The organism is Streptomyces sp. NPDC018000 (assembly GCF_044328025.1).
Taxonomy (GTDB): Bacteria; Actinomycetota; Actinomycetes; order Streptomycetales; family Streptomycetaceae; genus Streptomyces.
In genome coordinates this window covers 897,695-946,583 of record NZ_JBIRGM010000001.1, presented here as the reverse complement: position 1 = coordinate 946,583, position 48,889 = coordinate 897,695, and the positions used below count along the sequence as shown (strand labels likewise).

Here is a 48,889-nt window from a genome sequence, read left to right as displayed (position 1 = left end):
CCGCTGCGCTCTCCTCCCTCCGCCTTGCGATCGCACGCACCAGACACCCCCGGCCCCGCCCTGCGGGCGGACGACGCTACTTTCGAAACACGCCCTAGATGTGACCCACGCCCGCCCCCGCCTCGGCGTTCGCGCCGCGCTTGGTGAGCGTGGCGACCAGCGCGGCGCCCACGGCGACGATGCCGGCGACCATGAACGCCGTGCTCATGCCCGACACGAACGTGTCCTGGGCGACGCCTGCGATCTTCGCCGCGACCTCCGGCGGAGTGTTGGCGTCCATCGGCGCCACGCCGACCTCGACGGCCGAGGACGCGGCGTCCAGCTGCTCCGGCGAGAGCGGCGGAAGATTCGCGGCTGTCCAGTTGTCGGCCAGCTTCGAGTCGACCTGGGAGGCCATGACCGCGCCCAGCACCGCTGTGCCGAGGCTGCCGCCGACCTGCATGGCGGACTGCTGCAGACCGCCCGCGACGCCGGAGAGCTCCATCGGGGCGTTGCCGACGATGACCTCGGTGGCGCCGACCATCACCGGGGCGAGGCCGAGGCCGAGCAGACCGAACCAGATCGACATGGTCAGGGTGCTGGTACCGATCTCCAGCTGGGACATGCCGAACATGGCGGCCGCCGTGCACACCATGCCGCCGACCAGCGGGACCCGCGGGCCGAACTTGGTGATCGCGGCGCCCGCGAGCGGCGAGGCGACGATCATCATCCCGGTCAGCGGCAGCAGGTGCAGACCGCTGTCGACGGGGCTCAGGCCGTGCACGTTCTGGAGGTAGAAGGTGACGAAGAAGAGCCCGCCCATGAAGGCGAAGGCCATCAGCACCATCAGGACCACCCCCGCGGACAGCGGCACGGACCGGAACATCGCCAGCGGGATCAGCGGCTCCCTGACGTTCTTCTGGGAGAAGGCGAAGACCACGAACAGGGCCACGGCCGCGCCCAGGAAGCCGAGCGTCTTGTAGTCGCCCCAGCCCCACTCGGCGCCCTTGATGAGGGCCCAGATCAGGCAGAACATCGCCTGCGACAGCAGCACGATGCCGCCGATGTCAAAGGAGCGCGGCGTGTTCTCGGCGCGGTGGTCCTTGAGGATCACCAGGCCCAGCAGGAGCGCGATCACACCGACCGGCACATTGATGAAGAAGACCGACTGCCAGCTGACGTGCTCGACGAGCACACCGCCGAGGATCGGGCCGCCCGCGGTCGAGGCACCGATCACCATGCCCCAGATGCCGATCGCCATGTTCAGCTTCTCGGCCGGGAAGGTGGCGCGCAGCAGGCCGAGCGCCGCGGGCATCAGCAGGGCGCCGAAGAGGCCCTGGAGCACCCGGAACGCGATCACCAGTGCGACGCTGTCGGAAAGGCCGATGGCCCCCGATGCCGCGGCGAAGCCGACGACACCTATGAGGAAGGTCTGGCGGTGGCCGAACCGGTCACCGAGCTTGCCCGCGGTGATCAGGGAGACCGCGAGGGCGAGCATGTAGCCGTTGGTGATCCACTGGACGTCGGCAAGCGAGGCGCCCAGGTCCTGCTGGATGGCGGGGTTGGCGATGGCGACGATCGTGCCGTCGAGCGCGACCATCATCACGCCGATGGCCACGGAGAAGAGCGTCAGCCAGGGGTGGCCGCGCAGCCCCTTGGCAGGTGCGGGCCCGGCGGTGTCCTGCGGCTCTCGCGACGCCTTTTCGACGGTGGTCTGACTAGTCATGGCGCGAGATTAGTGTCAGTCGCTGACAGTTGACAAACCATTTCACAAGTCGGTAACTGTCACGTAACTCACAGGGATGCCGAGCTGGACAACGCAGGAGAAAGAGGACCACTTCAGTGATCGATGGGCAGCAGACCACGCATCCGACCGGACTGCGCGAACGGAAGAAGCGACGTACCCGGGACGCCCTGCTGCACGCCGCCCTCGATCTTTTCATCAACCAGGGGTACGAGGAGACCACCGTCGACGAGATCGTCGACACCGTCGAGGTCTCCCAGCGCACTTTCTTCCGCTACTTCGCCGGCAAGGAGGAGGCCGCCTTCGCCATCCAGGAGATGGTGGAGTCCCACTTCCTCTCGGAGCTGCGCCGACGCCCCGCCGCGGAAGCTCCGTTCGAGGCAATGCGCAGCGCGGTCCTCTGCGCCTGGAACAGCATCGGTGAGGCGATCGAGGCGATCGTCACGGTCGAACTCCATATGCGTACGTACCGGATGATCGAGTCGACGCCGTCACTGCTCGCCGCCCATCTGCGGCGCAGCATGGATCTGGAGAATCAGGTCGCGCTGCTGATCGCCGAGCGCGAGGGGCTCGATGTGGCGACCGACCCCCGGCCGAGGGTCGCCGTAGCCGCGTTCGGCGGGGTGATGCGGGCGGCCGGGCAGCTCTGGGGGCAGGGGCAGGACATCAGCGTGGATTCGCTGCGCGCACTGACCGAGGTGTACCTGGACCAGCTCGGACCGGCACTGGCCGGGAACTGGCGGGCGGGGGCCGGCACCGGGCTCGGGTAGCGACATGGAGACTCCGCCCGATATGCCGCACGCCTCACTGCCGCGGCGTGACCGACTTCACAACAGCCGCGCCCCGGTGCCCATATGCGACGCTCCGGGGGAATTCTGCGCGCCTGAGTGTGCGCGCCACGCCAACACAGCGTGAAATGAACCGTTCTGAGTTCCCGACAGCCGGGTGATGCGCACCATCCTCGTCACGGCTGCCGTCGCGCGTCTCCTAATGTGGGCCGAAGTGACTTCCTTCGACTCCTCCCCCACGCTCACCGCATGGCGCGCGCTGCTCGCCGTCGCGGTTGTGTTCGTGATGCTGGCGACCACGGGCTGGACCGCCGTACGTCACCAGCACTCCGACGAGCCACGCGCCGTCGCACTCGCCTCCTGGGCACGGGGCCGCATAGCGGGTCATGCGCTGCCGGACGCCGACGCACCGCCGCATCGCCTGGCGCAGTTCTTCGCCGCGCTCACGGCCGCCCAGCGCACTCGCCTTGCCGACAAGTACCCCTTGGTCGTGGGCAATCTGAACGGCGCCCCGGTCACCCTGCGCTACCGCGCCAACCGGCGGGCCCTGGTGCAGGCGGGGGCGGTCGAGCGGCAGCGCATGCACGACGCCAGGCTCTCTCCCGACGGCCGCACCGAGGCGCTCCGCCGGATGGAGCGCTTCCAGTCGATGCTCGCCCGGGGACGGCATGTCCTCGCCTTCGATCCGTCAGGAAAGGGCCGCGCCGCGGAGGTGTTCGGTGATCTCGACCGGGCCGAGCGGGTCTCCGTGATCGTCCCCGGCGTCGACACCAACCTGCTGACGCTGGAGCGGCCCGCCCCCAAGGTGAACGCCGCCCCGGTCGGTATGGCGAGGTCGCTGTACGCGGCGGAGCGCGCCGCGCGCCCCGGTATCCGTACCGCCGTCATCGCCTGGGCCGACTACACCACGCCCGCCGGAATCGGTATGGACGCGGCCCTGGGGAACCTCGCCCAGCGCGGGGCGGTGCGGCTCAACGCGCTGCTGGGCGCGCTGCCCGGCAACGCCCAGGTCGCGCTGTTCTGCCACAGCTACGGCTCGGTGCTGTGCGGTGTCGCCGCACATGAACTGCCCTCCAGGGTCGCCGACATCGTGGTCGCGGGCAGCCCCGGCATGCGGGTGGAGAACGCGGGGCAGCTGCGCACCGGGGCCAGGGTGTGGGCGATGCGTGATCACGACGACTGGATCGAGGACGTACCGAACCTGGAGCTCGGCGGACTCGGGCACGGTGCCGATCCGGTCGACCCGAGCTTCGGCGCACGCATCGTCTCGGCGAGCGGTGCGGTCGGGCACAGCGGCTATTTCGAGCCGGGCACCGAGAGCCTCAGCAACTTCGCCGCGATCGGTGTAGGGGCCTACGGCTCGGTGAGCTGTGCGAGCTCCGGCAGCGCCTGCCACGACGGAGTCACCGGCAGCCGGACGATCTGACGGGGGCGGCGGGCCGATGCCGGTCGGTCTTACGCCAAGGGAAGACGTGCGGACAAGTGCCGCATACCATAAGGCACATGGGTGATGTGCTGGCCGGAATTCATGCCACCTGGGAGTTCGACACCGACTCCGTGCTCATCCGCTTCGAACGGGGAATACGCGCGCCGAAGCTCTTCCAAAGTCTGCGTGAGCGCCGCGTCCCGCACGCGGCGCTGTCGTCGGTGACGCTGGCCCCGGGCAAGCGGGGCACGGTGGTCCTGCATGCGGTGCCGAGACCCGGCGCCGACCCGTTGCTGGAGGCTGCGGCCGGGCAGCTGAAGGACAGCTGCGATCCGTACCGGCTGGTGCTCCCCGCCGAGCGCGAGACGCTCGCCGAGTACTACGCGGACGAACTGCGTGCCCTGCTCGGTCCCGACGCCGCGGAGCCCGCCGACCGGTTCCTGGTCGCGGCCCCCGAGGCGCCGATGCAGTTCAAGGCGTACGACGCCCGGGCCAGCTTCGACGGGGACCGGATCTGCTTCCGCTGGTTCTGGACGGGCGCCTCCACAGCGAAGTGGAAGGCCGGCGACCAGACGTTCCCGGTGACGGAGCTGAGCGGTGTCGAGTGGCGCTCGCCGGAGACCTTCGACGGCTATCTGCGGCTGGTGCCAAGGGGCCTGGAGGGTGCGGTTCCGGGGCCGGGCACGGGTGCCGGACTCGGCATGAGCACCGATTCCGGCGTGGGCACGGGTACGGGTACGGGTCCGGAGCTGGGCACGCGGCTCGGCGCGGGCGCGGTGCAGAGCGCCCGGCCGATGGCTCCCCGCCCCGCCCGGGCCGATCAGGACCCGACCGCAGTGATCTGCGGCCTCGGCTATGGCCCCGTGCACGAGTCGCTGCCGTTCGCCGCGGCCGTACTGGAGTCCGTACGCAGGAGTCATTCCGCTCCTACCGCACCGGCGACCGTCCTGGCAGGCGCGGGGCGCCGCGATCCCGCGGACATCGCCGAGCGGATCCGGTACCTCGGGGAGCTGCACCAGGCGGGTCTGGTGACGGACGACGAGTTCAGCGCGAAGAAGGCCCAACTGCTCGCCGAACTGTAGAGACAGCCGAACTGCAGAAACAGGTGTGCGACGGCGGCTTGTAGTACTGCCGTACGAGAAGCACGGCAGCGGACCGAAACCCTGGTATGACGCCTGCGGGCCGGTCCGCTGCCTACGCTGATCGAGCCATGTCCACTTCCCCGCCGCACAGGCCGCCCCCTCCGCCCCCACAGCCCCAGGCGCCCCCGCATCCCCCGCCGCCGGTCGACGGCCTGGTGAGCGCCGCCCGGCGCAATCTGCGCCAGATCGCGCACGGGCTCTCCCACCCCTCCCACCCCGCCACCCCGCTCCTGGCGGACGCGTCGAAGCGGTGGCAGCGGCTGCTGCCGTACGCGGTCGTCCTTGCCCTGGCCACGGTCTTCGTCCCGGTCACGATCAATGTCCTGACCGACCAGTACGGCGTGAACGGAGGACTGTCGGGAGCCCTGGCCGTCGCGCAGGCGGCGCCGCTGCTGATGCTGGCGCACCGGCCGCTGCAGGCCTGGTGGATCGTCTTCACCGCCGACATCCTGAGCGCGGTCGTGCTGGCCGGGTATCCGGTTCACCGTTACGAGATCTGGCCGTGGCCCCCGCCCACCCTGATCGGCTATCTCTTCCTGCTGCTCGCGCTGGCCCTGCGCGAGACCCGGCGGACCCTGGTCTCCGTCTGGGTGGCGACGGGTGCGGCGAGCCTGATCCTGCACCTGATCTCGCCGGACCGCAGCAACGGCAGCGCACTGCTGCTGGTGATCCTCGGCGCGGTGGTCCTGGTGATCGGCGCGGCACTGCGGGAACGAGGCGACGCGCAGCGTCGGCTCGCCGAGCAGGAGACCATCAGCGAGGCCGAGCGGGCACGGCGGACGCTGCTGGAGGAGCGCACCAGGATCGCCCGGGAGCTGCACGACGTGGTCGCGCACCACATGTCCGTGATCACGGTCCAGGCCGACTCCGCGCCCTACCGGATCAGCGGGCTGCCCGAGGAGGCGTGCGAGGAGTTCGGTGCGATCGCGGCGAGCGCGCGGGAGTCCCTCGCGGAGATGCGGCGGCTGTTGACGGTGCTGCGCAGTGACGGCACGGAGGGCGAGCGGGCACCGCAGCCGGGTCTTGACCGGGTGCAGCAACTGGTGGAGGCGACGGTGCGGGCAGGGCTGCCGGCCGAGCTGTCGCTGGCCGCCGATGTGAGGGACGTACCGCAGGCGGTGGATCTGTCGGCGTACCGGATCGTGCAGGAGGCCCTGGCGAACGTGGTCCGGCACGCGCCGGGTGCACGGACCCGGGTGTCGGTCACGTCCGACGGTGAGCACCTGACCGTTCTGGTGGTCAACGCCCGGGCGGAGCAGCCCGGTTCGCCGCTGGAGGCGACCGGGACCGGGCACGGCCTGGTCGGTATGCGCGAACGCGTACGGTTGACGGGCGGCACGCTGGACACCGGACCGCTGCCCGACGGCGGCTTCCGGGTGGCCGCGCGGCTGCCCCTGGCCCTCGTTCCGCCCCCGACCTCGGAGGACTCTTGACCATCCGCGTGATCATCGTCGACGACCAGGGCATGGTGAGGGCGGGGTTCGCGGCACTGCTCGCGGCACAGAGCGACATCGACGTGGTCGGTGAGGCGCCGGACGGGCGGCAGGCCATCGACGTCAGCCGGAGGGTCCACCCGGACGTGGTCCTGATGGATGTCCGGATGCCCGAGATGGACGGCCTGGCGGCGGCCCGCGAGCTGCTGAACCCGCCGGTGGGGGTGGTGCACCGCCCCAAGGTGCTGATGCTCACCACGTTCGACGTGGACGACTACGTGTACGAGGCGCTACGGGCCGGGGCGTCCGGCTTCCTGCTGAAGGACGCGCCGCCGGCGGATCTGATCTCGGCGGTACGGGTGGTCGCGGCGGGCGAGGCGCTGCTGGCGCCGTCCGTGACCCGGCGCCTGATCGCGGACTTCGCCCGGCAGGGCCCGTCCGGAGCCACCCGGAGCGGGCAGTCGCTGAGGCTGAACGAGCTGACCCCGCGTGAGACGGAGGTGCTGGAGCTGATCGCGCGGGGCCTCTCCAACCAGGAGATCGCGGGGCAACTGGTGCTGGCCGAGCAGACGGTGAAGACGCATATAGGACGGGTGCTGGCGAAGCTGGATCTGCGGGACCGCGCTCAGGCGGTGATCTTCGCGTACGAGGCGGGAGTGGTGGTACCGGGAGAGCAGTAGTGCCGGTCGCGGCACCAGGGGGGCTCCCCCCGCCCCGCCCCTCCGGCAGTCCCCCCGTACACCCCCTACCCCGGTAGCACCCCGCACTTGGCCCCCTGGTGCGACGCCCACGCACCCACTCCCTTCCTACCTTCCTCTCCGTCGCGCCGAACGGCGTGCGGGAGCCGGGTCAGCCGGAGAGGGAGGGGCGGGATGCGCCGTTACGCGAGGACTCTGGTCGCGGTCGCGCTGGCGACCACAGTGATGGCCGGGACGGTCGGCTGGGCGTCCGGGAACGCGCAGCAGGCCCTGACCGGGCCGCCCCCCGGCACCGCGGCCTGGCGCGCGGATCAGGTACTGGGGCGCGAGCTGCCGGACCCGGAGCGGGCCACCCCCGCCGAAGTGAGCCGCTTCTTCCGGGGGTTGACGGCGGCACAGCAGCAGACCCTGGTCGTACGGCACCCGCTCGTCGTCGGCAATCTGGACGGCGTACCCGTCGCCCTGCGCTACCGGGCCAACGCCCGTTCCCTGCGTGCCGATCACAACCCCAGGTACGCGCATCTCGCCGGACCGGGAGACGGAGCCGGGCACCGGCAGATCCTCGCCTTCGACCCGCGCGGACGCGGCCAGGTCGCCGAGGTCTTCGGGGACTTGAGCACGGCACGCCATGTGGCGGTCGTGGTGCCGGGTTCGGACATCGACGCGGGGACCTTCGACCGGACGAGCGATGTGTACGGCACGCCGGCGGGCATGGCGAAGGCCCTGTACGCGGAGACCGGACGCGGCAGTGCCGTCGTCGCCTGGGCCGGGTACACCACCCCCGTGGGCGTCGGCATCGATGCCGCGACGGGCTCGCTCGCCGAGGCGGGGGCCGGCCGGCTGACCCGGTTCACGGACGGGCTTGCCACCGACGGCGTGCCCGCGCCCGCCGTGTTCTGCCACAGCTACGGCTCCGTCGTGTGCGGCCTCGCCGCATCCCGGCTGCGCGCCAGGGATCTGGTCGTCCTCGGCTCACCCGGGATGCGTGCCGACGACGTCGCGGATCTGCACACCACCGCCCGGGTCTGGGCCGTCAAGGGCGCCACGGACTGGATCGACGACGTGCCGAACGTCGAGGTGGCGGGCCTGGGCCACGGCCCCGATCCGACCGGCCCGGAGTTCGGCGCACGCCGTGTGACGGCCCATGACGCCCACGGGCACACCGGCTACTTCGCCCCCGGTACGGACTCGCTGCGGGCCTTCTCCTCGATCACGAAGGGGGAAGCCCGATGAGCCTCACCGTCCTTGCCGAGCGCATCGACGCGCGTACGCCCGCCCATCGGGACCGCGCCGTCGACGGCCTGCGCGCCCTCGCCCTGCTCGCCGTCCCGACCGGCCACTGGCTGCTCGGCGGCTTCCGCCTCGACAGCGGCGGGGCGCTGCACAACGCCAGCCCGCTGTCCACGTTCGGCGCTCTCGCCCCGCTGAGCTGGGTGCTTCAGATGCTGGGCATCTTCTTCCTGGTCGGCGGGTACGCCTCCGTGCTGTCGTACCACCGCAGGAAATCCACCACCGGCGCCTGGCTGCGCGGACGCGTCGCCCGCCTCGGCAGGCCGGTGCTCGGCGTCACGGCTGTCTGGGCGGCGACGATCCCGGTGCTGAGCGCGCTCGGCGTGCCCGGTGACACCCTGCGGACCGGGTCGACGCTGGTGATCCAGCCGTTGTGGTTCGTCGGGGTGTACACGGTGGTCACGGCGCTGACCCCGTACTGCGTCATGGCCGCGCGGAAGCTGGGCGGCTGGGCCGCCGTGCCGCTGCTCGGGTCGGTCGCCGTCGTCGACTTCCTGCGCTACGGGCCGTTCGCCGACGCCATGCCGTCCTGGCTGAGCGTGCTGAACATCCTTCCCGGCTGGCTCTTCGCGTACCAGCTCGGTGTCTCCTGGGGCGAGGGCCGCATCGGCAGGCGCGGCGCCCGTCTGTTGCTGATCGGTGGGACGGTGCTGTTCGCCGCACTGCTGCTGGTCCTCCACTACCCGGCGTCGATGGTCGGCGTACCGGGTGAGGCGCGGACGAACTCGCATCCGCCGTCGTTGCTGGTCCTGGCGCTGGCCGCCGCGCAGAGCGGTGCGGCGATCCTGCTGCGGGACCGGATCGGACGGTTCCTGCGCAGGCCGCTGGTGTGGGCGCCGGTCGTCATCATCAATCTGTCGGCGATGACGATCCTGTGCTGGCACCAGACGGCGATGCTGGCCGCGGCGGTCCCGGCGTCGTTCGCCGGAGCGGTGCCGGGGCTGACGACCGGGCCCGACACGATCGGCTGGATCCTGGCAAGGACGGCGTGGCTGCCGGTGTTCGCGGGGCTGCTGGTGCTGATCGCGCGATACACACGGCGGTTCGAGGCCCCGTGGAAGTCCGGTACGCGTGCGGCGAACGCCCGCCGGGCGGCGGCGGGCCTGCTGGCGACGGGCTTCGCGGTGTACGCGCTGGGGCTGGCGTAGGGCGGGCCGGGTTTTCGAGCGGGCAGCCCCGGCCCGCCGGAAACGACTACTCGCGCGCGGCGGACGTCGAGCTCATGTCCGGGTACCGGTCCCCCGCCACCTGCCCCGCGATCGGCTCCAGCAGTGCCAGCTCCTGCGCAGTCAGCGTGAGCCGGGTGGCGCCCACGTTCTCCAGCAGCCGGCTGCTCTTACGGGTGCCCGGGATCGGCACCACGGTCAGCCCGTGCACCTGGGCCCGCTGCTGCACCCAGGCGAGCGCCACCTGCGCGGCCGAAGCGCCGTGCGCCGCGGCGATCTTGTGGACGGGCTCCAGCAGGGCGGCGTTCGCCTTCGCGTTGTCACCCGTGAAGCGCGGCTGGAACTGGCGGAAGTCGCCCTTCGACAGGTCCTTGGCCGCGTCCGCGAACGCCCCGGTCAGAAAGCCCCGGCCGAGCGGCGAGTACGGCACGAAGGTCACCCCGAGCTCGACGGCGGCGGGCACGGCACTGCGCTCGACGTCCCGGCTGAAGAGCGACCACTCCGACTGGAGGGCGGCGATCGGGTGCACGGCGTACGCCTCGCGCAGCTCCGCGCCGGTGACCTCGCTCAGCCCGAGCTGCTTGACCTTGCCCTGCCGCACCAGCTCGGCCATCGCGCCGACGGACTCGGCCAGCGGGACGGCAGGGTCGCGGCGGTGCATGTAGTAGAGGTCGATGACGTCGGTGTTCAGCCGGCGCAGGCTGTCCTCGACCGCCTGCCGGATGTACGCCGGATCGTTGCGCACGCCCCGGTAGTGCGGGTCGTCGTCCTTGCGCTCGATGGCGAACTTCGTGGCGAGGATGATCTCGTCCCGGTGCGCCCCGACGAACGGGGCGAGGAACTCCTCGTTGGCGCCGAGACCGTAGACATCGGCGGTGTCGAAGAGGGTGACGCCCGCCGCCAGCGCCGTCTCCAGCGTCTCGCGGGCGGAGGACTCGTCGGTGTCCCCGTAGAACTCGCTGATGCCCATGCAGCCGAGTCCCTGCACACCGACCTGCGGGCCGCCGTTGCCGAGCTCCGCCGTGGCGATCTTGTTGTCAGTCATCAGGCACAGGGCCTTTCCGGTGCCCGTCGGGCACTCGCATAGAAGTCGATCTTGTGGTCGAGGACGGCGAGGGTGTCCTGGAGCTCCGCGATCCGCGTCTTCACGTCGCGGCGGGTCGCCTCCAGCAGCTCCTGCCGTTCCTCGAAGGTGTGCTCGCCCTCGCGCAGCAGCTCCGCGTACCGGACCATGTCGGCCACCGGCATCCCGGTGAGCCGCAGCTTCCCGACGAACGCCAGCCAGTCCAGGTCGCGGTTGGTGAAGCGGCGCTGTCCGGTGTGGGACCGGTCGACGTGCGGCATCAGCCCGATCCGCTCGTACCAGCGCAGGGTGTGCGCGGTGAGCCCGGTCAAGGCGGCGACCTCACCGATGGTGTAGCGGTCCTGCCCCTCAGGACGCGGATGCGCCCTGGGCGCTGCTGTGCATGCGTCCGTCCCCGCGGAAGTGCTCTCCATCGCCGTCATGACCTCCACGCTAGAACCTTGGAGTGCACTCGAAGCAAGCGCGAACGGGGAGCGGCTCCCGGCGGCCGGCCCGACCACGCTCCGAACCGTTCTCGATACCTTCCGATCCGGTGGCGGCACCGCTGGCGACGCGCGTCAGACATCAGCCCCCGGCCGGTCGACCCGGTACAGGTAGTGGATCCAGTCATCGACCGGGTTGTCCGGCTCCAGGTTTCCGACCCCAACCCGGCGCAGCCCGGCCTTCTCCAGCGCCCTCCACGAAGCACGGTTGGCTGCGACCACCGGGACGACAATGCACGACGAGACCGGGTGCTCGGTCCACGTTCGCTCAATGGCTGAGCGGATCATTGCTGTGCCGAGGCCCTGACCGATCTGCTGGGCGTCGCCGATCAGGTAGTCGATGGTCATCGCGCCGTCGGGTACAGAGACGACGGCCGCCAGTTCGGCCAGGTACTCGGGGTAGTCGCGCAGACGTGAGCGCTGTAGCAGACCAACCGGACAGCCATCGAGGAGTGCGAGGAGATCTTCTGATGGCTCCTCCCCTCGGGCGACGGGGCCGAAGTCGCGCGCCACCGCTTCGGCTGTCGTCTCGTGATTCCACCAACGCTTCACATGGGGCTGCTGCAGCCATTTCCGCAGCAGGGGGAAGTCCTGCTCCTCGACCCGACGCCACGAGATCACCACAAGGCCACTCCCGGAATACTCTGCCGCGCCTCCGCACGCTCCCCCAAAGGCTACGTCCGGCGCGGGCCGGCCCCAGTGGCTGCCCCGACCGAATCGGAGATGGCCGTGGTACGGCCTGCGGCATCGGTGAACCTCGCCGGCGGTGCCCGTTACGCTCGTACGCATGCAGAGCCTGGCGATGATCGACAACTGGCCCGTCCCCACCGCGGCGGCGGCCGTCGTACGAGCGGACGGCACCGTCGTCGGTACGCACGGCCCGACCGCGCACCGTTTCCCGCTCGCCTCCGTCACCAAGCCGGTCGCCGCCTACGCGGCGCTCGTGGCGTACGAGGAGGGCGCGGTCGAGCTCGACGAACCGGCCGGACCCGAGGGTTCCACCGTCCGGCATCTGCTCGCGCACACCAGCGGGCTCGCCTTCGACGAGCACCGGACGACGGCCGCGCCCGGCACCCGACGGCTCTACTCCAACGCGGGCTTCGAGGTACTCGGCGACCACATCGCCAAGGCCACCGACATCCCGTTCCCGGAGTATGTGCGCCAGGCGGTGCTGGAGCCGCTGGGCATGGTGTCGACCACGGTGGACGGCTCCCCCGCCAAGGACGGTGTCTCGACCGTCGACGACCTCATACGGTTCGCGGCGGAGGTGCAGTCTCCCCGGCTGCTCCACCCGCATACGGTGCTGGCCGCGCAGACCGTCGTACACCCCGGCCTGAAGGGCGTGCTGCCGGGCTACGGCCACCAGAACCCCAACGACTGGGGGCTCGGCTTCGAGATCCGTGACCGCAAGTCGCCGCACTGGACGGGCAGTTCCTCGTCGCCCGCGACCTTCGGACACTTCGGGCAGTCCGGTACCTTCCTGTGGATCGACCCTGTGGCAGGCGCGGCGTGCATCGCGCTCACCGACCGGGCCTTCGGCCCGTGGGCGGTCGAGGTGTGGCCGGCGCTCACGGACGCGGTGCTCGCGGAGCTCGGCTCGGCCCGCTGAGCCACGTCACCCGTCGGCCCCTTTCGTGGCCAGGCACTCGAACCACACCGTCTTGCCAGCGCCGTCGCGGCGCGGCTCCGCGCCCCAGCGGTCGGTGACGGCGTCGACCAGCATCAGCCCTCGCCCTCCTTCGTCGAGGGCATCGCCCGCGACCACGCGGGGCAGCTCCGGGCAGGTGTCCGCGACCTCGACGCGCACGCCCCCGGCCGGTAGCAGGAAGATGAGCGTCTGGCCGCGGCGGCCGGGGACGTGCCGTACGACATTGGCGATCAGCTCGGTGAGCGCCAGCTCCGCCGCGTCGGCCACATCGAGGAGATCCCAGCCGGTGAGGTAGAGCCGCAGGATGCGGCGCAGATGCCGGGCCGAGTGCTCACCGATCGCGAAGTCGGCGCGGTAGGTCGGCTCCAGCAGGTCGTCGGCCTGCGGATCAATTGCGTGATTCATGTCACCAGAGTGCAGCGGCGTGACTACGCTCGGCTACGTACGGAAACGAACGCCGTGAGGCGTTGAACGCCGGAGGTGCCCCGCCGTGGCCAACATCCAGACACTCGACCCGAGTGCTTCCCCATTGGACTATTACGGCTGGGAGTTGCGCCGCCAGAGAGAGGCCAACAACCTCAAGCAGGGGCAGCTCGGCGACATCATCTTCTGCACGGGTTCCCTGATCGGCCAGGTCGAGACGACGAAGAAGGTCCCCACGCGCGACTTCTCCGAGCGGCTGGACGCGGCGCTCGGCACGGACGGGGTGTTCTCGCGGCTGATCGGCCTGGTCCTGCGCAGCCAGCTGCCGACCTGGTTCCAGCCGTACGCCGAGATGGAGTCGTGCGCCGCGTACATCTCCACGTACCAGGCGCAGTTGGTGTACGGGCTGTTGCAGACGGAGGAGTACGCGCGGGCGGTGCTCGCCACCGGCATGCCGGACGATCTCGAAAATCTGGTGGCGGCCCGGATGGAGCGTCAGCGCATCCTGAAGCGGGAACGGCCGCCACTCGCCTGGGCGATCCTCGACGAGGCGGTGCTGCACCGGCCGATCGGCGGCCGCGAGGTGATGCGGAAGCAACTCCAGCGACTGTTGGACTTCGCCGATCACCGCTGGATGCAGATTCAGGTGCTTCCCTTCGCGGCCGGTGAACACGCCAGCCTGGCTGGGTCGTTCAACACGCTGCGCTTCGACGACGACCCCGAGATCGTCTACACGGAGGACATCATCTCCGGCCATATGACCGCCAACCCCGACACCGTCAGGGAAGCCTCGCTCCGTTACGCTCACTTGCAGGCCGCCGCCCTCTCTGTTGAGGCTTCGGCAGCACTGATCACCCGCGTGATGGAGGAACGTTATGGAGACCGGTCCCGACCTGAAGAACGCGCGGTGGCGTAAGTCCAGCTACAGCGGAAACACCGGCGGCGACTGCGTCGAGGTGGCCGACGGCCTCCCCTGCGCCGTACCCGTCCGTGACAGCAAGAACCCCGACGGCCCCGTCCTCACCATCGGGGCTGCTGCCTGGCGGCACTTCATCGACAGCCTCCGCTGACCACGTCGCAAGCGCACGACGGAAGGGGGCTCGGGTGATCAGTGGTCACCCGAGCCCCCTTTCTCGCAAGGGCAGCGACTGATCATTTCGGAACGAGGCTTGAAGCCGCCTCAAGCAGATGAGGTCGCAAGCGAGTTGGGGCAGGCCGAGGTGGAGGTCGGCGCGTATCTCGTAGCGGTTCCGCGGTCGTTTGAATCGGCCGAGTCGAACGAAGTCCGCTCGACGGCCCAGCGGTCTCTTCCAGGCCGGAGCCGTGAACGAAGCCCTTGCGGGCGATCTTGGGGCCCGCAGATGTATTCCGCCGCCTCCCCCACAGCCAAACTCTCACCGAAATCATTCTGAAATGATCAGCTATCGGCACGGCCTGGCGTGGGGAGCCGGACAGGATTCACACACGGCATCGATTCGAATAAATAGCACAAAAGAAGAAGGGGACGCCCCGCAGGGCGTCCCCCATTCAGCAGACTTCACCCTCGGCGAACTCAGTGAATCCGGATCGAAACGACGTTGTGGACGTGGCCAGGGTTCCATACCTGCCACTTTTGGAGGGTGACGGTGTCGAGCCTCGGGTTGTTCATATCCTTCTGGTACTGGAGGGTCACGACGTTGTTCCCCGATTCGACCCAGTTGACGCCGTAAATGGCGACGGGCATGGATCCGGCGTTGGCGAAACAGAGCGTGTCACGGCCGTTGTTATTGTGGATCGCCAGGTAGCCACGCTCGTTACAGGCCGTACGGTTGATCGCGGCGCCGACGCTCGAGGGAGATGCGGCCGCGACGGGAACGGCAGTGGCGACCAGTGCAGCCACAGAGGCGACAGCGACACCGACGAAACGACGCACGGGCAGCTTCATTTCTTCCCTTTCTCCTACGGTTCAGGAGTCCCCACTCTCGCACGTGCAGCGGCCACCCCGGAGTATTTCTCTCAGCCAATTTCGGGAACCAACGTCCTCTTTTCAGCCTCCGGTCGAATCTTGCCAGTCGGTGGCACCTTAGCGAGTCCTCTGAAGAACGTAATTTCGACCAAGAGAAACGTTTCCACAGAGTTTTCGAGCATTTGTTCACCTGACTGGTATTGACGTTTCCAATTCCACCCTTCGCTCCCGCATCTCCCGCCTACGGCAGCACAGCCTGGAGATCGGTTCTCGCCCGTGGCACGGAAGCACCGGCGGCGACTGCGTCGAGGTGGCCGACGGCCTCCCCTGCGCCGTCCCCGTCCGCGACAGCAAAAACCCCGACGGCCCCGTCCTCACCATTGGGGCCGACGCCTGGCGGCACTTCGTCGACGCACTCCGCTGACCACACCGACAAGCACACACCGCGAAGGGGGCGGGGACGCCTCATACAGCCCCCGTTCTCTCGCGCATACACACGGGGGGGCAGGGCCGCTCAGGCCGACAGCTCCCAGATCAGCACCCCGGCCGGGCCCGCCGTCGCCGTCAGCTCCAGCCCCGTCTCGCCCGTGATCCGCGCCGCGTCGCCGGGGCTCAGCGCCTCGTCGCCGATCCGGACCGCGCCGGCCACCACGTGGACGTAGACCCGTGGCGCGTCCGGGACCGGTGTGCGCTTCCCGGGAGCCGGTCGGCGCACGTGCAGCACGGCACCCGCCGCCGGGAGGGCGTACGGGGTGTCGTCCGCGAGTTCCGGGACGATCGTGTACGCGGGTTCGCCGCCCGGTTCGAGGGGGGCCAGCCACATCTGAATGAACGTCAGCGGCCGGTCACCGTCGTTGCGCTCGACGTGGCGCACCCCGGCCGCCGCGCTGAGGTGCTGGAGGTCCCCGGCCCGTACGACCGTGGCATGACCGGTCGAATCGCGGTGGGTCAGCTCGCCCTCGACGACCCAGGTGACGATCTCCGTATGGCTGTGCGGGTGTTCGTCGAAGCCGGCGCCGGAGGCGAGCCGTTCCTCGTTGCAGGCCAGGATCGCGCCGAAGCGCAGATTGTCCGGGTCGTAGAAGCTGCCGAAGGAGAAGGCATGCCGGGACAGGATGCCGGCGGCCCGGTCCCCGCCCGTGAAGCGGTCTTCGGCACGGTGTACGGAAATCACCTGCCCACGGTAGCCCGGCGCGTCGCCCCTGCGATCGTCTTGCCGCTACCCGGCAGTACGACCCGCCATCGCCCCGCCCGTCCGATCACGTGGCCGGATAGGGCAGTCTTGTATCCGTGTCCCGACCCGATCCTGAGCAGCCTGCTGCGAACGACGCCCACCTGCATGCCGCGACCCTGAAGCGGCTGGAGCAGTCCTCCGGCCGCCTGGCCGCCAACGCGATCGCCCGCATGGACGAGTCGCTGCCGTGGTACCGGGCGATGCCACCGGAGAACCGGTCCTGGATCGGCCTGGTGGCCCAGGCCGGAATCGCGGCGTTCACCGAGTGGTTCCGGCATCCGGAGACGCCTCAGGCCATCTCCACCGATGTGTTCGGTACGGCTCCGCGTGAGCTGACCCGGGCGATCACACTGCGGCAGACCGTGGAGATGGTGCGTACGACGATCGAGGTCATGGAGGCCGCGATCGAGGAGGTCGCCGCGCCGGGCGACGAGTCGGTGCTGCGCGAGGCGCTGCTCGTCTACGCGCGGGAGATCGCCTTCGCGACCGCCCAGGTGTACGCGCAGGCCGCCGAGGCCCGCGGTGCCTGGGACGCCCGGCTGGAATCGCTCGTGGTGAACGCCGTGCTGTCCGGTGAGGCCGATGAGGGCGCCGTGTCCCGGGCCGCCGCGCTCGGCTGGAACTCCCCCGAACATGTCTGTGTGGTGCTCGGTACAGCCCCGGACGGCGACAGCGAACTGACCGTGGAGGCGATCCGGCGGGCCGCCCGGCACGCGAAGCTCCAGGTCCTGACCGGCGTGCTCGGCAACCGGCTGGTCGTCATCGCGGGCGGCAGCGACAACCCGCTGCATGTCGCCAAGGCGCTGATCGGCCCGTACGCGGCGGGTCCCGTCGTCGCCGGGCCCGTAGTGCCCGACCTGCTGGCGGCCACCCGGTCCGCACAGGCGGCGGCCGCCGGACTCAAGGCGTGCAGCGCCTGGCAGGACGCCCCGCGACCGGTGCTGGCCGACGATCTGCTGCCGGAGCGCGCGATGGCGGGCGACCCTGCCGCACGGGACCAATTGGTGGAGGAGATCTACAGACCGCTGGAAGAAGCGGGTTCTGCACTCCTGGAGACGCTGAGTGTGTATCTGGAGCAGGCGAGCAGCTTGGAAGGCGCGGCCAGGATGCTCTTCGTCCACCCCAACACCGTGCGCTACCGGCTCCGACGTGTGACTGACGTCACCGGGTGGTCGCCTTCCGATGTCCGCTCGGCGTTCACGCTCCGAATCGCCCTGATTCTGGGGCGCTTGGCTGCCAGAGATCCCCAGTCCTAGACTTTTGTCGGACATCAACAATTCCCCATACGGTTCTTCGTCCCTGTCCCCACGGGTGTTCCGGACCGTTCGCAAGAGAGAGTGTGAGGGTGCTCGTACTCGTCGCTCCCGGCCAAGGCGCTCAGACGCCTGGCTTCCTGACTCCCTGGCTCGACCTCCCCGGTGCCACCGACCGCATCGCGGCCTGGTCCGACGCCATCGGGCTCGACCTCGCCCACTACGGCACCAAGGCCGACGCGGAGGAGATCCGTGACACCGCGGTGGCACAGCCGCTGCTGGTCGCCGCCGGTCTGCTGTCCGCTGCCGCGCTCGACGCGTCGCCCGACATCGTCGCAGGTCACAGCGTTGGTGAGATCACTGCAGCCGCCCTCGCCGGAGTCATCGGCGACGAGGCGGCGCTGCGTCTCGTCCGTACGCGTGGGCTCGCCATGGCCGACGCCGCCGCGGTCACCGAGACCGGTATGGCGGCGCTGCTCGGCGGCGACCCCGAGGTGACGGTCCCTCACCTGGAGAAGCTCGGGCTGACCCCGGCGAACGTCAACGGGGGCGGCCAGGTCGTCGCCGCCGGGACCGCCGCGCAGATCGCCGCGCTGAGCGAGGACATGCCCGAGGGCGTGCGCCGCGTGGTGCCCCTCAAGGTCGCCGGTGCCTTCCACACGCACCACATGGCGCCCGCCGTCGACCGGCTGCGCGAGGCCGCCCTGGCCCTGAAGATCGCCGACCCGGCCATGACCTACGTCTCGAACGCCGACGGGAAGCCCGTTGCTATCGGCGACGAGGTCATCTCGCGGCTGGTCGGCCAGGTGGCCAACCCGGTCCGCTGGGACCTGTGCATGGAGACCTTTAAGGAGATGGGCGTCACGGCTCTCATCGAGGCATGCCCCGGTGGCACCCTCACGGGTCTCGCCAAGCGCGCGCTGCCCGGTGTGCAGACCCTCGCGCTCAAGACACCCGACGACCTCGACGCGGCCCGTGCGCTCATCACCGAGCACGCAGGCGCCTAAGGAGCCCGAGAGCATGTCGAAGATCAAGCCCAGTCAGGGCGCCCCGTACGCACGCATCAAGGGCGTCGGCGGCTACCGCCCGACCCGCGTCGTGCCGAACGAGGTGATCCTCGAGACGATCGACTCGTCCGACGAGTGGATCCGCTCGCGCTCCGGCATCGTCACCCGTCACTGGGCGAACGACGAGGAGACGGTCGCCGCGATGTCGATCGAGGCGGGCGGCAAGGCCATCGCCGACGCCGGAATCACCGCCGACCAGATCGGTGCCGTGGTCGTCTCCACCGTCTCGCACTTCGCGCAGACGCCCGCCATCGCCACCGAGATCGCCGACAAGCTGGGCACCGACAAGGCAGCCGCGTTCGACATCTCGGCCGGCTGCGCCGGTTTCGGCTACGGCCTGACCCTCGCCAAGGGCATGGTCGTCGAAGGCTCGGCGGAGTACGTCCTCGTGATCGGCGTGGAGCGGCTGAGCGACCTGACCGACCTGGAGGACCGGGCGACGGCCTTCCTGTTCGGTGACGGCGCGGGCGCCGTGGTCGTCGGCCCGTCCAAGGAGCCCGCGATCGGCCCCACCGTGTGGGGCTCCGAGGGCGACAAGGCCGGCACGATCAAGCAGACCGTGCCGTGGGACAAGTTCCACGCCGGCGACGTGTCGCAGCTCCCGCTGGACTCCCACGGCAACATCAAGTTCCCGGCCATCACGCAGGAGGGCCAGGCGGTCTTCCGCTGGGCCGTCTTCGAGATGGCGAAGGTCGCCCAGCAGGCGCTGGACGCGGCCGGGATCGCCCCGGAAGACCTGGACGTCTTCATTCCGCACCAGGCCAACATGCGGATCATCGACTCGATGGTGAAGACCCTGAAGCTGCCGGAGAGCGTCACGGTCGCCCGTGACGTGGAAACCACCGGCAACACCTCCGCCGCCTCGATTCCGCTCGCTATGGAGCGGCTTCTGGCGACCGGTCAGGCGAAGAGCGGCGACACCGCGCTCGTCATCGGCTTCGGGGCGGGTCTCGCCTACGCCGCGACGGTCGTTACCCTCCCCTAGGCACACCAGGCCTTTTCGGCCCGGACGTCCCAACCCTGTAGACACACATCGAAGGAGCGCCAACATGGCCGCCACGCAGGAAGAGATCGTCGAAGGTCTCGCCGAGATCGTCAACGAGATCGCCGGTATCCCGGTCGAGGACGTCCAGCTGGACAAGTCCTTCACCGACGACCTGGACGTCGACTCGCTGTCCATGGTCGAGGTCGTCGTCGCCGCCGAGGAGCGCTTCGACGTCAAGATCCCCGACGAGGACGTGAAGAACCTCAAGACGGTCGGCGACGCTGCCGAGTACATCCTCAAGCACCAGGCCTGATCAGGCCGGCTCTGTGTCGCCACCCGGCGGTGGCGCCGCTGATTCACGGCCCCCTACACGTGGAGAAGATTTTCCAGTGAACTCGACCAATCGCACCGTGGTCGTCACCGGTATCGGCGCAACCACTCCGCTGGGTGGCGACTCGGCGTCGACCTGGGAAGGTCTGATGGCCGGTCGTTCCGGCGTCAAGCCTCTCGAGGGCGACCGTTTCGCTGAACTGCCCGTCCGGATCGCCGCAGTCGCGGCCGTCGACCCGGGCGATGTTCTGCCCCGCCCGCTCGCCCGCAAGCTGGACCGCTCGGCGCAGTTCGCGCTGATCGCGGCCCGCGAGGCGTGGGCGGACGCCGGCTTCACCGGCAAGGCCGGTGAGGACGACACGATCCAGCCCGAGCGGCTGGGCTCGGTCATCGCCTCCGGTATCGGCGGCGTGATCACCCTGCTCGACCAGTACGACGTGCTCAAGGAGAAGGGCGTACGCCGCGTCTCCCCGCACACCGTGCCCATGCTCATGCCCAACGGCCCGGCCGCCAACGTCGGCCTGGAGGTCAACGCCCAGGCCGGTGTGCACACCCCGGTCTCCGCTTGTGCCTCGGGTGCCGAGGCGATCGGGTACGCCGTGGAGATGATCCGCACCGGCCGTGCCGATGTGGTCCTCGCCGGTGGCACCGAGGCGGCGATCCACCCGCTGCCGATCGCCGCGTTCGCCAACATGATGGCGATGTCCAAGAACAACGACGAGCCCCAGAAGGCGTCGCGTCCGTACGACACGGGCCGTGACGGCTTCGTGCTCGGCGAGGGTGCCGGGGTCGTCGTCCTGGAGTCCGCGGAGCACGCCGCCGCGCGTGGCGCCAAGGTCTACTGCGAGGTACTGGGCCAGGGGCTGTCCGCGGACGCCCACCACATCGCGCAGCCCGAGCCGACCGGTCGTGGCATCGCCGCCGCGATGCAGAACCTGCTGGACCAGACGGACCTCAAGCCGTCCGAGGTCGTGCACCTCAACGCGCACGCCACGTCGACGCCGCAGGGCGATATCGCGGAGCTGAAGGCTCTGCGCAAGACTCTGGGCGACGATCTCGACCATGTCGCGATCTCCGCGACGAAGTCGATGACCGGTCACCTCCTCGGTGGCGCGGGCGGCATCGAGACCGTCGCGACGGTCCTGGCGCTGCACCACCGGATGGCTCCGCCGACGATCAACGTGGAGCACCTCGACGAGGCGGTGGAGGCGGACATCGTGCGCGATGAGCCGCGGCCGCTGCCGGAGGGGCCGATCGCCGCGATCAACAACTCGTTCGGGTTCGGCGGTCACAACGTGGTTCTGGCGTTGCGCAGCGTCTGACCTGCGGTCCCGCGAACCGACACGGCGAAGCCCGCCTCTCTCGACCGGAGAGGCGGGCTTCGCCCGTTGCGTTTCGGGGGCTCTGCTCCGGGACCCCCGCTTCTCAATCGCCGGTGGGGCCGGATTCCGCGCCCCTCACACCACCTGGTGCAGCCACCGCACCGGCGCTCCCTCTCCCGCGTGGCGGAAGGACTCCAGTTCGTCGTCCCACGGCTTGCCGAGCAGCTTGGCGATCTCGGCCTCCAGATCGCTCTCGCCCCGCACGGACCGCGCCAGCGCCGCCCGCAACCGGTCCTCGGGCACCAGGATGTCGCCGTGCATGCCGGTGACGGCGTGGAAGATGCCCAGTTCGGGCGTGGAGCTGTAGCGCTCGCCCTCCGACGTGGGATTCGGCTCAGCCGTCACCTCGAAGCGCAGCAGATCCCAGCCGCGCAGCGCGGAGGCCAGCTTCGACGCCGTGCCGGGCCTGGCCTGCCAGGAGAACTCGGCCCGCCATGTACCGGGCGCGGCCGGCTGTCTGATCCAGTCCAGCTGGACCCGCACACCGAGGACACCCCCCACCGCCCATTCGACATGGGGGCAGAGCGCGCGCGGTGCGGAGTGAACGTACAGAACTCCACGTGTCGTCACCGGGACCTCCAGTGTGGGACGAAGTTCGCCTTCCCCAGCGGCCTCGCGCCCGTACCGTCTCTTCTCGGCCGGTTCCCGAGGTTGTCATCAGTAAACAGCATCGGGGTGAAACTCCTGAAAAGGGACAGTATGTGACGTGATGTGATTTACAGAATGCCACCCGAGTGGAGTCGGGTGAGGGGAAGCGCCGCTGGTTCGACGAGGAAAAGCTACCGCGCGGCGGCATCCGGGGTGTGCCGTACCGTCGGTCCTGGGCCCATCATTCGCTCGGCTTTCACCCTGCGGGGCGCCCGGGCCTTCCGACCGGTGCCACAAGGGGTTGCCGGGGGCATGACCGAGGGGAACCAAGGGATGCGGGATCGTTCCGTCCGCCACCGTTCGCGTACCGCGGCCGCTGTCCTGGCCGTCGTCTCGTTGCTCGGCACGGCCGCTCTGACCGGCTGCGACGCCGGACAGGACCGGACGACGAAGGGGTCGGCGGCCGAAAAGCGGCGGCCACCCGCGCAGCCGGTCTGGGACCGCAGCCCGGGGTCGGTGGCCGCCGTCGGTGACTCCATCACTCGCGGTTTCGACGCCTGTTCGGTGCTGGCGGACTGCCCGGAGGTGTCCTGGGCGACCGGCACGGACAGCGAGGTGCGCAGCCTCGCCGTGCGACTGCTCGGTGGGTCGAGGGCCGCCGAGCGCAGCTGGAACCATGCCGAGACGGGGGCCAGGATGGCGCAGCTGCCGGAGCAGATGGTGTTGGCCGCGAAGAAGAAGCCCGATCTGGTGACGGTGATGATCGGCGCCAATGACGCCTGCCGGGACTCGGCACGGCTCATGACGCCGGTGGCGGATTTCCGGGCGTCGTTCGAGGCGTCGATGCGTCAGTTGCGCGCCGGGGCGCCGAAGGCACAGGTGTATGTGTCGAGCGTGCCGGATCTCAAGCGGCTCTGGTCCACGGGGCGCGGCAATGCGCTGGGCAAGCAGATCTGGAAGCTGGGGATCTGTCAGTCGATGCTGGGTGACGCGGATGACATGAGTACGCGCGCTGTGGCCCGGCGCGCCTCGGTCCAGGAGCGGGTCGTGGCGTACAACGACGTACTGCGGGAGGTCTGTGCGAAGGACCGGCGCTGCCGTTACGACGGCGGGGCGGTCTTCGACTACCGGTTCACCGGCAAGCAGCTCAGCCAGTGGGACTGGTTCCATCCGGGGCGGGACGGGCAGGCGCGGCTGGCGGAGATCGCGTACCGCAATGTCACCTCGGCCCGGCCCCCGGCGTAAGACCGACCGGCAAATGGGGGGTGGGAGAAGGAGCGGGGCCGGGTGCGTGCAGCTGCAAGGCGGAGGATTGAGCCAACGCGGAGCGTTGGTGATTGACGACAACGCGGCAGATGTGCGTGCCCGGCCCCGCGACGCCGCCCCCCATTTGCCGGTTGGTCTAAGGTCCGTGATCATGAACACAGGTTCGAGCACGGCGGTGTGCGCGGAAGATTTCGGCACCCTCGCGGATGGCACTGTCGTGCACCGCTGGACGCTGGAACGGGACGGTACGCGGGTGCGTGTCCTGACGTACGGCGGCATCGTGCAGTCGGTCGAGGTGCCCGGCCGGGACGAGGTGCGGGCGGGTGTCGCGCTCGGGCTGCCGGATCTCGCCGGGTACGAGACGTATTCGGGTCCGTACTTCGGTGCGCTGGTCGGCCGGTACGCGAACCGGATCGGCGGTGCCTGTTTCGAACTGGACGGGCAGAGGCACCGGGTGACGCGCAATGAGGGGCGCAACCATGTGCACGGCGGGCTCCGGGGCTTCGACAAGCGCGTGTGGCAGGCGCGGGAGGTGGCGGACGGTGTCCGGCTGTCCCTGGTCTCCGAGGACGGCGAGGAGGGCTTCCCGGGGCGTCTGACGGTGTCGGCGACGTACAGCCTGGACGAGGGCGGGGCGCTGCGGATCGTGTACCGGGCGACGACGGACGCCCCGACGGTGCTGAACCTGACGAATCACACGTACTGGAACCTCGCGGGCGACGGCAGCGGCAGCGCGCTCGGGCAGGTGCTGCGGATCGCGGCCGGGCAGATCACTCCGGCGGATGCCGAGTCGCTGCCGACGGGTGAGTTCCTGCCGGTGGACGGGACCCGGTTCGACTTCCGTGAGCCGAAGCCGGTCGGCGCGGGCTACGACCACAACTTCGTGCTGGACGGTGCCGGGCCGGGCCCGGCGGCCGAGCTGTACGACGCGGCGTCGGGGCGCGTCCTGACCGTCACCACGACGGAACCCGGGATGCAGCTGTACACGGCGGACCACTTCGACGGGCGGCCGTTCGGGCCGTGCGCCGGGATCGCGTTGGAGGCCCAGCACTTCCCCGACTCCCCGAACCGGCCCGAGTTCCCGAGCACGGTACTGCGGCCGGGCGAGGAGTACGTCTCGACGACGGTGTACGGATTCGCGGTGCGCTGACGGCAGGCACTGCATGAGGGGAGCCCCGGAGCGGGGTCAGGCACCGCGCCGGGGCTCACCCGTACCAGGGGCCGTTACTCCTTGATGTCCACGGCCGTCGTCAGGCGTACGTCACCGAGCGAGCGGGCCGCCTGCACCTCGTACGTGCCCGGGACGAGGGTCCAGTCGTCCGCCGTCTCGTCCCAGATCTCGTACGCGCTCCGCTCCAGCGGAATCACTGCCTCGACACTCTCGCCGGGCGCCGCCTCGACGCGTGCGAAGCCGGCCAGCCAGCGAACCGGGCGTTCGACGGTGTCGTCCTGGGGCGCCAGATAGAGCTGGACGGTCTCGGCACCGGGCCGGGTGCCGGTGTTGCGGAGGCGGACGGTGGCGGTGTCGGGGCCGGCCGCCAGGCTCTCGTACTCCCAGGTGGTGTAGCCGAGCCCGTGGCCGAAGGGGTACGCGGGCGCGGTGCCGGCCTTCTCCCAGGCCCGGTAGCCGACGAAGACGCCCTCGTCGTAGTGGAGTTCGCCGCCGGTGGGGGTGGTGGAGGAGACCGGGACGTCGGCGAGGGCGACCGGCCAGGTGGTGGGGAGGCGGCCGCCCGGTTCCTCGGCGCCGAGCAGGACGTCGGCAAGGGCGTGGCCGGCCTCCTGGCCGGGGAACCAGCTGAGCAGGACCGCGGCGACCTCGTCGCGCCACGGAAGCTCCACCGGGGAGCCGGAGTTGACGATCACGACGGTGTTCGGGTTGGCGGCGGCGACGGCCCTGACGAGGTCGTCCTGGTGGCCGGGGAGCTTCAGGTCCGTGCGGTCGAAGCCTTCGGACTCGACGCGTTCGGTGGTGCCGACGACGACGATCGCGGTGTCCGCGGTACGGGCCGCCTCGACGGCCTCGGCGATCAGCTCCCGGGGGTCGAGGCGCGGGCCGAGGTGGCAGAAGGAGAACGAGACGCCGGGGATCGGCGCGTCGTCGCCCAGGGTGTCGGGGATCAGCCGCAGCAAGACCTCGACGGGTTCGCCCGCGGCGAGGACGATCCGGCCGCGCTCCACGGGGTTGCCGAAGAATGCCTCGCCCGGGTCGTCCGAGCCGGTGACCCGGTGGACCTCGTCGTACAGGGTCTCGCCGGCGACGGTGAGGGTGAGCCCTCCGGTGCCGCGGGTGCCGAAGACGTGCTCGCCGTCGTTGCGCGGGACGAAGGTGCCGGTGATCTCGACGCTGTGCAGCGTCGCGCGGGTCACGCCTTCTGGAAGGTCGTCGCCGATCCACTGGACGGCGCCGCTGTGCAGCGGGGCCGAGCCGATGACGGCGCCGGAGGCGTCGTAGCAGACGGCCCTGAGCTCGAAGCCCTTCTCGGCCGGGGTGAGTTCGTTGTTCGGGTCGGCGCCGACGCGGTAGTCGAGGACGCCCTCGGGGAGCGCGGCGGTGAAGCCGTCCAGCGGCGAGACGATGTGGTGCGGGAAGACCTGGGCCGAGCCGCCGCCGAGGACCCGGGCGTCCCGGGCGAGCGCCCCGCTGAGCGCGACCTTGCGGACGGCGGCCGGGTCGATGGGGAGCGCGGCGCCTTCATTGCGTACGAGGACGAAGGAGCGGCGGGCGATCTCGCGGGCCAGTGCGTCGCCGTCGGCGGCCCCGGGGTATCCGGCCTCGTCGACGACGGGCGGGGCACCGTCCAGGATGCCGACGCGGGCGGCCAGCCGCAGTACGTTGCGTACGGCCCCGTCGACGACGGACTCCTCGACCTCACCGGCCCGTACGGCGTCGGCGAGCGCCTTCCCGTACACGGTCCTGGGGCCCGGCATGGCGACGTCGAGACCGCCGTTGACGGCGGCGACGGTGGAACGGGCGGCCAGCCAGTCGGAGACGATGTAGCCGTCGAAGCCCCATTCGCCGCGCAGCACCGCGTTCTGCAGATAGCGGTGCTCGGTCATGGTGGAGCCGTTGACCTGGTTGTACGCGGCCATGATGCCCCACGGGTGGGCGTTCTTGACGATCCGTTCGAACGGGGCGAGGTAGATCTCGCGCAGGGGGCGCGGGGCGACGATGTTGTCGACGGTGAAGCGGTCGGTCTCGGCGTCGTTGGCGACGAAGTGCTTGACGGTCGTACCGACGCCTCCGTCCTGCACGCCCCGCACAAAGCCGGTGCCGATCTCGCCGGTGAGGTACGGGTCCTCGCTGTACGTCTCGAAGTGGCGCCCGCCGAGCGGGGAACGGTGGAGGTTCACGGTCGGGGCGAGGAGGACGTGCACCCCCTTGCGGCGGGCCTCCTGGGCCAGCAGCCGGCCGGCCCGGCGGGCCAGGGCCGGGTCCCAGGTCGCGGCGAGCGCGGTGGGCGAGGGCAGTGCGACGGAGGGGTCGTCGGCGGTCCAGGCGACCCCGCGGACGCCGATCGGACCGTCGGACATGACCAGGGAGCGCAGCCCGACGGCGGGGAGTTCGGGCAGCGACCACATGTCCTGGCCGGCCAGCAGCCGCGCCTTGTCGTCGAGCCCCAGTGCGGCCAGCGCCGCGTCGACCGCGGCCTCGCGGGCCGCATCGGGGTTGGTGGATGTGGACGCGCCTGCCACGGCCGTACCTCCTCGTCGATTCCTGCACTGAATGTCTCCATACTGACTCCATTACCAGTAGGCAAGTAGGTATCGTTATCATTCCGTAACTCTCAGGGATGGCGTACGGTCTCGGGGCGGGACCGTACGAAGCACGGAAAGGGGCCGGGAGATGGTGCGGGCCAGAAGCGCGGAACGGCGGGCGGAGATTCTCCGCGCCACTCTCGAAGTGATCGCCGAGCGCGGCTGTCGCGGCGCTTCTCTGAGCGCTGTCGCCGAGCGGGTCGGTCTCAGCCAGCAGGGGCTCCTGCACTACTTCCCGACCAAGGAGGCGCTGCTCGTCGCCGTGCTGGAGGAGCGCGACCAGTGGGACACGGGCGGCGGCACCCGGAGCGACGGCGCGTGGCGGATCGATCTGCTGACCTCGCTCGTCGAGTACAACGCGATGCGGCCGGGCATCGTCCAGACGTTCTCTGCGCTGCTCGGCGAGAGCGTGACGGAAGGTCATCCCGCGCGGGAGTTCTTCACCCGCCGCTACGCCCAGGTCCGAGCGAGCATGGCGGCGATGCTGCGCGCGGAGTACGGCGAGCGGATGCCGGGCGGCCTGACTCCGGAGCGCGCGGCGCCACTGCTGGTGGCGACCATGGACGGGCTCCAGTACCAGTGGCTGCTGGACCCGGATTCGGTGGACATGCCGGCGGCTTTCCAGGATTTCCTGGCGCTGTTGCGGTCGGCGGAACCGGGCGCCGCGGAGGATCCGTCGTCATGACATGACCCGGGGCGACGTCAGTACGGCTAGGGCGTGTTTCGATCGAACGGGCCCCACTTGCGGGTGATTTCCGAGCGGTCTACGCGCGTCCGGGCAAGGGGTACCCTTTCGGGCGGCCCAGGGTTGGGCGCATGACTTCCGAGCCCACCGGACCTTCCTCCGGCCTGCCTTCCCGCCGCACAGTGATCGCGGGTGCCGCCGCAGGCGCCGCCCTCGCCGCGACCGCCGCCGGCACCGCAAGTGCCGCAGTCCCCCGAGCCGTTGACACCGCCGCCGCATCCGGTACCTCGCTCGCACCTGCGGCCACCGGCTCGGACTGGGCCACCTGCCTGAACATCGCCCGCGCCATCCTCGTACGCGACGAACAGGACCAGCCGCTGGTCCCCCGCTACCGCGACATCCTGCTGTCCAAGGGTCTGCCGCGCAACCGCAAGGCCCCCAAGAAGGTGCTGGTCGTCGGCGCGGGACCGGCCGGGCTCACCGCCGCCCATCTGCTCCGCAGCGCCGGGCACACCGTCACCGTGATCGAGGCCAACGGCAATCGCGTCGGCGGCCGGATCAAGACCTTCCGCAAGGGCGGCCACGAGAACGCGAAGGCGCCGTTCGCCGATCCGAAGCAGTACGCCGAGGCCGGCGCCATGCGGATCCCCGACAGCCACCCGCTCGTCACCGGGCTCATGGACAGCTTCGACCTGAAGCGCCGCCGCTTCTACCTGGTCGACGTCGACACCGAGGGCCGGCCGGTGAACCGCACCTGGATCCATGTCAACGGCATCCGGATGCGCAAGGCCGACTACGCGAAGAAGCCGCAGACGATCAACCGCTCGTTCGGGGTCCCCGCGGAGTTCGAGAACAAGACCGCCGCGACGATCGTGCGGGAGGCCTTCGCACCCGTGCGCAAGGAGTTCGAGGGCAAGGAGGGCCGCGAGCTCGTCGAGGGCTGGGCGCGGGTCATCCAGCGGTACGGACACTGGTCGATGTTCCGCTTCCTGACCGAGGCGGCCAAGCTCGACGAGCGCACCATCGACCTCATCGGCACGGTCGAGAACCTCACCTCCCGGCTCCATCTCGCCTTTGTGCACAGCTTCATCGGGGCCTCCCTGATCAGCCCGGACACCGCGTTCTTCGAGTTGCCGGACGGCACCGCCACCCTGGCCGACGCGATGTACAAGCGGGTCAAGGACATCGTGCGGCTGGACCGCCGGGCCACCAGGATCAGCTACGGCGCGGACCGCGTCCGGGTCGAGACGATCTCCGAGGGCCGCGACGGCAAGCCGCTCGTGCGCGAGACGTTCACCGGCGACCGGGCGATCATCACCGTGCCGTTCTCGGGGCTGCGCCACATCCCCGTCGCTCCCGCCCTCTCGTACGGCAAGCGGCGCGCGATCACCGAGATCCACTACGACGCGGCGACCAAGGTGCTCCTCGAATTCAGCCGCCGCTGGTGGGAGTTCGAGGAGAAGGACTGGAAGACCGAGCTGGACAAGGTCCGGCCCGGTCTGTACGAGGCCTACCGCCTGGGCAAGGCGCCGGCCGACGGTTCGCTGCTGGGCGCCCACCCCTCCGTACCGCCCGGTCATCTCCCGCCCAACCAGCGCGTGCACTACGCCGCGTACCGGGCCACCGCCCGCAACCAGCCCGAGGCGGCGCATGTCATCGGCGGCGGATCGGTCACCGACAACCCCAACCGCTTCATGTTCCAGCCTTCCCACCCGGTCGAGGGCAGCGCGGGCGGCGTCGTCCTCGCCTCGTACAGCTGGGCCGACGACGCGCTGAAGTGGGACTCGCTGGACGACGACGAGCGCTATCCGCACGCCCTGGGCGGGGTGCAGGACGTGTACGGGCAGCGCATCGAGGTCTTCTACACGGGCGTCGGCGCCACCCAGTCGTGGATGCGTGATCCGTACGCGTACGGCGAGGCCTCGGTGCTGCTGCCGGGCCAGCACACCGAGTTGTTCGCCGATGTGCGCTCGGTCGAGGGGCCGCTGCACTTCGCGGGCTGCCACACCTCGATCAAGCCGGCCTGGATCGAGGGGGCCCTGGAGTCGGCGGTCAGATCCGCGCTGGAGGTGCACAGCAGCTGACCCGGTGCCCGGCGGGCGTCGCTCAGGGCCCGGGGTGACGCCCAGTCCGGCGAGCACCGATCCTGTGGCCGCGGAATCTCCTCAGCCCTTCTCGAGGGTGTACGGGGCAGGGGCCGCGTCCTCGTCGGGCGCCACCAGATCCCGTGCCAGCAGGGTGGCTCCGGCGACGGCGCCCGGCATCAGGAACACGGCGACGAACGGGACGAGGAAGGCGAGTCCCAGCGGTACGCCGAAGCCGAGGGCCAGCATGCGGCGCCCGCGCAGCAGGACGAGCCGGTCCTTCAGGACCATGCCGCGGCGCTGGAGCGCGACGGCGGTGAGCTCCTCGGAGAGGAAGTAGCCGGTGACGCAGAAACCGATCACGGGGACGACGGTCTGGCCGACGACCGGTATGAACCCGAGGGCGAAGAGCAGCACCGAGTACAGCCCCACCCGCACCAGGATGCGGATGCTGTCGCGGGCGGATATCCACAGATCCCGCCAGAGCGGCAGCCCGGACTCGGGAACCTCGCCGCCTTCCGTGCGGTCGACCTCCTCCGAGAGGGACTCGTAGAAGGGCTCGCCGACCAGCAGCGTCACGGCGGTGAACGTGATCACGGCGAGGAAGAGCCCGAGGGCGAAGACCAGCACCGTCAGGGTGTTACGGAACAGACCGAGCCAGGGCGATGACCAGTCGTCGGCGAAGGGGGTCGCCCAGCTCACGAGGTCGTCGGCGCCGTAGCCGAGGCCGACGAGCGCCGCCGCGTACAGGACAAGAGTGACGAGTCCGGGCAGCAGCCCGAGGCCGAACCAGCGTCCGTGCCTGCCGACCCATCGCTGTCCCTTTATCAAGTAGCCGAAGCCCGCCCCTAGATCACGCATGGCATCAGCGTACTGGTGGGGGCAGGAGCCGTTCCGGCCGCGGGTGCGCCCGCCGGGGGTCGTCAGGCGAGGGAAACGATCATCTTTCCGGTGTTCTCGCCGCGCAGCAGGCCCGTGAAGGCGTCGAACCCGTTCTCGATGCCTTCGACGAGAGTCTCGCGGTACTTCAGCCCGCCCGAGGCCAGCCAGCCGGCGACCTCCCGGACGAACTGCGGCTGGAGTGCGGCGTGGTCGCTGACGAGCATGCCCTGGATGCGCAGCCGCTTGCCGATGACCATGGCGAGGTTGCTCGGGCCGGGGGGCGGCTCGGTGGCGTTGTACTGGGCGATCATTCCGCAGGCGGTGACGCGGCCGTGCACGTTGAGCGAGGAGATCGCCGCTTCGAGGTGCTCGCCGCCGACATTGTCGAAGTAGACGTCGATGCCGTCGGGTGCGGCCTCGCGCAGCTGCTCGGCGACCGGGCCGTTCTTGTAGTTGAAGGCCGCGTCGAAGCCGTACTCCTCCACGAGAAGCCTGACCTTCTCGTCGGAGCCGGCCGAGCCGATGACCCGCGAGGCGCCCTTGAGCTTCGCCATCTGTCCGACCTGGCTGCCGACCGCACCGGCCGCGCCGGAGACGAAGACGGCGTCGCCCTCCTTGAAGGACGCGACCTCGAAGAGGCCCGCGTAGGCAGTGAGCCCGGTCATGCCGAGCACGCCGAGATAGGCGGAGAGCGGGGCGAGCGACGCATCGACCTTCACGGCGTGCTCGGCCGGGACGTCGGCGTACTCGCGCCAGCCGAGGCCGTGCAGGACGTGGTCGCCGACCGCGATCCCCTCGGCGTCGGAGGCGATGACCTCGCCGACCGCGCCGCCGTCCATCGGGTGGTCCAGCTTGAAGGGCGGGGCGTACGACTTCACGTCGTTCATCCGGCCCCGCATGTACGGATCGACCGAGAAGTACAGATTGCGGACGAGGACACGGCCCTCGCCGGGAGCGGTGACGGGGGCCTCGCGCAGGGCGAAGTCCTCGGCCTTCGGCCAGCCGTGGGGGCGGGCGACGAGGTGCCATTCACGGCTGGACGTGGGAAGTGCTGCAGACATGGGCTCGAGGTCTCCTCAGTGCCTTACGGGGTAGGGGAAGCTTCGCCCGGGCCGGTGGGGGCCGGCAGGCGCAACAAAATACTTCACGACGTGAAACAACAATGCCCCTGAATATTTCACCTTGTCAAGCAACCGACTATCCTGGGTGTCATGGCCACCACTCGTACAGATCCCCTGACCCTCGAAGTCGTCGAGCTCATCGGTACCGTCGTGGCGCGCTACTACGAGGAGTACGACGAGGCCGCGGCGGCCCACTCCCTCACCGGCGCCCAGGCGCGCGTGCTCGGGCTCCTCTCCCTGGAGCCGATGCCCATGCGCAAGATCGCGCAGAAGCTGAAGTGCGAGCCGTCGAATGTCACCGGCATCGTGGACCGGCTGGAGACGCGCGGCCTGGTGGAGCGCAAGCCGGATCCGGCCGACCGGCGGGTGAAGCTGGCCGCCCCGACGGAGAAGGGGGCGCGGACGGCACAGCAGCTGCGTGACTCGCTCACTTTCGCCCGGGAGCCACTGGCCGAGCTGTCGGACGCGGACCGGGCGATGCTGCGGGACCTGTTGCGGCGGATGCTGGGCGGCTGACTTCCCCGTACCGCACTTTTCTGTCGGTCCGTCAGCTCTGCACCCCTACGGCCCACCCCGGCGCGCGCAATGACTCCGAACGGCGCACGATGCGTAGAGAGCCGGCTGCCGCCGGTACCGCCGATCAGCGCTCTCGGGAGAACCTGCCGTGACCGTCAGTCTTGAGCAGTTGCGCCGTTGCCATGTCGCCGTCGACCTCGGGGCCGCCCGGACCCGCGTGTACATCAAGGGGCCCGGGCTTGTCGTGGACGAACCGAGTGTCGCCGCCATGAACACCCGTACCGGCTCGCTCATCGCCGTCGGCACGCTCGCCGAGCAGATGACAGGCCGCACCCCCGACTACATCCGGGTGGTCCGCCCGGTCACCGGCGGAACCGTCGTCGACATCGAGATGGCCCAGCGCATGCTCCGCCAGCTGCTCGGCGAGAAGCTCCGCCGCCAGCTGCGCCGCAAGCCTCGGCTGCGGGCCGCCGCCTGCACCCCGCACGACAGCGATCCGCTCGCCCAGCGGGCCACCGTCGAGACCCTGGTCGGGCTGGGCGCCCGGCGGGTCGAACTGGTCGACACCCTGATCGCTGCGGCCGTCGGCTGCGGGCTGCCCGTCGAGCAGCCGACCGCCTCCATGATCATGGTGTGCGGGGCGGCGACCACTCAGATCGCGGTGCTCTCGCTCGGTTCGATCGTGACCGCCGTGCGCATCCCGATCGGCGGCGACGCCATCGATCACGCGGTGATCCAGCATCTGCGCCATCACCACGAGTTGATACTGCCGAGCCAGTCCGTGCGCCCGCTCCAGCTGGCGCTCAGCGGCAGCGGTCCGGCCGCGCACGTTCCTATCACGACCGAGATCCACGGCCGTGATGTGGCGACCGGCCTGGCCCGCTCGGTGCACGTCGACACCGACGCCGTGCGGCAGGCCATCCACGCCCCGCTGACCGCGGTGTTCGACGGCCTCGGCAAGATCCTTCGGGACTGCCCGCCCGACCTGGTGGCCGACATCGCGGACTGCGGGATCGTGATGGTGGGCGGCAGCGCGCTGCTGCCCGGTCTCGATCAGATGCTGCGGAATGCGACGGGCGTGCCCGTGCACATCGCGGAGCGGCCCGACGTGTGCTCCGTACTGGGACTCGGCGCGATGCTGGACGGCGAGATCCAGCCGATGGTTCTGACCCCGCTCGCCTGCTGAGCGCGACGGGGGTGCGGCGTATGGTGCCGGACGGGCCGGGGTCCGGCCGGCGGTCGCCGACGACGGCCGCGACGAGGACGGCTCGCGCTCGTCGACCCTCATCTGGCAGGCGCCGCTCTGAGTGCGACGCGCGTGTTGGAGTGGGCGACGCCGGCCTCCCGCTTGAGTCTGCGCAGCAGTCCGTCCAGGGCTGTGGTGTCGGCGACGGTGGCCCGTACGAGATAGTCGTGGCCGCCGGTCACATGCACCACTTCGGTGATGCCGGGCAGAGCGAGCACCGCCCGCTCGAACACCTCGTTCGTCGTGTCCATCCGCAGCGACACATCGATGAAGACGACAAGACCCGTACGCGTGTCGGCGGCGGGGTCGATGATCACCGTGAAGCCGCGGATGACACCGTCGCGACGCAGCCGGCGCACCCGGTCGGCCGCGGCGTTGGCGCTGAGCCCGACCCGTACGCCCAGATCGCGGTACGAGATCCGGGCATCCTCCTGCAGGATGCCGAGGATTTCCCTGTCCAGACGGTCCATACCGCGATTGTCGCAGCTTTGTCCGAATGATGACTTCGGTCCAAGGCGCATCCGGACGGGCCCATGGCTTGTGCCCGCCGCAGACGCCGCTCCTTCTCCCACTGCCAATCGTGGGCGAGGTCGTTAAGGGCTGTCCCGTAATCCGTGGTGGATCAGCGCGCGGCGTCAGATGTGGTGCATCGCAAGGCGGAGGGACGCCCGAATACTGGATGTATTCGGGCGTTCCGACAACGCGGCGAGGATGGGGCCTCCCCTGCTCGAGCGCAGCCGAGAGCTTGGGGAAGCAGCTGTCGTCGCGCGCCCACCAGGGATTACGGGACAGCCCTTAGAGTGCGGTGGGTGACTCCTCTTCTGTTTGTGCCGGATGACGGTTCCGCCCGGGAAGCCACCCGGTTCGGCGAACACACCATGACGTACGACCGGTTGGCCACCGCATCCACCGTGCTCGCCGCGCGTCTCAGCGGTGCCGGACGAGTCGCCGTCTGGGCCACGCCCACGCCCGAGACCGTGGTCGCCGTCGTGGCCGCGCTGCGGGCCGGTGTGCCGGCGGTGCCGCTCAACCCGAAGACGGGGACGCGCGAACTCGCGCACATCGTGGCCGACAGCGAACCGACCGCGGTGCTGGCCGGGGCGGGCGACGTGCTCCCGCCGGTGCTGGACGCCCTGGACCGTATCGATGTCGACACCGCCCCGGACGACGAGGGCGACGGCGCCGCGCTCCCGGAGCCCTCCCCCGAGTCCCCCGCGCTGATCGTCTACACCTCCGGCACCACGGGCCCGCCCAAGGGCGCGATCCTGCCGCGGCGGGCGATCGCCTCGTCGCTGGACGCGCTGGAGGACGCCTGGCAGTGGACCGGCGACGACGTGCTCGTCCACGCCCTGCCGCTGTTCCATGTGCACGGTCTGATCCTGGGTGTGCTCGGTCCGCTGCGCCGGGGCGGATCGGTGCGGCATCTGGGCAGGTTCTCCGCCGACGGTGTGGCCCGGGAGCTGTCGTCCGGCGGCACGATGCTCTTCGGCGTACCGACGATGTACCACCGGCTGGCGGAGTCCCTCGACGGCTCCGCCCCCGGTGCGGACGGGCTGGCGAAGGCGCTGGCCGGGGCCCGGTTGCTGGTGTCCGGGTCTGCCGCGCTGCCGGTCCACGACCACGAGCGGATCGCGGCCGCGACCGGCCGCCGGGTCATCGAGCGGTACGGCATGACGGAAACCCTGATGAACACGGGCGTCCGGGCCGACGGCGAACCACGCCCCGGCACGGTCGGCGCACCCTTGCGCGGCGTCGAGCTGCGCCTGGTCGAGGAGGACGGCACCGTCCTCACCGAACCCGGCCCCGACGCCATCGGCGAGATCCAGGTGCGCGGCCCGAACCTGTTCACCGGCTATCTGAACCGCCCCGACGCCACGGCCGCCGCTCTCACCGAGGACGGCTGGTTCCGTACAGGAGACATGGCCACCCGTGACACGGACGGCTATGTACGGATCGTCGGCCGCAAGGCCACCGATCTGATCAAGAGCGGCGGGTACAAGATCGGCGCCGGTGAGATCGAGAACGCGCTCCTCGACCACCCCGGTGTCCGCGAGGCCGCCGTCACCGGTGAACCGGACCCGGATCTGGGCGAGCGGATCATCGCCTGGGTGGTGCCGGCCGACCCCGCCGCTCCCCCGACGAAGGACGAGCTCGCGGACCATGTGGCCGCCCAGCTGTCCCCGCACAAGCGCCCGCGCACGGTCCGCTACCTGGAAGCGCTGCCCCGCAACGACCTGGGCAAGATCATGAAGCGGTCGCTCCATGTCTGACCGGCTGACGGCGAGGGCGGCGATCGCGGCCCTCACCACCGAGTTCGAGGAGTTCACCGAAGCCGGTGCGCCCGGCCGCGACAGTGCCGGGGACGGGCCCCTCTCCTGGGCCGGGTACGCGGACTCCCGGGCCCGCGCCGCCGCCCGTACCGGCGAGGAGGAGTCCGTCGTCCACGGCCTCGCGTCCGTCGCCGACCGGCGCTGTGTCCTGGTCTCGTTCGAGTTCGGGTTCCTGGGCGGTTCGCTGGGCCGGCGTACCGGGGACCGGCTGGAGGCCGCGTACGAGGCCGCCCGGACCCGGGGGCTGCCGCTCGTCTCGCTCATCGCGACGGGCGGCAGCCGGATGCAGGAGGGCATGGTCGCCCTGACCCAGCTGCAGCGCGTGGCCCGCGCCTCGGCACGGCTGCGGGCGGCCGGCCCCGCGCAGCTCGCGGTGGTGCGCGACCCGACGACGGGCGGCGGCTGGGCCACGCTGGGGGCGGGCGCCGATGTGATCCTGGCGCTGCCGGGCGCCCAGGTGGGGTTCGCCGGCTCACGGGTGCGGCCCGCGGACGCGGACCCTCACGCGTACACCGCCGAGGGCCAGCTCGCCGCGGGCCAGATCGACGCAGTCGTCCCGCCGGACGAGCTCCCGGGGACGGTGGCCCGCTGGCTGGAGGCGCTCCGTACTCCTGGTTCTACGGCCCCCTCACCCGCCCCCGTGCCGGACGCCCTCTCCGCCACCGGCCTCCCGGTGACCGGCTGGGACGCGGTCCGGCAGGCCCGCTCCCCCTCCCGGCCGCACGCCGAGGCGTATCTGGACGCGTATTTCGACCACCGGCTCCCGCTCAGCGGCGACCGCTGCGGTGGTACGGATCCGGGGCTGCGCTGCGGTTTCGGTCGACGCGGCGACCGGACGGTCGCGTACGTCGCCCAGTGCGGCACCGCGACCCGCCCGGCCGGCTACCGCACGGCGGCCCGGGTGATCCGGCTGGCCGACCGGCTCGGTGTTCCCGTACTCACTCTGATCGACACCCCGGGCGCGGCGAACGACGCCGAGGCGGAACGGGCGGGCGCGGGCGCGGCGATAGCCGACGCCTTCGCGGCGATAGCCGAGGCCAGGGTTCCCGTCACGACGCTGGTGATCGGCGAGGGCGGCTCGGGCGGCGCACTGGCCCTGGCGGCACCGGGGAACACCTATGTCACCCAGGACAGCTATTTCTCGGTGATCGCCCCGGAACTGGCTGCGGCGATCCTGAAGCGCACCCCGGACGAGCTGCACGCCACGGCCGACCAGTTGCGGCTGCGCCCCCAGGACCTGGTGGAACTGGGCGTCGCCCGCGCCGTGGTGCGGCCGGCTCCGCCCGGGGACTGACGACCTGGGGGCCGTCAGGGCTGCGGGTCCCTCGCGTCGTACCGCGCGAACCCGCGCCACCGCAGCCCCAGCAGCGATACGGCCACGACACAGGCGATCCCGCCCCCGGTCACCGCCAGGCCGGGCGAGGTCAGATCGGCGACCGATCCGGCCAGGAAGTCGCCGAGCCTCGGTCCGCCCGCCACGACGACGATGAACACGCCCTGCAGCCGTCCTCGCATCTCGTCCGGCACGGCCGCCTGGAGCATGGTGTTCCGGAAGACCATCGACGTGGTGTCCGCGCACCCGGCGAGCGCCAGGAAGATCAGCCCGAGCCAGAGCTGACGGGTCAGCCCGAAGATCGCGATGGCGGTGCCCCAGGAGGCGACGGCGAGGAGCACGGCGAGGCCGTGGCGGCGCACGCGTCCCAGCCATCCGGAGAACACCCCGCCGAGCAGCGCCCCCAGCGCGGGAGCGGCGACCAGCAGCCCGGTGGTCTTCGCGTCACCGCCGTACCAGACCACGGCGACGACGGGGAACAGCGCCCGGGGATGGGCCAGCACCATGGCGCAGAGGTCGGTGAAGAAGGTCATCCGCAGATTGGGCCTGGTCCCCAGGAAGCGCAGCCCGTCCGCGACGGATGCCCGTTTGCCGCCCGCGCCCTCCTCCCGCTCAGGCAGCATCGAGGGCAGCCGCCACATCGCGTACAGCGAAGCGGTGAAGGTGACGGCGTCGACGGTGTACGCGGCCCGGTAACCCCACCAGCCGACGACGAGCCCGCCGAGCATCGGCCCGACCAGCGTGCCGGTGGTGCTGGTCATGGAGTTGAGTGCGTTGGCGGCGGGCAGTTGCTCGGCCGGAAGCAGCCGGGCGATCATCGAGCTGCGGGCCGGTGCGTTGACCGCGAAGCAGGCCGCCTGGAGGGCGACGACCGCGTACAGCAGCCCCACCTCTTCCACCCCGGCGACGGTGGCGGCGACCAGACCGACAGAGAGGACGAACGACCCCGCGGAGCTGGCCAGTCCCAGCTTGCGTCGGTCGATGGTGTCCGCGACGGCCCCGCCGTAAAGCCCGAAGACGACCAGCGGCAGGAACGAACAGAACCCGATGAGTCCGACCGAGAAGGCGGACCCGGTGATGTCGTAGACCTGGAGCGAGACAGCGAGCGCCGTCATTCCCTGCCCGATCCAGGAAACCGTGTTGCCGAACCAGAGCCGCCGGTAGTCCGGGGAGGTCCGCAGCGGCGTCAAGTCAGCGAGTATTCGTGTGCGGTGCGCGGGCTCTTCGGCTGTTTCGGTCACAGCGGATGGTAACGACCTCGCCCACGATTGTCAGTCGGCGCGATCGGCCGGGCAGTTCGGCGCCCGCTCACGCCCTAACGCCAGTGGATTCCCGACGGGCGGGCGGGCGAGTACGCAGTGCCGTTGTGCGCTTGGGTACGGCGCTCGAACAAAGTGGCGTACAAACCTCTCCGGCCCAGGAGTTGGGTATGCGTGCCCGACTCCACGAGACGCCCCTCGTCCAGAACCAGGATGCGGTCGGCGTCCGCGGCAAAGGCCAGGTCGTGCGTGATCACGATGGTGGTGCGTCCTTCGGCAAGGCGTCGCAGCGGCGCGAGGATGCGCTGTGCGGCCAGTCGGTCCAGTCCGGTGGTGGGCTCGTCGAGGAGGAGGACGGGCGCGTCGCGCAGCATGGCGCGGGCGATCGCGATGCGCTGCAGCTGACCTCCGGAGAGCCGGGACGTGCCGGTGGATATGACTGTGTCATATCCCTCCGGCAATGCGCCGATGAAGGCGTCGGCGTCGGCCGCCCGTGCGGCTTCCACTACGTCACGGTGGGTCACATCCGTGCGTCCGCAAGCGATGTTCTGCTCGATGGTGTCGTGCAGGACGAGCGTGTCCTGGGGCAGCAGCGTGATGTTCCGGCGGAGATAGGTCAGCGGCAACTGGTCCACGGACAGGCCGTCCAGCCGGATACTGCCGGAATCCGGGTCGTAGAACCTCAGCAGCAGAGCCGCCAGGGTCGACTTGCCCGCGCCACTGGGGCCGGTGATGACCAGCAGTTCCCCCGGGCTCGCGGTGAACGAGAGATCCCGGAGAACCGGCTCGCTGCTGCCGGGGTAGTGGAAGAAGACCTGACGCGCCTCCACCTCGCCGAGCGCACGGCTCCGGGGCGGGGCGGGCACGGAGGCGGCCGGGTCGGTGACAGCGGGCTCGGCGTCGAGAATCTCCAGCAGCCGTGCGGCTCCCGCTGTCGCGGCGGTGGCCGTCAGGCCGAGCTGGCCCAGGGAGCGGATCGGCGGGTAGAGGTAGCCGATGAAGGCGGCGAAGGCCAGGAGCTGGCCGAGCGTCATCCGCCCCGCGGAGATCTCCCACGCCCCCAGGCCGATGATCGCCAGAACGCACAACGTTTCGAGGACCTCGACGAGTTGCTCGTAGAACTCGGTGAGGCGGACGGCCTTCACCGCTGCCTTCAGCCGGATACGTGCCTTGCTGAGGAGCCGCGCCTCCTCGTCGTGCTGCCTGTTGTACACCTGGGTCATGACGACGTTGACCAATGTCTCCTCGACCACTGCCGTGATGGCACCGTCCGCCGCGCGGCCGCGCCGGGACACCGCGCGCAGCGGCCCGGCGAAACGGGTGGTCGTGAACCAGAAGAACGGCACCATGACCAGTGTGGCGAGGGCCAGGTCCCAGCGCAGCCACAGGGCGGCGGCGGCGTAGAAGAGCGCGCTGAACAGGGCCGAGGCCGCCCCGACGATGCCGGAGACCACGAGCGCTTCGATGGCTTCCACATCACCCGTCAGCCGCTCCACCAGGTCACCGCGGCGATTGCGTTGATAGAAGTGCGGCGGCAGCGTCTGGAGATGGCTGAAGGCACGGGCCCGCAGCCGCATCACGAAGCGTTCGGCGATCCAGGCAGCGATCGAGTTGCCCAGGTACCCCACCACCGCACCGGCGACGGCCACCGCAAGCCACTGGCCGGCAGGTTTCCAGAAGGCGCTGACGGAACCGGTCTGCAGAGCGGTGTCGGTGAGTTCGGCGAAGAGCAGGACCGTGATGGTCTCGGCGATGGCGGCCAGGATGGCACACAGGAAGATGAGAAGAAGCCAGCGCCGGTCGCCTTGGGTCAGTGGCCAGAAGCGCCGGAACGCCACGGCGATGCTGATGGGGGCCGTGCGGATCGGGACATCCGTCACCGAGTCCTGAGAAGTCTCTTCCGGGGGCGCTGGGCGCCGGGGTGAGCTGCGGAGGCGCATGGGCGTCACGTCACAGAGGTGCTCGGACTATGGACCATCTCCATAGGCGCGGACCCACATGCGAAGCCGACCCGCGCCGGAGCGCGGGCCTGCCTCGCATTGGGGATGGTGTCGGGGCTTCAGGGGTCAGTATCGCCCCCGGCCGCCGCGTCCGCCGCGTCCGCCGTATCCACCGCGTCCGCCGCGTCCGCCGTATCCACCGCGTCCGCCGCGTCCGCCGTATCCACCGCGTCCGCCGCGTCCGCCGTGACCGCCGTGACCGCCGTGACCGCCGTAGTCGAAGATGCTGCGTACCTTCATCTTCGCCTCCTTCGGAGGGTGAAGCTGCGCCGCTCCTTGCTTTTGCTGCGGCACTACCGACACTACGACGCCCCCCTGGGACCAACAACTCGTACAGGCATCAATTCGCACAAAACTCGCGAAGTACCACAAGCTTTCAGAGCGTTGCCATAAGCGACTCTCTGGCACTCCTCTACAGACGCGAACAAACCGGCCACAGAGCCAACGCGGGCGGTACGGGCGCGACTACCCTTCGAGGCCGCACCGCTCCCCGCCCAATCGGGCCCGCCCGTACGCTCCCTGACGACGCGAGAGGTCCGGCGGGCGACGCGCCGGGCTGCGGCGCGGTTGCTTGATCTTGGTCCGGAGCTATGGTGAGGGCCCCCATGGAATCCATGAGGGCCCTACCGCCTGCATACACGCAGGTCATAACGTTTCTGCCGACACAGCGGCAGTGGGGCGGGTGGGACTCGAACCCACGGCCGACGGATTATGAGTCCGCTGCTCTAACCGGCTGAGCTACCGCCCCTTTTCGGCGTGGCGCGTACAAGTGTGCGCGCCGTCTGCCGCAGCATAGCCGGTCATACGATCTCTCGCTCCGGATGGTCGGCTTCGCCTGACCATGAAGACCACACTGCCCCCTGCCCGGTTCCGAACGGAGCGAAGTAGACGCGAAAGATTCTCGTGCACCGCACACGCACCGCGGCGGAGGACCGGCGACGGGCACGCGAAAAAGGACCCCGCAGGGTCCTCTTCCGCACCGCTCCCCCGACTGGACTCGAACCAGTAACCCTCCGGTTAACAGCCGAATGCTCTGCCAATTGAGCTACAGGGGATCGCGCTCCCCCGACTGGACTCGAACCAGTAACCTGCCGGTTAACAGCCGGCTGCTCTGCCAATTGAGCTACAGGGGATTGCTGCGTTTGCACCGAACCCTGCCTACCTGGCTCCTGCCGGGCGGCGCGCGTTCGCTGCGACACATACATTAGCGCAAGCAGGGGGGTGTTTTGCCAATCGGTACCTCCCGGGGTGATCTCGGGTGCCCGCGGGTAGGCGAGCAGCACACGTCGCACTGAGCAAGGAAGGGTGGCAGCCATGCGGTACCGGCTCACGTTCATCGCCGGACTGGCCCTCGGATACGTCATCGGCGCACGGGCCGGGCGCGAGCGTTACGAGCAGCTGAAGAAGTCCGCACGTCAGTTCGCCCAGAATCCGGCCGTGCGCAATACCGCCGAGTCCGCGGCGCAGAACGGCCGCGATCTGGCCTGCAAGGCTTACCACGCGGTCAGTGACAAGGTCGGCGAGAAGATGCCCGCCTCGGTGACCGACCGGATGCGCTCCCTGCGGGACCGCAACCAGAACAACGAGGACGACTGGGGCACCACCAACACCTAGGGCGTGTTTCGAAAGTGGCGTCGTCCGCCCGCAGGGCGGGGCCGGGGGCGTCTGGTGCGTGCGATCGCAAGGCGGAGGGAGGAGAGCGCAGCGGGCTGCGCCGACGACCGACAACGCGGCGAACGTGCGTGCCGGACGCCCCCGGCCAGACGGGACTTTCGAAACACGCCCTAGTGCCGCGCACTCACTGCCGCCCCACCGGTACGGAAACACCCCGGCGGTGCGGCAGAATCTTGGGCATGGGCATAGTCGCCGGCTTGGACAGTTCTTCCGCCTTCACACACATCGTCGTCTGCGATACGGACACGGGCGCCGTGCTGCGCCGGGGCTACGCCGCGCACCCCGTCGAGGCGAAGGCCACCGAGGTCGACCCGCAGGCGTGGCTGCTCTCGCTCGGTGAGGCCGCCACCGGCGGGCTGCTCGAAGGCGTGCAGGCCATCGGCGTCTCCGCGCAGCAGCACGGTCTGGTGCCGCTGGACCACCAGGGCAATCTCGTACGCCCGGCGCTGCTCGGCAATGACAAGCGGGCTCAGGTGGCCGCGGCCGATCTGATCGACGGGCTCGGCGGGCGGCAGTCCTGGGTCGAGGCGGTCGGGTCGGTACCGCGGGCCGCGCAGCCGGTGTCGAAGCTGCGCTGGCTGGCGCGGACCGAGCCGGAGGCGGCCCAGCGCGTGGCCTCGGTGCTGCAGCCGCACGACTGGCTGGTGTGGCAACTGCTGGGGCGGCCGACCCGGCGGACCACCGACCGTGGTGCCGCGTCCGGCACCGGTTACTGGTCGGCGGGCAGAGGTTCCTACCGGCCCGACCTGGTGGAGCTCGCGCTCGGGCACCAGGTCGCGCTGCCCGAGGTGCTCGGCCCCTGCGATGCGGCCGGAACGACGCCCGAAGGGCTGCTGATCTCCGCGGGGACCGGCGAGACGATGGCGGCGGCGTTCGGGCTCGGGGTCGGGGTCGGCGACGCGGTGGTGTCGCTGGGTGCGTCGGGTTCGGTCATGGCGGTGCACCACGAAGCGCTGTCCGATCCGGGCGGGATGATCACTTCGTTCGCGGACGCGACCGGGATGCATCTGCCGGTGGTGTACACGTCGAATGCGGTACGTGCGTTGCGCGGGTCCGTCGAGATGCTGGGCGTGGAGGGGCTGGAGGAGCTGTCCGCGCTGGCACTGAAGTCGACGCCGGGCGCCTCCGGGCTCGTACTCCTGCCGTATCTGGAGGGCGAGCGCACCCCGCATCTGCCTCACACGGCGGGGACGCTGTGCGGGCTGCGTCGCGAGTCGATGAAGCCGGAACATCTGGCGCGGGCGGCGTTCGAGGGGATGCTGTGCTCGCTGGCCGACGCGCTCGACGTGCTGCGCGGCCGCGGTGTCGAGGTGCGGCGGGTGTTCCTGCTGGGGGCGGCGGCCGAGCTGCCCGCGGTGCAGGGGCTCGCGCCCGCCCTGTTCGGCACCCAGGTGGTCGTGCCGCAGCCCGCCGAGTACGCGGCGCTGGGTGCGGCCCGGCAGGCGGCCTGGGCGCTGGGGGTCTCGCAGGGGACGGCCGATCCGCTCACTCCCCCGGCCTGGCAGGGTGCCGCGGCGCAGGTGCTGGAGCCTGGCGATGAGCTGGCGGTCGGCCGGGCGGTGCGCCAGCAGTACGTGGCCACGCGTGACCAGATTCACCCGGGGGCGTTCGACTCCGTGCCGTGATGCGGCCACCGTGCGTGACATGACCGGGTGCACCCGTGGAGATCGATCTTCCACGTGTGTACTCGGTCTTCTTTTTGACCTGGTCTTGAATAAAATCGTTCGCTGTCGCGGTCGGGGGTAACGGAAAATGGGTCGACTCCCCCGACCTCTGCCGACTCCGAGAGACACGCGTGCTCATAAAACTCCTGCGGGCTTATCTCGGTCCGTACAAGAAACCGATCCTGCTGCTGGTCGTCCTCCAACTCCTGCAGACCTGCGCCACCCTCTATCTGCCCACCCTGAACGCCGACATCATCGACAACGGTGTCGTCAAGGGAGATACGGGCTACATCCTGAAGTTCGGCGGCATCATGATCGCCGTCAGCATTGTTCAGGTGGTCTGCAACATCGGGGCGGTCTACTTCGGCGCCCGCACCGCATCCGCGCTGGGCCGTGACATCCGGGCATCGATCTTCGACCGGGTGCAGTCGTTCTCGGCGCGCGAGGTCGGGCGGTTCGGCGCGCCCTCGCTGATCACCCGTACGACCAATGACGTCCAGCAGGTCCAGATGCTGGTGCTGATGACGTTCACCCTGATGGTTTCGGCGCCGATCATGTGCGTCGGCGGCATCATCATGGCGCTCGGCCAGGACGTCCCGCTGTCGGCGGTGCTGCTCGCGGTGGTGCCGGTGCTCGGCATCGCGGTGAGCCTGATCGTCAAGCGGATGCGGCCGCTGTTCCGCACCATGCAGGAGCGGCTCGACACCGTGAACCGGGTGCTGCGCGAGCAGATCACCGGCAACCGGGTCATCCGCGCCTTCGTGCGCGACCGTTACGAGGAAAAGCGTTTCCGCGGAGCCAACAACGATCTGACCGATGTGGCGCTGTCCACGGGCCGGCTGATGGCGCTGATGTTCCCGACCGTGATGACGGTCGTGAATGTGTCCTCGATCGCCGTGGTCTGGTTCGGTGCCCACCGCATCGACAGCGGCGGCATGGAGATCGGCGCGCTGACCGCGTTCCTCGCCTATCTGATGCAGATCGTCATGTCGGTGATGATGGCCACCTTCATGTTCATGATGGTGCCGCGCGCCGAGGTCTGCGCCGAACGTATCCAGGAGGTCCTGGAGACCGAGTCGAGCGTGGTTCCGCCGGTCAAGCCGGTCAGCGAGCTGCGCGCCCACGGTCATCTGGAGGTCCGCGGCGCGGACTTCCGCTACCCGGGCGCCGAGGAGCCGGTGCTGCGGTCGGTGGACCTGGTGGCCCGCCCCGGCGAGACCACCGCGATCATCGGGTCGACGGGCAGCGGGAAGTCGACGCTGCTGGGCCTCGTACCCCGGCTGTTCGATGTGACGGACGGCCAGGTGCTGGTCGACGGCACGGACGTCCGGATGCTGGAGCCGGCGCTGCTGGCGAAGACCGTGAGTCTCGTTCCGCAGAAGCCGTATCTGTTCTCCGGGACCGTCGCGACGAATCTCCGGTACGGAAACCCGGACGCCACCGACGAGGAGCTCTGGCACGCGCTGGAGGTCGCACAGGCCAAGGAGTTCGTCGAGGCACTGGAGCACGGTCTGAACGCGCCGATCGCGCAGGGCGGCACCAATGTCTCCGGCGGTCAGCGTCAGCGTCTGGCGATCGCCAGGACGCTGGTGCAGCGGCCGGAGATCTACCTCTTCGACGACTCGTTCTCCGCGCTCGACTATGCGACCGACGCCGCGCTGCGCGGGGCACTGGCGCTGGAGACGGCCGAGGCGACCGTCGTGATCGTGGCACAACGCGTGTCCACCATCCGCGACGCCGACCGGATCCTGGTGCTGGACGAGGGCCGGGTCGTCGGCTCCGGAACCCATCACGAGCTGATGGACGGCAATGAAACGTACCGGGAGATCGTGCTCTCCCAGCTGACGGAAGCGGAGGCCGCGTAATGGCCGGTCCTGGCGGACGCATGATGGCCGGCGGGGCGCCGACCGACCGGTCCATGGATTTCAAGGGGTCCTCGAAGCGGCTGCTGAAGCGCTTCGCCTCGGAGAAGACCTCGCTGTACGTGATGCTGGCGGCCTGCGTGCTGAGCGTCGGCCTGTCGGTGGTCGGGCCGAAGATCCTCGGCAAGGCGACCGACCTGGTGTTCGCCGGTGTGATCGGCCGGCAGATGCCCGACGGCACGACGAAGGAGCAGGCCGTCGAGGGCCTGCGCAGGACCGACAGCGGCCTCGCCGACATGCTCTCCGGGGTGGACTTCGTCCCCGGTCACGGCATCGACTTCGGTGCGGTGGGCGACGTACTGCTGGTGGCGCTGGCGGTCTATGTCGGAGCCGGGCTGTTCATGCTGGTGGCGACCCGGCTGTCGATCCGGATCATCAACCGGGTCATATTCCAGCTGCGCGAGGACATCCAGACGAAGCTGTCGCGGCTGCCGCTGTCGTACTTCGACCGGGCCAAGCGCGGCGAGGTGCTCAGCCGGGCAACGAACGACATCGACAACATCTCGCAGACGATGCAGCAGACGATGGGCCAGCTCATCAACTCCCTGCTCACCATCATCGGCGTACTGATCATGATGTTCTGGGTCTCACCGCTGCTGGCACTGGTCGCGCTGGCGACGGTGCCGCTCTCGGTGGTCGTGGCCGCGAAGGTCGGCAAGCGGTCCCAGCCGCAGTTCGTGCAGCAGTGGAAGGTGACGGGCAAGCTCAACGCCCATATCGAGGAGATGTACACCGGGCACACCCTGGTGAAGGTCTTCGGGCGGCAGGAGGAGTCCGCGAGGGACTTCGCCGAGCAGAACGAGGCGCTGTACGAGGCGGGCTTCAAGGCACAGTTCAACAGCGGGATCATGCAGCCGCTGATGATGTTCGTCTCCAACCTGAACTATGTGCTGATCGCCGTCGTCGGTGGTCTTCGGGTCGCTTCGGGTTCGCTGTCGATCGGTGACGTGCAGGCGTTCATCCAGTACTCGCGGCAGTTCTCGATGCCGCTGACCCAGGTCGCCTCGATGGCGAACCTGGTGCAGTCGGGTGTCGCGTCGGCCGAGCGGATCTTCGAGCTGCTGGACGCCGAGGAGCAGGGCGCCGACCCCGCGCCCGGCAAGGGCGAGCGCCCCGAGGAGCTGCGGGGCAGCGTCTCGCTGGAGAAGGTGTCGTTCCGTTACGACCCGGAGAAGCCGCTCATCGAGGACCTGTCGCTGAACGTCGAGCCGGGTCACACGGTCGCGATCGTCGGCCCGACCGGCGCGGGCAAGACCACGCTCGTCAATCTGCTGATGCGGTTCTACGAGGTGACGGGCGGCCGGATCACCCTCGACGGGGTCGACGTGGCACATATGTCGCGCGACGACCTGCGGTCGGGGATCGGCATGGTCCTCCAGGACACCTGGCTGTTCGGCGGGTCGATCGCGGAGAACATCGCGTACGGCGCTTCGCGCGAGGTCACCCGGGAGGAGATCGAGGAGGCGGCGAAGGCGGCCCACGCGGACCGTTTCATCCGTACCCTGCCGGACGGCTACGACACGGTGATCGACGACGAGGGCTCCGGCGTCAGCGCGGGCGAGAAGCAGCTGATCACCATCGCGCGGGCATTCCTGTCCGACCCGGTGATCCTGGTGCTCGACGAGGCGACGAGCTCCGTCGACACCCGTACCGAGGTGCTGATCCAGAAGGCGATGGCGCGCCTGGCGCACGGTCGTACGAGCTTTGTGATCGCGCACCGGCTCTCCACCATCCGGGATGCCGACGTCATCCTGGTGATGGAGAACGGCTCGATCGTCGAACAGGGCACGCACGACGAGCTGCTGGATGCCGAGGGCGCGTACGCCAGGCTGTATTCGGCGCAGTTCGCGCAGGCGGTCGCCGAGGTCGACTAGAGCCGCGACCGGCACTGGAGCGTGTATCGAAAGCGGCGTCGTCCGCCCACATGACGGCGTCGTCCGCCCACATGACGGGGCCGTACCGCCGGTCGGCGGTGCGGCCCGTCCACCGGCGGCGTCACCACGGACATCATCACTGTCAGTCGAGGTAGCCGCGGAGCTGGTCGGCGAAGGCGTGGTCCCGCAGCTTGCTGAGGGTCTTGGACTCGATCTGGCGGATGCGTTCGCGTGTCACGCCGAAGATCCTGCCTATCTCCTCAAGCGTGCGGGGCCGCCCGTCGGCCAGCCCGTAGCGCAGCTGGACCACCTTCCGCTCGCGCTCGCCCAGCGTGGAGAGCACCGCTTCCAGGTGCTCGCGCAGCAGCAGGAACGCGGCGGACTCGACCGGGGAAGCGGCGTCACTGTCCTCGATCAGGTCACCGAGGGCGACATCCTCCTCCTCGCCGACCGGGGCGTGCAGCGAGACGGGTTCCTGGGCGAGCCGCAGGACTTCGCCGACTCGTTCCGGGGTGAGGTCTAGCTGGTCGGCGACCTCCTCGGGCGTCGGCTCGTATCCGCGCTCCTGAAGCATCCGGCGCTGCATCCGCACGACCCGGTTGATCAGTTCGACGACATGGACCGGGACCCGGATGGTCCGTGCCTGGTCGGCGAGGGCGCGGGACATGGCCTGCCGGATCCACCAGGTCGCGTACGTCGAGAACTTGTACCCCCGGGCATAATCGAACTTCTCGACCGCCCTGATCAGTCCGAGGTTTCCCTCCTGGACGAGATCGAGCATGGTCAGCCCGCGGCCGACATAACGTCTGGCGACGGAGACGACGAGGCGGAGGTTGGCCTCGATGAGACGGCGTTTCGCCATCCGCCCCATGACCACCAACCGGTCGAGATCGACGCCCAGCCGGGTGTCCGGGTCCGGGGTCCTCGCAAGCCGTTCCTCGGCGAAGAGTCCGGCCTCGACGCGGCGGGCGAGCTCCACTTCGTCGGCGGCAGTGAGCAGCGGAATCCGGCCGATCTCCCGCAGATACTGGCGCAAGAGATCGGAGGACGGACCGACGGCCTCCGGACGGCCCCGCGGCTCCGGCGGTTCGGACGCCTGGGGCAGCTCCTCCATGAGTACCTCGGGTGGGCCGGGTGGATCGCAGGGCGTCTGGGGCTCGACCACGGCCTGTGGATGACGCACTGCC

General features: G+C 70.0%; 44 protein-coding genes, 3 tRNA genes and 1 pseudogene (1 of these 48 only partly in view). 28 read left to right on the top strand and 20 right to left on the bottom strand.

The features are described from left to right. Positions 1-94: 94 nt before the first annotated feature. Positions 95-1,705, bottom strand: coding sequence for an MFS transporter (locus tag ACH4EW_RS04465; RefSeq protein ID WP_398251172.1), 1,611 nt, complete (start codon positions 1,703-1,705; stop codon positions 95-97). 116 nt (positions 1,706-1,821) lie between these two features. On the opposite strand from ACH4EW_RS04465, the gene ACH4EW_RS04460 reads away from it, so the two are divergent. The 7 genes from ACH4EW_RS04460 to ACH4EW_RS04430 all read left to right on the top strand — a co-directional run bounded on the left by ACH4EW_RS04460 (position 1,822) and on the right by ACH4EW_RS04430 (position 9,648). Further along, complete coding sequence (locus tag ACH4EW_RS04460; RefSeq protein ID WP_398251169.1) at positions 1,822-2,493, top strand: TetR family transcriptional regulator; 672 nt, start codon at positions 1,822-1,824, stop codon at positions 2,491-2,493. A 232-nt stretch (positions 2,494-2,725) separates the two neighbouring features. Beyond that, positions 2,726-3,937, top strand: coding sequence for an alpha/beta hydrolase (locus ACH4EW_RS04455; RefSeq protein WP_398251166.1), 1,212 nt, complete (start codon positions 2,726-2,728; stop codon positions 3,935-3,937). Positions 3,938-4,014: 77 nt separating this feature from the next. Beyond that, positions 4,015-5,019 carry a DUF4429 domain-containing protein gene (locus ACH4EW_RS04450; RefSeq protein WP_398251164.1) on the top strand — a complete coding sequence of 335 codons (1,005 nt, stop codon included), beginning with the start codon at positions 4,015-4,017 and terminating at the stop codon, positions 5,017-5,019. Between the two features lie 128 nt (positions 5,020-5,147). After that, positions 5,148-6,512, top strand: coding sequence for a sensor histidine kinase (locus tag ACH4EW_RS04445; protein ID WP_398251161.1), 1,365 nt, complete (start codon positions 5,148-5,150; stop codon positions 6,510-6,512). Next, positions 6,509-7,192: a response regulator gene (locus tag ACH4EW_RS04440; RefSeq protein ID WP_398251158.1), complete on the top strand. Its 684-nt coding sequence runs from the start codon at positions 6,509-6,511 to the stop codon at positions 7,190-7,192. The genes ACH4EW_RS04445 and ACH4EW_RS04440 overlap by 4 nt, the downstream gene beginning before the upstream one ends. 192 nt (positions 7,193-7,384) lie before the next feature. Then, the gene (locus ACH4EW_RS04435; protein WP_398251155.1) at positions 7,385-8,443 is read left to right on the top strand and encodes an alpha/beta hydrolase; all 1,059 of its coding nucleotides are present in this window, start codon (positions 7,385-7,387) and stop codon (positions 8,441-8,443) included. Then, entirely contained in the window at positions 8,440-9,648 is a 1,209-nt protein-coding gene (locus ACH4EW_RS04430; protein WP_398251152.1) for an acyltransferase, read from the top strand. Before ACH4EW_RS04435 ends, ACH4EW_RS04430 begins: the two co-directional genes overlap by 4 nt. 46 nt (positions 9,649-9,694) lie before the next feature. Here the strand turns inward: ACH4EW_RS04430 and ACH4EW_RS04425 are convergent, their stop codons facing one another. From ACH4EW_RS04425 to ACH4EW_RS04415, 3 genes are all read right to left on the bottom strand, one after another. Next, a complete protein-coding gene (locus ACH4EW_RS04425) occupies positions 9,695-10,711 on the bottom strand; it encodes an aldo/keto reductase (RefSeq protein WP_398251150.1) in 1,017 nt (338 codons plus the stop codon). Continuing rightward, positions 10,711-11,172, bottom strand: coding sequence for a MerR family transcriptional regulator (locus ACH4EW_RS04420; protein ID WP_398251147.1), 462 nt, complete (start codon positions 11,170-11,172; stop codon positions 10,711-10,713). The genes ACH4EW_RS04425 and ACH4EW_RS04420 overlap by 1 nt, the downstream gene beginning before the upstream one ends. Positions 11,173-11,307: 135 nt before the next feature. After that, the gene (locus ACH4EW_RS04415) at positions 11,308-11,853 is read right to left on the bottom strand and encodes a GNAT family N-acetyltransferase (protein WP_398251144.1); all 546 of its coding nucleotides are present in this window, start codon (positions 11,851-11,853) and stop codon (positions 11,308-11,310) included. Between the two features lie 166 nt (positions 11,854-12,019). Here ACH4EW_RS04415 and ACH4EW_RS04410 point away from each other — a divergent pair, with 166 nt between their 5' ends. Further along, positions 12,020-12,841, top strand: coding sequence for a serine hydrolase domain-containing protein (locus ACH4EW_RS04410; protein ID WP_398251141.1), 822 nt, complete (start codon positions 12,020-12,022; stop codon positions 12,839-12,841). A gap of 6 nt (positions 12,842-12,847) precedes the next feature. Here ACH4EW_RS04410 and ACH4EW_RS04405 read toward each other — a convergent pair whose 3' ends face one another. Beyond that, on the bottom strand, positions 12,848-13,285 hold the full coding sequence (locus ACH4EW_RS04405; RefSeq protein ID WP_398251138.1) for an ATP-binding protein: 438 nt from the start codon (positions 13,283-13,285) through the stop codon (positions 12,848-12,850). Positions 13,286-13,370: 85 nt separating this feature from the next. On the opposite strand from ACH4EW_RS04405, the gene ACH4EW_RS04400 reads away from it, so the two are divergent. Both ACH4EW_RS04400 and ACH4EW_RS04395 read left to right on the top strand, forming a co-directional pair. Next, positions 13,371-14,219, top strand: coding sequence for a helix-turn-helix transcriptional regulator (locus ACH4EW_RS04400; RefSeq protein ID WP_398251135.1), 849 nt, complete (start codon positions 13,371-13,373; stop codon positions 14,217-14,219). Further along, on the top strand, positions 14,179-14,373 hold the full coding sequence (locus ACH4EW_RS04395; RefSeq protein WP_398251133.1) for a DUF397 domain-containing protein: 195 nt from the start codon (positions 14,179-14,181) through the stop codon (positions 14,371-14,373). Before ACH4EW_RS04400 ends, ACH4EW_RS04395 begins: the two co-directional genes overlap by 41 nt. Before the next feature lie 45 nt (positions 14,374-14,418). Here the strand turns inward: ACH4EW_RS04395 and ACH4EW_RS04390 are convergent. Together ACH4EW_RS04390 and ACH4EW_RS04385 are read right to left on the bottom strand one after the other, a co-directional pair. Beyond that, a pseudogene (locus ACH4EW_RS04390) lies at positions 14,419-14,680 on the bottom strand (hypothetical protein); the annotation flags it as partial. A gap of 175 nt (positions 14,681-14,855) precedes the next feature. After that, the gene (locus ACH4EW_RS04385; RefSeq protein WP_398251130.1) at positions 14,856-15,227 is read right to left on the bottom strand and encodes a beta/gamma crystallin domain-containing protein; all 372 of its coding nucleotides are present in this window, start codon (positions 15,225-15,227) and stop codon (positions 14,856-14,858) included. 211 nt (positions 15,228-15,438) lie between these two features. Here ACH4EW_RS04385 and ACH4EW_RS04380 point away from each other — a divergent pair, with 211 nt between their 5' ends. Continuing rightward, the gene (locus ACH4EW_RS04380; RefSeq protein WP_398251290.1) at positions 15,439-15,672 is read left to right on the top strand and encodes a DUF397 domain-containing protein; all 234 of its coding nucleotides are present in this window, start codon (positions 15,439-15,441) and stop codon (positions 15,670-15,672) included. A gap of 90 nt (positions 15,673-15,762) precedes the next feature. Here ACH4EW_RS04380 and ACH4EW_RS04375 read toward each other — a convergent pair whose 3' ends face one another. After that, complete coding sequence (locus tag ACH4EW_RS04375; RefSeq protein WP_398251128.1) at positions 15,763-16,422, bottom strand: pirin family protein; 660 nt, start codon at positions 16,420-16,422, stop codon at positions 15,763-15,765. Positions 16,423-16,538: 116 nt separating this feature from the next. On the opposite strand from ACH4EW_RS04375, the gene ACH4EW_RS04370 reads away from it, so the two are divergent. The 5 genes from ACH4EW_RS04370 (at position 16,539) to fabF (ending at position 21,439) form a co-directional block, all read left to right on the top strand. After that, positions 16,539-17,738 (top strand): PucR family transcriptional regulator, encoded by a 1,200-nt coding sequence (locus ACH4EW_RS04370; RefSeq protein ID WP_398251125.1) that lies wholly within the window; start codon positions 16,539-16,541, stop codon positions 17,736-17,738. 89 nt (positions 17,739-17,827) lie between these two features. Continuing rightward, positions 17,828-18,742, top strand: a complete 915-nt coding sequence (locus ACH4EW_RS04365; protein WP_398251122.1) for an ACP S-malonyltransferase — start codon at positions 17,828-17,830, stop codon at positions 18,740-18,742. A 13-nt stretch (positions 18,743-18,755) separates the two neighbouring features. Next, positions 18,756-19,787, top strand: a complete 1,032-nt coding sequence (locus tag ACH4EW_RS04360) for a ketoacyl-ACP synthase III (RefSeq protein ID WP_398251119.1) — start codon at positions 18,756-18,758, stop codon at positions 19,785-19,787. 64 nt (positions 19,788-19,851) lie between these two features. Continuing rightward, complete coding sequence (locus tag ACH4EW_RS04355) at positions 19,852-20,100, top strand: acyl carrier protein (protein ID WP_398251117.1); 249 nt, start codon at positions 19,852-19,854, stop codon at positions 20,098-20,100. Positions 20,101-20,176: 76 nt separating this feature from the next. Continuing rightward, positions 20,177-21,439 (top strand): beta-ketoacyl-ACP synthase II, encoded by a 1,263-nt coding sequence (fabF, locus tag ACH4EW_RS04350; protein WP_398251115.1) that lies wholly within the window; start codon positions 20,177-20,179, stop codon positions 21,437-21,439. 135 nt (positions 21,440-21,574) lie between these two features. Here fabF and ACH4EW_RS04345 read toward each other — a convergent pair whose 3' ends face one another. Then, positions 21,575-22,069, bottom strand: coding sequence for a DUF3145 domain-containing protein (locus ACH4EW_RS04345; RefSeq protein ID WP_398251112.1), 495 nt, complete (start codon positions 22,067-22,069; stop codon positions 21,575-21,577). 351 nt (positions 22,070-22,420) lie between these two features. Between ACH4EW_RS04345 and ACH4EW_RS04340 the strand changes: the two genes are divergently transcribed. Then, a complete protein-coding gene (locus tag ACH4EW_RS04340; protein WP_398251110.1) occupies positions 22,421-23,332 on the top strand; it encodes an SGNH/GDSL hydrolase family protein in 912 nt (303 codons plus the stop codon). Between the two features lie 172 nt (positions 23,333-23,504). After that, positions 23,505-24,503, top strand: coding sequence for an aldose epimerase family protein (locus ACH4EW_RS04335; RefSeq protein ID WP_398251107.1), 999 nt, complete (start codon positions 23,505-23,507; stop codon positions 24,501-24,503). 74 nt (positions 24,504-24,577) lie between these two features. Here ACH4EW_RS04335 and ACH4EW_RS04330 read toward each other — a convergent pair whose 3' ends face one another. Then, positions 24,578-27,049, bottom strand: a complete 2,472-nt coding sequence (locus ACH4EW_RS04330; protein ID WP_398251104.1) for a glycoside hydrolase family 3 protein — start codon at positions 27,047-27,049, stop codon at positions 24,578-24,580. Positions 27,050-27,200: 151 nt separating this feature from the next. Between ACH4EW_RS04330 and ACH4EW_RS04325 the strand changes: the two genes are divergently transcribed. Together ACH4EW_RS04325 and ACH4EW_RS04320 are read left to right on the top strand one after the other, a co-directional pair. After that, the gene (locus ACH4EW_RS04325; protein WP_398251101.1) at positions 27,201-27,797 is read left to right on the top strand and encodes a TetR/AcrR family transcriptional regulator; all 597 of its coding nucleotides are present in this window, start codon (positions 27,201-27,203) and stop codon (positions 27,795-27,797) included. A gap of 131 nt (positions 27,798-27,928) precedes the next feature. After that, positions 27,929-29,881: an FAD-dependent oxidoreductase gene (locus ACH4EW_RS04320; protein ID WP_398251099.1), complete on the top strand. Its 1,953-nt coding sequence runs from the start codon at positions 27,929-27,931 to the stop codon at positions 29,879-29,881. Positions 29,882-29,962: 81 nt separating this feature from the next. Here the strand turns inward: ACH4EW_RS04320 and ACH4EW_RS04315 are convergent, their stop codons facing one another. Together ACH4EW_RS04315 and ACH4EW_RS04310 are read right to left on the bottom strand one after the other, a co-directional pair. Further along, entirely contained in the window at positions 29,963-30,742 is a 780-nt protein-coding gene (locus ACH4EW_RS04315) for an EI24 domain-containing protein (RefSeq protein ID WP_398251096.1), read from the bottom strand. A 62-nt stretch (positions 30,743-30,804) separates the two neighbouring features. Further along, positions 30,805-31,824, bottom strand: coding sequence for an NADP-dependent oxidoreductase (locus tag ACH4EW_RS04310; protein ID WP_398251093.1), 1,020 nt, complete (start codon positions 31,822-31,824; stop codon positions 30,805-30,807). Positions 31,825-31,974: 150 nt separating this feature from the next. On the opposite strand from ACH4EW_RS04310, the gene ACH4EW_RS04305 reads away from it, so the two are divergent. Further along, positions 31,975-32,400: a MarR family winged helix-turn-helix transcriptional regulator gene (locus ACH4EW_RS04305; protein ID WP_398251090.1), complete on the top strand. Its 426-nt coding sequence runs from the start codon at positions 31,975-31,977 to the stop codon at positions 32,398-32,400. A gap of 148 nt (positions 32,401-32,548) precedes the next feature. Next, on the top strand, positions 32,549-33,586 hold the full coding sequence (locus ACH4EW_RS04300) for a rod shape-determining protein (protein WP_398251087.1): 1,038 nt from the start codon (positions 32,549-32,551) through the stop codon (positions 33,584-33,586). A 98-nt stretch (positions 33,587-33,684) separates the two neighbouring features. On the opposite strand, the gene ACH4EW_RS04295 is transcribed toward ACH4EW_RS04300, so the two are convergent. Continuing rightward, complete coding sequence (locus ACH4EW_RS04295; RefSeq protein ID WP_398251085.1) at positions 33,685-34,116, bottom strand: Lrp/AsnC family transcriptional regulator; 432 nt, start codon at positions 34,114-34,116, stop codon at positions 33,685-33,687. 408 nt (positions 34,117-34,524) lie between these two features. On the opposite strand from ACH4EW_RS04295, the gene ACH4EW_RS04290 reads away from it, so the two are divergent. Continuing rightward, complete coding sequence (locus ACH4EW_RS04290) at positions 34,525-35,916, top strand: acyl-CoA synthetase (protein WP_398251287.1); 1,392 nt, start codon at positions 34,525-34,527, stop codon at positions 35,914-35,916. Further along, the gene (locus ACH4EW_RS04285) at positions 35,909-37,270 is read left to right on the top strand and encodes a carboxyl transferase domain-containing protein (protein ID WP_398251082.1); all 1,362 of its coding nucleotides are present in this window, start codon (positions 35,909-35,911) and stop codon (positions 37,268-37,270) included. Before ACH4EW_RS04290 ends, ACH4EW_RS04285 begins: the two co-directional genes overlap by 8 nt. A 14-nt stretch (positions 37,271-37,284) precedes the next feature. Here the strand turns inward: ACH4EW_RS04285 and ACH4EW_RS04280 are convergent, their stop codons facing one another. The 6 genes from ACH4EW_RS04280 to ACH4EW_RS04255 form a co-directional block, all read right to left on the bottom strand. Beyond that, complete coding sequence (locus ACH4EW_RS04280; RefSeq protein WP_398251079.1) at positions 37,285-38,550, bottom strand: MFS transporter; 1,266 nt, start codon at positions 38,548-38,550, stop codon at positions 37,285-37,287. 74 nt (positions 38,551-38,624) lie between these two features. Next, on the bottom strand, positions 38,625-40,448 hold the full coding sequence (locus ACH4EW_RS04275; RefSeq protein ID WP_398251076.1) for an ABC transporter ATP-binding protein: 1,824 nt from the start codon (positions 40,446-40,448) through the stop codon (positions 38,625-38,627). Between the two features lie 186 nt (positions 40,449-40,634). After that, on the bottom strand, positions 40,635-40,808 hold the full coding sequence (locus ACH4EW_RS04270; protein ID WP_398251073.1) for a hypothetical protein: 174 nt from the start codon (positions 40,806-40,808) through the stop codon (positions 40,635-40,637). Between the two features lie 434 nt (positions 40,809-41,242). Further along, positions 41,243-41,316 (bottom strand) — tRNA-Ile (locus ACH4EW_RS04265). A 234-nt stretch (positions 41,317-41,550) separates the two neighbouring features. Beyond that, positions 41,551-41,623 (bottom strand) — tRNA-Asn (locus tag ACH4EW_RS04260). A gap of 5 nt (positions 41,624-41,628) precedes the next feature. Next, positions 41,629-41,701: transfer RNA gene (locus ACH4EW_RS04255), tRNA-Asn, on the bottom strand. Positions 41,702-41,882: 181 nt separating this feature from the next. Here ACH4EW_RS04255 and ACH4EW_RS04250 point away from each other — a divergent pair. From ACH4EW_RS04250 to ACH4EW_RS04235, 4 genes are all read left to right on the top strand, one after another. Continuing rightward, complete coding sequence (locus tag ACH4EW_RS04250) at positions 41,883-42,182, top strand: YtxH domain-containing protein (protein ID WP_398251071.1); 300 nt, start codon at positions 41,883-41,885, stop codon at positions 42,180-42,182. Positions 42,183-42,421: 239 nt separating this feature from the next. Next, on the top strand, positions 42,422-43,867 hold the full coding sequence (locus ACH4EW_RS04245; RefSeq protein ID WP_398251068.1) for an FGGY family carbohydrate kinase: 1,446 nt from the start codon (positions 42,422-42,424) through the stop codon (positions 43,865-43,867). Between the two features lie 170 nt (positions 43,868-44,037). Next, positions 44,038-45,771 (top strand): ABC transporter ATP-binding protein, encoded by a 1,734-nt coding sequence (locus ACH4EW_RS04240; protein ID WP_398251065.1) that lies wholly within the window; start codon positions 44,038-44,040, stop codon positions 45,769-45,771. Continuing rightward, the gene (locus ACH4EW_RS04235) at positions 45,771-47,702 is read left to right on the top strand and encodes an ABC transporter ATP-binding protein (RefSeq protein WP_398251062.1); all 1,932 of its coding nucleotides are present in this window, start codon (positions 45,771-45,773) and stop codon (positions 47,700-47,702) included. Before ACH4EW_RS04240 ends, ACH4EW_RS04235 begins: the two co-directional genes overlap by 1 nt. Positions 47,703-47,844: 142 nt before the next feature. Here the strand turns inward: ACH4EW_RS04235 and ACH4EW_RS04230 are convergent, their stop codons facing one another. Next, positions 47,845-48,889, bottom strand: partial view of an RNA polymerase sigma factor gene (locus ACH4EW_RS04230; protein ID WP_398251059.1) — the 3' portion only. 59 nt of this gene lie beyond the right edge of the window; the window shows 1,045 of its 1,104 coding nt (coding positions 60-1,104); its start codon lies beyond the right edge, outside the window — the gene reads right to left on this strand; the stop codon is at positions 47,845-47,847.

Excerpts from the sequence above, each read along its gene's own strand:
- ACH4EW_RS04465 (WP_398251172.1), bottom strand. The coding sequence starts at position 1,705 with ATGACTAGTCAGACCACCGTCGAAAAGGCGTCGCGAGAGCCGCAGGAC.
- ACH4EW_RS04360 (WP_398251119.1), top strand. The coding sequence starts at position 18,756 with ATGTCGAAGATCAAGCCCAGTCAGGGCGCCCCGTACGCACGCATCAAG.
- ACH4EW_RS04385 (WP_398251130.1), bottom strand. The coding sequence starts at position 15,227 with ATGAAGCTGCCCGTGCGTCGTTTCGTCGGTGTCGCTGTCGCCTCTGTG.
- ACH4EW_RS04420 (WP_398251147.1), bottom strand. The coding sequence starts at position 11,172 with ATGACGGCGATGGAGAGCACTTCCGCGGGGACGGACGCATGCACAGCA.
- ACH4EW_RS04270 (WP_398251073.1), bottom strand. The coding sequence starts at position 40,808 with ATGAAGGTACGCAGCATCTTCGACTACGGCGGTCACGGCGGTCACGGC.
- ACH4EW_RS04320 (WP_398251099.1), top strand. The coding sequence starts at position 27,929 with ATGACTTCCGAGCCCACCGGACCTTCCTCCGGCCTGCCTTCCCGCCGC.
- ACH4EW_RS04305 (WP_398251090.1), top strand. The coding sequence starts at position 31,975 with ATGGCCACCACTCGTACAGATCCCCTGACCCTCGAAGTCGTCGAGCTC.
- ACH4EW_RS04410 (WP_398251141.1), top strand. The coding sequence starts at position 12,020 with ATGCAGAGCCTGGCGATGATCGACAACTGGCCCGTCCCCACCGCGGCG.
- ACH4EW_RS04335 (WP_398251107.1), top strand. The coding sequence starts at position 23,505 with ATGAACACAGGTTCGAGCACGGCGGTGTGCGCGGAAGATTTCGGCACC.
- ACH4EW_RS04310 (WP_398251093.1), bottom strand. The coding sequence starts at position 31,824 with ATGTCTGCAGCACTTCCCACGTCCAGCCGTGAATGGCACCTCGTCGCC.
- ACH4EW_RS04325 (WP_398251101.1), top strand. The coding sequence starts at position 27,201 with ATGGTGCGGGCCAGAAGCGCGGAACGGCGGGCGGAGATTCTCCGCGCC.
- ACH4EW_RS04425 (WP_398251150.1), bottom strand. The coding sequence starts at position 10,711 with ATGACTGACAACAAGATCGCCACGGCGGAGCTCGGCAACGGCGGCCCG.
- ACH4EW_RS04435 (WP_398251155.1), top strand. The coding sequence starts at position 7,385 with ATGCGCCGTTACGCGAGGACTCTGGTCGCGGTCGCGCTGGCGACCACA.
- ACH4EW_RS04355 (WP_398251117.1), top strand. The coding sequence starts at position 19,852 with ATGGCCGCCACGCAGGAAGAGATCGTCGAAGGTCTCGCCGAGATCGTC.
- ACH4EW_RS04250 (WP_398251071.1), top strand. The coding sequence starts at position 41,883 with ATGCGGTACCGGCTCACGTTCATCGCCGGACTGGCCCTCGGATACGTC.
- ACH4EW_RS04445 (WP_398251161.1), top strand. The coding sequence starts at position 5,148 with ATGTCCACTTCCCCGCCGCACAGGCCGCCCCCTCCGCCCCCACAGCCC.
- ACH4EW_RS04295 (WP_398251085.1), bottom strand. The coding sequence starts at position 34,116 with ATGGACCGTCTGGACAGGGAAATCCTCGGCATCCTGCAGGAGGATGCC.
- ACH4EW_RS04245 (WP_398251068.1), top strand. The coding sequence starts at position 42,422 with ATGGGCATAGTCGCCGGCTTGGACAGTTCTTCCGCCTTCACACACATC.
- ACH4EW_RS04395 (WP_398251133.1), top strand. The coding sequence starts at position 14,179 with ATGGAGACCGGTCCCGACCTGAAGAACGCGCGGTGGCGTAAGTCCAGC.
- ACH4EW_RS04285 (WP_398251082.1), top strand. The coding sequence starts at position 35,909 with ATGTCTGACCGGCTGACGGCGAGGGCGGCGATCGCGGCCCTCACCACC.
- ACH4EW_RS04315 (WP_398251096.1), bottom strand. The coding sequence starts at position 30,742 with ATGCGTGATCTAGGGGCGGGCTTCGGCTACTTGATAAAGGGACAGCGA.
- ACH4EW_RS04340 (WP_398251110.1), top strand. The coding sequence starts at position 22,421 with ATGCGGGATCGTTCCGTCCGCCACCGTTCGCGTACCGCGGCCGCTGTC.
- ACH4EW_RS04235 (WP_398251062.1), top strand. The coding sequence starts at position 45,771 with ATGGCCGGTCCTGGCGGACGCATGATGGCCGGCGGGGCGCCGACCGAC.
- ACH4EW_RS04450 (WP_398251164.1), top strand. The coding sequence starts at position 4,015 with ATGGGTGATGTGCTGGCCGGAATTCATGCCACCTGGGAGTTCGACACC.
- ACH4EW_RS04430 (WP_398251152.1), top strand. The coding sequence starts at position 8,440 with ATGAGCCTCACCGTCCTTGCCGAGCGCATCGACGCGCGTACGCCCGCC.
- ACH4EW_RS04405 (WP_398251138.1), bottom strand. The coding sequence starts at position 13,285 with ATGAATCACGCAATTGATCCGCAGGCCGACGACCTGCTGGAGCCGACC.
- ACH4EW_RS04290 (WP_398251287.1), top strand. The coding sequence starts at position 34,525 with ATGACGTACGACCGGTTGGCCACCGCATCCACCGTGCTCGCCGCGCGT.